The 56,618-nt window shown below is 73.1% G+C and carries 52 protein-coding genes (1 of these 52 running past the window's edge); 26 read left to right on the top strand and 26 right to left on the bottom strand.

Going from position 1 to position 56,618, the window contains the following annotated elements:
- The 3 genes from AB0924_RS14310 to AB0924_RS14300 all read right to left on the bottom strand — a co-directional run.
- On the bottom strand, positions 1-932 hold the 5' portion of the coding sequence (locus tag AB0924_RS14310; RefSeq protein ID WP_358935286.1) for an SAV2148 family HEPN domain-containing protein. It extends 310 nt beyond the left edge of the window; 932 of the gene's 1,242 nt are visible here — the first part of the coding sequence; its start codon is at positions 930-932; the stop codon falls past the left edge of the window.
- A 103-nt stretch (positions 933-1,035) separates the two neighbouring features.
- Positions 1,036-2,352: a copper amine oxidase gene (locus AB0924_RS14305; protein ID WP_358935175.1), complete on the bottom strand. Its 1,317-nt coding sequence runs from the start codon at positions 2,350-2,352 to the stop codon at positions 1,036-1,038.
- A 57-nt stretch (positions 2,353-2,409) separates the two neighbouring features.
- Positions 2,410-3,228 carry a Tat pathway signal sequence domain protein gene (locus AB0924_RS14300; protein ID WP_358935173.1) on the bottom strand — a complete coding sequence of 273 codons (819 nt, stop codon included), beginning with the start codon at positions 3,226-3,228 and terminating at the stop codon, positions 2,410-2,412.
- A 196-nt stretch (positions 3,229-3,424) separates the two neighbouring features.
- Here AB0924_RS14300 and glgX point away from each other — a divergent pair, with 196 nt between their 5' ends.
- The 3 genes from glgX (at position 3,425) to AB0924_RS14285 (ending at position 9,393) form a co-directional block, all read left to right on the top strand.
- Positions 3,425-5,566, top strand: a complete 2,142-nt coding sequence (gene glgX / locus AB0924_RS14295) for a glycogen debranching protein GlgX (RefSeq protein WP_366911513.1) — start codon at positions 3,425-3,427, stop codon at positions 5,564-5,566.
- Positions 5,567-5,660: 94 nt separating this feature from the next.
- A complete protein-coding gene (gene treY, locus AB0924_RS14290) occupies positions 5,661-8,030 on the top strand; it encodes a malto-oligosyltrehalose synthase (RefSeq protein WP_366911512.1) in 2,370 nt (789 codons plus the stop codon).
- Between the two features lie 112 nt (positions 8,031-8,142).
- Positions 8,143-9,393 (top strand): M14 family zinc carboxypeptidase, encoded by a 1,251-nt coding sequence (locus tag AB0924_RS14285; RefSeq protein ID WP_366911510.1) that lies wholly within the window; start codon positions 8,143-8,145, stop codon positions 9,391-9,393.
- 140 nt (positions 9,394-9,533) lie between these two features.
- On the opposite strand, the gene AB0924_RS14280 is transcribed toward AB0924_RS14285, so the two are convergent.
- Positions 9,534-9,947 (bottom strand): SSI family serine proteinase inhibitor, encoded by a 414-nt coding sequence (locus AB0924_RS14280; RefSeq protein ID WP_358935165.1) that lies wholly within the window; start codon positions 9,945-9,947, stop codon positions 9,534-9,536.
- An 88-nt stretch (positions 9,948-10,035) separates the two neighbouring features.
- Positions 10,036-10,596 (bottom strand): DUF1707 and FHA domain-containing protein, encoded by a 561-nt coding sequence (locus AB0924_RS14275; RefSeq protein ID WP_366911509.1) that lies wholly within the window; start codon positions 10,594-10,596, stop codon positions 10,036-10,038.
- Between the two features lie 175 nt (positions 10,597-10,771).
- Between AB0924_RS14275 and treZ the strand changes: the two genes are divergently transcribed.
- Positions 10,772-12,517, top strand: coding sequence for a malto-oligosyltrehalose trehalohydrolase (treZ, locus tag AB0924_RS14270; protein ID WP_366911508.1), 1,746 nt, complete (start codon positions 10,772-10,774; stop codon positions 12,515-12,517).
- Positions 12,518-12,520: 3 nt separating this feature from the next.
- On the opposite strand, the gene AB0924_RS14265 is transcribed toward treZ, so the two are convergent.
- From AB0924_RS14265 to cyc2, 4 genes are all read right to left on the bottom strand, one after another.
- On the bottom strand, positions 12,521-13,471 hold the full coding sequence (locus tag AB0924_RS14265) for a phosphotransferase (RefSeq protein ID WP_366911507.1): 951 nt from the start codon (positions 13,469-13,471) through the stop codon (positions 12,521-12,523).
- A gap of 53 nt (positions 13,472-13,524) precedes the next feature.
- Positions 13,525-14,652: an aminopeptidase P family protein gene (locus AB0924_RS14260; RefSeq protein WP_366911505.1), complete on the bottom strand. Its 1,128-nt coding sequence runs from the start codon at positions 14,650-14,652 to the stop codon at positions 13,525-13,527.
- Between the two features lie 289 nt (positions 14,653-14,941).
- Positions 14,942-15,535: a PDZ domain-containing protein gene (locus AB0924_RS14255; protein WP_366911504.1), complete on the bottom strand. Its 594-nt coding sequence runs from the start codon at positions 15,533-15,535 to the stop codon at positions 14,942-14,944.
- Between the two features lie 167 nt (positions 15,536-15,702).
- Positions 15,703-17,865 (bottom strand): germacradienol/geosmin synthase Cyc2, encoded by a 2,163-nt coding sequence (gene cyc2, locus AB0924_RS14250; protein WP_366911503.1) that lies wholly within the window; start codon positions 17,863-17,865, stop codon positions 15,703-15,705.
- Positions 17,866-18,093: 228 nt separating this feature from the next.
- Here cyc2 and AB0924_RS14245 point away from each other — a divergent pair, with 228 nt between their 5' ends.
- Positions 18,094-19,356, top strand: a complete 1,263-nt coding sequence (locus AB0924_RS14245; RefSeq protein WP_366911502.1) for a cytochrome P450 — start codon at positions 18,094-18,096, stop codon at positions 19,354-19,356.
- Here the strand turns inward: AB0924_RS14245 and AB0924_RS14240 are convergent.
- Entirely contained in the window at positions 19,333-20,532 is a 1,200-nt protein-coding gene (locus tag AB0924_RS14240; RefSeq protein WP_366911501.1) for a damage-control phosphatase ARMT1 family protein, read from the bottom strand. The two genes, AB0924_RS14245 and AB0924_RS14240, sit on opposite strands and share 24 nt — an antisense overlap.
- Positions 20,533-20,554: 22 nt before the next feature.
- Positions 20,555-21,202, bottom strand: coding sequence for a ScbR family autoregulator-binding transcription factor (locus tag AB0924_RS14235; protein WP_366911500.1), 648 nt, complete (start codon positions 21,200-21,202; stop codon positions 20,555-20,557).
- A 398-nt stretch (positions 21,203-21,600) separates the two neighbouring features.
- On the opposite strand from AB0924_RS14235, the gene AB0924_RS14230 reads away from it, so the two are divergent.
- Complete coding sequence (locus tag AB0924_RS14230) at positions 21,601-22,533, top strand: lytic polysaccharide monooxygenase (protein WP_366911499.1); 933 nt, start codon at positions 21,601-21,603, stop codon at positions 22,531-22,533.
- Positions 22,534-22,551: 18 nt separating this feature from the next.
- Here AB0924_RS14230 and AB0924_RS14225 read toward each other — a convergent pair whose 3' ends face one another.
- Positions 22,552-23,205, bottom strand: coding sequence for a Tat pathway signal sequence domain protein (locus tag AB0924_RS14225; RefSeq protein ID WP_358935141.1), 654 nt, complete (start codon positions 23,203-23,205; stop codon positions 22,552-22,554).
- Between the two features lie 646 nt (positions 23,206-23,851).
- Here AB0924_RS14225 and AB0924_RS14220 point away from each other — a divergent pair.
- Positions 23,852-24,532 carry a DUF6230 family protein gene (locus AB0924_RS14220; RefSeq protein ID WP_358935139.1) on the top strand — a complete coding sequence of 227 codons (681 nt, stop codon included), beginning with the start codon at positions 23,852-23,854 and terminating at the stop codon, positions 24,530-24,532.
- Positions 24,529-24,960 carry a DUF6114 domain-containing protein gene (locus AB0924_RS14215; RefSeq protein WP_366911498.1) on the top strand — a complete coding sequence of 144 codons (432 nt, stop codon included), beginning with the start codon at positions 24,529-24,531 and terminating at the stop codon, positions 24,958-24,960. Before AB0924_RS14220 ends, AB0924_RS14215 begins: the two co-directional genes overlap by 4 nt.
- An 18-nt stretch (positions 24,961-24,978) precedes the next feature.
- On the opposite strand, the gene AB0924_RS14210 is transcribed toward AB0924_RS14215, so the two are convergent.
- The 10 genes from AB0924_RS14210 to AB0924_RS14165 form a co-directional block, all read right to left on the bottom strand.
- The gene (locus AB0924_RS14210; RefSeq protein ID WP_358935135.1) at positions 24,979-25,938 is read right to left on the bottom strand and encodes an ABC transporter substrate-binding protein; all 960 of its coding nucleotides are present in this window, start codon (positions 25,936-25,938) and stop codon (positions 24,979-24,981) included.
- 104 nt (positions 25,939-26,042) lie between these two features.
- Positions 26,043-26,711, bottom strand: a complete 669-nt coding sequence (locus tag AB0924_RS14205) for an ABC transporter permease (RefSeq protein ID WP_366911497.1) — start codon at positions 26,709-26,711, stop codon at positions 26,043-26,045.
- Positions 26,708-27,361 carry an ABC transporter permease subunit gene (locus AB0924_RS14200; protein ID WP_358935131.1) on the bottom strand — a complete coding sequence of 218 codons (654 nt, stop codon included), beginning with the start codon at positions 27,359-27,361 and terminating at the stop codon, positions 26,708-26,710. The genes AB0924_RS14205 and AB0924_RS14200 overlap by 4 nt, the downstream gene beginning before the upstream one ends.
- A complete protein-coding gene (locus AB0924_RS14195; protein WP_358935129.1) occupies positions 27,358-28,482 on the bottom strand; it encodes an ABC transporter ATP-binding protein in 1,125 nt (374 codons plus the stop codon). Before AB0924_RS14195 ends, AB0924_RS14200 begins: the two co-directional genes overlap by 4 nt.
- A gap of 177 nt (positions 28,483-28,659) precedes the next feature.
- Complete coding sequence (locus AB0924_RS14190; RefSeq protein ID WP_358935127.1) at positions 28,660-30,006, bottom strand: PP2C family protein-serine/threonine phosphatase; 1,347 nt, start codon at positions 30,004-30,006, stop codon at positions 28,660-28,662.
- A gap of 138 nt (positions 30,007-30,144) precedes the next feature.
- Positions 30,145-30,795 (bottom strand): SLATT domain-containing protein, encoded by a 651-nt coding sequence (locus AB0924_RS14185; protein WP_366911495.1) that lies wholly within the window; start codon positions 30,793-30,795, stop codon positions 30,145-30,147.
- A 115-nt stretch (positions 30,796-30,910) separates the two neighbouring features.
- Positions 30,911-31,318 (bottom strand): peptide-methionine (R)-S-oxide reductase MsrB, encoded by a 408-nt coding sequence (gene msrB / locus AB0924_RS14180; RefSeq protein WP_358935125.1) that lies wholly within the window; start codon positions 31,316-31,318, stop codon positions 30,911-30,913.
- A 14-nt stretch (positions 31,319-31,332) separates the two neighbouring features.
- Entirely contained in the window at positions 31,333-32,724 is a 1,392-nt protein-coding gene (murC, locus tag AB0924_RS14175; RefSeq protein WP_358935122.1) for a UDP-N-acetylmuramate--L-alanine ligase, read from the bottom strand.
- A gap of 102 nt (positions 32,725-32,826) precedes the next feature.
- A complete protein-coding gene (locus tag AB0924_RS14170; protein ID WP_358935120.1) occupies positions 32,827-33,297 on the bottom strand; it encodes an indole-3-glycerol phosphate synthase in 471 nt (156 codons plus the stop codon).
- Positions 33,298-33,459: 162 nt separating this feature from the next.
- On the bottom strand, positions 33,460-34,233 hold the full coding sequence (locus AB0924_RS14165; protein ID WP_358935117.1) for a pyrimidine reductase family protein: 774 nt from the start codon (positions 34,231-34,233) through the stop codon (positions 33,460-33,462).
- A gap of 37 nt (positions 34,234-34,270) precedes the next feature.
- Here AB0924_RS14165 and zapE point away from each other — a divergent pair, with 37 nt between their 5' ends.
- From zapE to AB0924_RS14100, 13 genes are all read left to right on the top strand, one after another.
- Positions 34,271-35,374, top strand: coding sequence for a cell division protein ZapE (zapE, locus tag AB0924_RS14160; protein WP_366911494.1), 1,104 nt, complete (start codon positions 34,271-34,273; stop codon positions 35,372-35,374).
- A 256-nt stretch (positions 35,375-35,630) separates the two neighbouring features.
- On the top strand, positions 35,631-36,026 hold the full coding sequence (locus tag AB0924_RS14155) for a hypothetical protein (RefSeq protein WP_366911493.1): 396 nt from the start codon (positions 35,631-35,633) through the stop codon (positions 36,024-36,026).
- Positions 36,027-36,102: 76 nt separating this feature from the next.
- Positions 36,103-36,681 (top strand): carbonic anhydrase, encoded by a 579-nt coding sequence (locus AB0924_RS14150; protein ID WP_358935111.1) that lies wholly within the window; start codon positions 36,103-36,105, stop codon positions 36,679-36,681.
- Positions 36,682-36,689: 8 nt separating this feature from the next.
- Complete coding sequence (locus tag AB0924_RS14145; RefSeq protein ID WP_366911492.1) at positions 36,690-38,216, top strand: SulP family inorganic anion transporter; 1,527 nt, start codon at positions 36,690-36,692, stop codon at positions 38,214-38,216.
- A 149-nt stretch (positions 38,217-38,365) separates the two neighbouring features.
- A complete protein-coding gene (locus tag AB0924_RS14140) occupies positions 38,366-39,193 on the top strand; it encodes a slipin family protein (RefSeq protein WP_366911491.1) in 828 nt (275 codons plus the stop codon).
- Between the two features lie 48 nt (positions 39,194-39,241).
- A complete protein-coding gene (locus AB0924_RS14135) occupies positions 39,242-40,765 on the top strand; it encodes an FAD-dependent oxidoreductase (protein WP_358935105.1) in 1,524 nt (507 codons plus the stop codon).
- An 86-nt stretch (positions 40,766-40,851) separates the two neighbouring features.
- Positions 40,852-41,706 carry a polysaccharide deacetylase family protein gene (locus AB0924_RS14130; RefSeq protein WP_358935103.1) on the top strand — a complete coding sequence of 285 codons (855 nt, stop codon included), beginning with the start codon at positions 40,852-40,854 and terminating at the stop codon, positions 41,704-41,706.
- Positions 41,707-41,724: 18 nt separating this feature from the next.
- The gene (locus tag AB0924_RS14125) at positions 41,725-41,916 is read left to right on the top strand and encodes a hypothetical protein (RefSeq protein ID WP_366911490.1); all 192 of its coding nucleotides are present in this window, start codon (positions 41,725-41,727) and stop codon (positions 41,914-41,916) included.
- Between the two features lie 63 nt (positions 41,917-41,979).
- Positions 41,980-42,699, top strand: a complete 720-nt coding sequence (locus tag AB0924_RS14120) for an aminoacyl-tRNA hydrolase (RefSeq protein ID WP_358935098.1) — start codon at positions 41,980-41,982, stop codon at positions 42,697-42,699.
- A 123-nt stretch (positions 42,700-42,822) separates the two neighbouring features.
- Entirely contained in the window at positions 42,823-44,145 is a 1,323-nt protein-coding gene (locus AB0924_RS14115) for a DUF692 domain-containing protein (RefSeq protein ID WP_366911489.1), read from the top strand.
- Between the two features lie 105 nt (positions 44,146-44,250).
- Positions 44,251-45,021, top strand: a complete 771-nt coding sequence (locus AB0924_RS14110; RefSeq protein WP_358935094.1) for a DUF4142 domain-containing protein — start codon at positions 44,251-44,253, stop codon at positions 45,019-45,021.
- Between the two features lie 96 nt (positions 45,022-45,117).
- The gene (locus AB0924_RS14105) at positions 45,118-45,903 is read left to right on the top strand and encodes a TIGR04222 domain-containing membrane protein (protein ID WP_366911488.1); all 786 of its coding nucleotides are present in this window, start codon (positions 45,118-45,120) and stop codon (positions 45,901-45,903) included.
- Between the two features lie 145 nt (positions 45,904-46,048).
- The gene (locus AB0924_RS14100) at positions 46,049-47,680 is read left to right on the top strand and encodes an alpha/beta hydrolase (protein WP_366911487.1); all 1,632 of its coding nucleotides are present in this window, start codon (positions 46,049-46,051) and stop codon (positions 47,678-47,680) included.
- Here the strand turns inward: AB0924_RS14100 and hemQ are convergent.
- Both hemQ and hemG read right to left on the bottom strand, forming a co-directional pair.
- Complete coding sequence (hemQ, locus tag AB0924_RS14095) at positions 47,677-48,408, bottom strand: hydrogen peroxide-dependent heme synthase (RefSeq protein ID WP_358935088.1); 732 nt, start codon at positions 48,406-48,408, stop codon at positions 47,677-47,679. The two genes, AB0924_RS14100 and hemQ, sit on opposite strands and share 4 nt — an antisense overlap.
- A gap of 4 nt (positions 48,409-48,412) precedes the next feature.
- Positions 48,413-49,867: a protoporphyrinogen oxidase gene (gene hemG / locus AB0924_RS14090; RefSeq protein ID WP_366911485.1), complete on the bottom strand. Its 1,455-nt coding sequence runs from the start codon at positions 49,865-49,867 to the stop codon at positions 48,413-48,415.
- 174 nt (positions 49,868-50,041) lie between these two features.
- Between hemG and AB0924_RS14085 the strand changes: the two genes are divergently transcribed.
- Both AB0924_RS14085 and AB0924_RS14080 read left to right on the top strand, forming a co-directional pair.
- On the top strand, positions 50,042-51,007 hold the full coding sequence (locus tag AB0924_RS14085; RefSeq protein WP_366911484.1) for a DUF4349 domain-containing protein: 966 nt from the start codon (positions 50,042-50,044) through the stop codon (positions 51,005-51,007).
- A 50-nt stretch (positions 51,008-51,057) separates the two neighbouring features.
- A complete protein-coding gene (locus AB0924_RS14080; protein ID WP_358935082.1) occupies positions 51,058-52,458 on the top strand; it encodes an FAD-dependent oxidoreductase in 1,401 nt (466 codons plus the stop codon).
- Between the two features lie 15 nt (positions 52,459-52,473).
- Here the strand turns inward: AB0924_RS14080 and AB0924_RS14075 are convergent, their stop codons facing one another.
- Positions 52,474-52,734 carry a hypothetical protein gene (locus AB0924_RS14075; RefSeq protein ID WP_358935282.1) on the bottom strand — a complete coding sequence of 87 codons (261 nt, stop codon included), beginning with the start codon at positions 52,732-52,734 and terminating at the stop codon, positions 52,474-52,476.
- A 122-nt stretch (positions 52,735-52,856) separates the two neighbouring features.
- Between AB0924_RS14075 and AB0924_RS14070 the strand changes: the two genes are divergently transcribed.
- A complete protein-coding gene (locus AB0924_RS14070; protein ID WP_358935080.1) occupies positions 52,857-53,681 on the top strand; it encodes a rhomboid family intramembrane serine protease in 825 nt (274 codons plus the stop codon).
- A gap of 28 nt (positions 53,682-53,709) precedes the next feature.
- Here AB0924_RS14070 and hemE read toward each other — a convergent pair whose 3' ends face one another.
- Positions 53,710-54,777: a uroporphyrinogen decarboxylase gene (hemE, locus tag AB0924_RS14065; RefSeq protein WP_366911483.1), complete on the bottom strand. Its 1,068-nt coding sequence runs from the start codon at positions 54,775-54,777 to the stop codon at positions 53,710-53,712.
- Positions 54,778-54,873: 96 nt separating this feature from the next.
- On the opposite strand from hemE, the gene AB0924_RS14060 reads away from it, so the two are divergent.
- Both AB0924_RS14060 and AB0924_RS14055 read left to right on the top strand, forming a co-directional pair.
- The gene (locus AB0924_RS14060) at positions 54,874-55,551 is read left to right on the top strand and encodes a DUF3000 domain-containing protein (protein ID WP_366911482.1); all 678 of its coding nucleotides are present in this window, start codon (positions 54,874-54,876) and stop codon (positions 55,549-55,551) included.
- A gap of 281 nt (positions 55,552-55,832) precedes the next feature.
- Positions 55,833-56,492, top strand: a complete 660-nt coding sequence (locus tag AB0924_RS14055) for a response regulator transcription factor (RefSeq protein ID WP_250401061.1) — start codon at positions 55,833-55,835, stop codon at positions 56,490-56,492.
- Positions 56,493-56,618 lie beyond the last annotated feature (126 nt).

Here is a 56,618-nt window from a genome sequence, read left to right as displayed (position 1 = left end):
CGGCTCAGTTCGCCCCGTTTCATCCCCAGTTCGCGCTCCCGGCGCTTGACCGCGCTGGAGGCCGGGTTGAGGAAGAGCAGCCGTACCCGGCAGCCGGACTCGGCGAGCCGGACCAGCCGCCGGCCGGAGAAGTTCTGCACCAGCAGGTTGAGCCCTATGCCGATGGCGTCGAGCCGGCGGGCGCCCCCGAACAGGTCCTCGGCCGGGAACTGGCGCATGAGCCGCACCCGGTCGGGGTGGACGGCGACGACGTCCGCGTACCGGTCGCCGACCAGGTCCTCCACCGCGTCGACCGGCAGCCGGCGCGCGGAGGGCACGTCACCGCCCGTGCCGAGCATCTCCAGCAGCCGGGCCGAGGCCCGCTCGGCCTGGTTCAGCACCGCCTCGGACAGGGCCCGGTTGCGGGAGACGACGTTGCGGGTCACCTCCAGCTCGTCCAGGGCGAGTTCGACGTCCCGGCGCTCGTCGAAGTAGGGCGCGAAGCACGGCCAGTGCTGCACCATCAGCTCCCGCAGCTGCGGCAGCGTGAGGAAGCTGAGCACGTTGTCGTCGGCCGGGTCGAGCAGGTAGCCCTTGCGGCGGCTGACCTCGCGGACGGCGGCCGCCCGCTGCACCCACTCCTGCCCGGCGGGACCGGCCGCGGCCACCACCCAGTCGTCGCCGTGGACGGGTTCGTAGATGGGCCGCAGCACGGCGGCCACGACCGCGCGCAGCCGCTGCTCGACCAGGTTCAGCCAGATGTAGGCCCGGCCCGCCCGCTGGGCACGGACGCGCACCTCGAGCCAGGCGTCGGTGTCCCAGTCCAGCTCCGGCCCGATGGACCCCGTGGCGTCCATCGGGCGGGCCAGGGACACCGCGCCGGGCGGGACGTCTGTGGAGTTCCCCTCGTGACCCTCGTCACCAGGGGGCAGCTCCAGCCCTCCCGAGCCCACCCGCGCACCGCCTTCCGCCACCCCGGGCCTTCCCCACGTCAACGATCAAGGAAGGGTACTCCGGGAGCGGTCGGCGATGCAGCCGGATGGACAGGTCGGTTTCTCAACTACGCGGGCGCCAGTGGCCGTTCTGCCATGAGAGCTCGTCCGGAGTGAGCGGATTCATAGCCGTGACGTCACGTGGTGCGATGGCGAAGCCCTGCCAGTGGATCGGCATGGGCTGCTGGTCCTCGTCCCGGGCTATGTGGTGGAAGCCCACGTTCATCCAGACGACCGGGTGAGTGAGCGTCTGGCCGTTGACCCACTTGTCCACGGACTTCGGGTAACCACGGGCGCAGTTCGGATTGTTACTCGCGAACTGCTCGCACTTGTTGTACTCGGTGAAGTACACGTCGTGCTTGGTGAAGCTGCGGCCCGGGTACCTCGTGGTCGGGCCGGGGACGATCTCGTACGAACGCGCGTGCCCGTCCTTGTTCTTGCCGGTCGCGCTGACCACCCGCCACCAGCGGTAGGTCTTGGAGTCGCCCGCGAGTTCCTTGGTGACCTTGGTGCGGGTGGTCTTGGCGGTGGGCGCCTGCCGGCCGGGGGCGGGCGCGGTGACGGCCGAGTCGTACTGCTCGACCTTGGTCTTCGAGGAGCCGTCGAGGCCGAAGTCCAGCCGCCAGAAGACGTTGTGGCTGTGACTGGTGGCGTAGGCCTTGGCTCCCTTGCCGATGGGCCAGCCACGGCCGTCGCCGGCGTCGTAGTCCTCGTAGGAGAGGCTGCCGGTGGCACCGACGTTCATGTTGACGGTGCCGTCGTCCTGGAAGCGCCACTCGGTCATGTACTCGTACCAGCCGACCTGGTTGACCGTGTAGACGAGCAGGTCCTTGCCCTGTGCCTGGAAGACCTTGTTGGCCGTGTCGCCCTGCATGCGGTAGGCGTGGCCGCGCGAACGCGTGGTGGTGCACAGGCCCTTGACATCCGGGTGGTCCGGGTCCCAGGAGTCGGGGACGCGGACGGTCCTGATGGTGCCGCCGGGGCACTCGCCGGGCGCCAGGTTCACCAGGCCCTGGGCGAAGCCGAAGCCGGTCAGGTCGTCATACTCGACGCTGCCGTCGTCGTAGGGGACGTCGATCTGGGCGAGGCGGGCGCTGTTGAGGACCTTGATCGGCTTGGGCTCGCCCTTGGGCTGGTAGGAGACGTTCTCCAGGACCAGGCCGGCCTTGCTGTCGTAGCGCCAGCACATCCGCCAGGTGGTGCCGCTGGAGAGCTTCTGCTCGATCTTGTAGGCGGCGCTGCAGTCCGCGGCGGCGGCCGGGGCGGCCTGCGGCCGGGCGGCCGCCGGTCCGGCACCGGCCGTCACGCCGGCGGCCAGGGCGGCCACGGTGAGGCCGACGGCCGCGCGCGTGCGGGCATGACTGATTCTGTTCTCACGCATGAAGAAGTGGCTCCCTTGCAGGAGATGCGAGTCGGAGAGGTGGACGGGCTGCCGGGCTCAGTGGCGTGCGAGCCGGCCGACCTTGCGGGCGCTGAGGTCGACGACCAGCCACCTGGCGTCGATCCAGGGGCCGTTCTTGACCTTCGGGAACAGCCGCACGCAGCGGTGCTCGCCGCACTTGTCGAGCACGGCCGGCTGCCCGCCCGGGGTGGCGCGGTAGACGGCGCCGTTGAGCCGGAGCTGGTCCGGGGAGGTCAGCTCGTGGCCGGTGGCGTCCCGGTAGTCCGCCCTGAGGCCCGCGCCGAGCGGGTCGGCGATCAGCAGCCTGGCCGCCTCGGCGTTCTCGTCCCGGCTCAGCGGCGGCTGGACGCCCTGGCTGGTGACACTGCTGACGACCTTGCCGGTCCCCAGGTCCACCGTCCTGGTGATGAGCGCGTCGCTCTTGTAGTCGTAGAAGCTCACGTCGGCCCGGCGCGGCGCTCCCGGGTCGTCGAGTTCGTCCGCCTCCGGGTCGGCCAGGTCGACGCTCAGGCGCTGCGGGCCCCGGTGCCCGTCGACGTTCTCACCGGCGCTGAGCATCCGCCCGCTCACGGCGATGCTCTCGACCCGCCGGATCTCGTCGTCGGTCAGCGGGTCGCGGCCCGTGCCCTTCTTCCCCTCGGCCGGCGCCTGCTTCACGACGCCCGGCGGGACCTCGCCCGGCCCCTGCCCCGCCTGCTGGGCGGCCGGTGTGCCGCCGCCGCCCTTGTTCCCTCCCGTTTCGTCGGCCCCCGCCGTGCCGGGCAGGGTGACCGCCACCATCACAGCGGTCCCGGCCACCGCCAGGGCCGCGCCGGCCACCACCTTGCCGAGATGTCGGTGCACTGTCTCGCGCACATCTGCCCCCTACTCCCCCAAGATCCCCGGGAGTACGTGTATCCCCACTGATTCGGCACACGGCGGGTACACGAGTCGCCGTATGCACTGGTCGGCCCGTAAGAGGGCAGTAAGTCTCGGGAGGTTCCCTCACTTTCGGGGAGACTCGCAGCCAACGCGCCCCCAGCGGGGCCGCACACCTGGAAGAGTCGTGGTCATGCAGGTCTGGCCTGGAGAGGCGTATCCGCTCGGCGCCACATACGACGGCGCCGGAACCAACTTCGCGGTCTTCACGGAGGCCGCGCACCGAGTAGAGCTGTGTCTGCTGCACGACGACGGCTCGGAGACGGCGGTGGAACTGCGCGAGAGCGACGCGTTCGTGCGGCACGCGTACCTGCCGGGGGTGATGCCGGGACAGCGGTACGGGTTCCGGATGCACGGCCCGTACGACCCCGCGCGCGGGCTGCGCTGCAACTCGGCGAAGCTGCTGCTCGACCCGTACGCGAAGGCGGTCAGTGGGGCCGTGTCGTGGGGCGAGGAGGTGTACGGCTACCACTTCGGGGCCACGGAGAGGCGCAACGACCTGGACTCGGCGCCGCACACCATGACCTCGGTGGTGATCAACCCGTACTTCGACTGGGGCGACGACCGTCCGCCGCGCACCGACTACCACCACACGGTGATCTACGAGGCCCATGTGAAGGGCCTGACGATGACCCATCCCGGGCTGCCGGAGGAGCTGCGCGGCACGTACGCGGCGCTCGCCCATCCGGCGATCATCGAACACCTGACCAAGCTCGGGGTGACGGCGCTCGAGCTGATGCCCGTGCACCAGTTCGTGAACGACCACCGGCTGGTCGACATGGGCCTGAACAACTACTGGGGCTACAACACCATCGGCTTCTTCGCCCCGCACAACGCCTACGCGTCCTGGGGCGACCGCGGCCAGCAGGTGCTGGAGTTCAAGTCGGCGGTGCGGGCGCTGCACGAGGCCGGGATCGAGGTGATCCTGGACGTCGTCTACAACCACACGGCCGAGGGCAACCACCTGGGCCCGACGCTGTCCTTCAAGGGCATCGACAACCCGTCGTACTACCGCCTCACGGACGATCCGCGGTACTACATGGACACCACGGGCACCGGAAACTCGCTGCTGATGCGGTCCCCGCACGTGCTCCAGCTCATCATGGACTCGCTGCGGTACTGGGTCACCGAGATGCACGTGGACGGCTTCCGCTTCGACCTGGCCGCCACCCTGGCGCGGCAGTTCCACGAGGTGGACCGGCTGTCGTCGTTCTTCGACCTGGTGCAGCAGGACCCCGTCGTCTCCCAGGTGAAGCTGATCGCCGAGCCGTGGGACGTGGGCGAGGGCGGCTACCAGGTGGGCAACTTCCCGCCGCTGTGGACCGAGTGGAACGGCAAGTACCGCGACACGGTCCGGGACCTGTGGCGGGGTGAGCCGCGGGCGCTCGCGGAGTTCGCCTCCCGGCTGACCGGCTCCTCCGACCTCTACCAGGACGACGGCCGCCGCCCGCTCGCCTCGATCAACTTCGTGACCTGCCACGACGGGTTCACCCTGCACGACCTCGTCGCCTACAACGACAAGCACAACGAGGCCAACGGGGAGGAGAACCGGGACGGCGAGAGCCACAACCGGTCCTGGAACTGCGGGGCGGAGGGCGAGACCGAGGACCCGGGGGTGCTGGGGCTGCGCGCCCGCCAGATGCGCAACTTCTTCGCCACGCTGATGCTGTCCCAGGGCGTGCCGATGATCAGCCACGGGGACGAGTTCGCCCGCACCCAGCGCGGCAACAACAACGCCTACTGCCAGGACAACGAGGTGTCCTGGCTCCAGTGGCCGGAGCCCTCGGAGAAGGCGCCCGCGCAGGACGCGTCCGCCGAGGAGGACCTGCTGGAGTTCGTCCGCGCGATGGTGTGGCTGCGCCGGGACCACCCGGTGTTCCGGCGGCGCCGCTTCTTCCACGGGCGGCCGGTGGAGGGCACCCGCGACGAGCTGTCCGACGTGGCCTGGTTCACTCCCGAGGGCAGCGAGATGACCCAGCGGGACTGGGACTCGGCGCCCGCGTCCGCGCTGACGGTGTTCCTGAACGGCAACGCCATCTCCGAGCCCGGTCCGCGTGGGGAGCGGATCACCGACGACTCCTTCCTGCTGATGTTCAACGCCTCCCCCGGGGCGCTGGAGTTCCAGGTGCCGGTCGACCACGGCCGGCAGTGGCAGGTGGTCGTCGACACGGCCCGCCCGGACGGCGTGCCGCCGGGCACGGGCCCGAAGGTGGCCGCCGGCGACCGCGTCACCCTGCCGGACCGCAGCCTGACCGTGCTGCAGCGGCCCGCCTAGACCGTGCCCGTGGGGGGCGTGCGCACTCCGGCGTGCGCCCCCCACGTGCGGAGGTGATGACACGAAATCCGGCGCGCTGGGTACGTAGGGTTCCATGACTGCTGCGCGACCCGGACCCGAGGTACCCACCGCCACCTACCGGCTGCAACTGCAACCCTCGTTCCCGTTCGCCGCCGCCGCGGCGGCGGTCCCGTACCTGGCGTCGCTGGGCGTCTCGCACCTGCATCTGTCCCCCGTCCTGGAGTCGGTCCCGGGGTCCACGCACGGATACGACGTCGTGGACCACACGCGCGTGCGCGGGGAACTGGGCGGCGAGGACGGGCTGCGCGCGCTCTCGCGGACCGCGCGCGAGCACGGCCTGGGCCTGGTGGTGGACATCGTGCCGAACCACATGGCCATGGCGCCCCGGCACAACCGGGCCCTGTGGGAGGTGCTGCGCGAGGGGCCCGAGTCGCCGTACGCGCGCTGGTTCGACATCGACTGGGCGGCGCAGGGCGGCCGGGTCCTGCTGCCGGTGCTCGGCGGGCCTGCCGGCTCCGAGCTGGACGGGCTGGTGGTCGACGGGGACGTGCTGCGCTACCACGACCACGCCTTCCCGCTCCGCGAAGGAACCGCGGACCTCCCGCTGCCCCGGCTGCTGGACGCGCAGTGGTACCGCCCGGTGTGGTGGCGGCTGGCGCGCACCGAGCTGAACTACCGGCGCTTCTTCAGCATCTCCGAGCTGATCGGGGTGCGCGTGGAGGACCCGGAGGTGTTCGACGCCACCCACGCCAAGATCCTCCAGCTCCTCCACGAGGGCGTGGTCGACGGGCTGCGCATCGACCACCCCGACGGACTCGCGGACCCCGACGCCTATCTGCGGCGGCTGCACGAGGCCACCGCCGGGCGCTGGACCGTGGTGGAGAAGATCCTCGCCGACGGCGAGCACCTGCCCGCCTCCTGGCCGGTGGCGGGCACCACGGGCTACGACGCCCTGCGCCACGTCGACGGCCTGTTCACGGACCGTACCGGGGCCTACGAGCTGCTCGGCCGCTACCGGGCGTTCGCGGCTCCGCAGACGGACCGGGGCGGCAACTGGGACGCCACCGTCCGGCGGGCCGCCTACAAGGTGCTCACGCACGAACTGGCCACCGAGACCGACCGGCTCACCCGGGTGGCCGCCCGGCTGTGCGCCGCCTCGCCGGACCTGTCGCTGCGCGACCGGGCGCCATGGGCGCTGCGCACGGCCGTGGAGGAGCTGCTGGTGCGGATGCGGGTCTACCGGCCCTACGCCTCCCAGGACGCCTCCGCCGTCATCACCGAGCAGGCCGCCGAGGAGGCCCGGCTGGCCTTCGTGGTGCCCGAGGAGGCGGACGCGGTCGGCATCGTGCGGCGGCTGCTCGTCGGGGACCCGGGCGACGCCTCGGCCCCGGACCACGCCGACCGGGTGGAGTTCCGCACCCGGTTCGCGCAGACCGCGTCGGCACTGCGCGCCAAGGCCGTGGAGGACACCGCGTTCTACCGTTACGTGCCCCTGCTGTCGGCGGCCGAGGTGGGCGGCGATCCGGGCTCGCCCGGGGTCCCCCCGGAGGACTTCCACGCGTACTGCGCGCGCGTGCAGCGCGACTGGCCCGCCACCGGCACGGTCGTCACCACCCATGACACCAAGCGCAGCGCGGACGTGCGCGCCGCGCTGGCCGTGCTCACCGAGTGCCCGGGCAGCTGGGCGAAGGTGCTCGCCGAGGTGTCCCGGGCCGGGGAGGGCGCCCCCGACGGGCAGCTCGCCTGGGCGGCCTGGCAGACGGTGTTCGGGCTCGGCCCGGCGGAGGAGGAGCGGGTCCGGGAGGCGCTGCTGAAGCACGTCCGCGAGGCCGGGATGTACACGAGCTGGACCGAGCAGGAGCCGCCGTACGAGGAGGCGGTGGCCGCCTTCCTCACGGCGGGGCCGTGCGGGCCGCCCGGCGAGCGGGTGGCCGCCCTGCGCAAGGCGCTGGAGCCGCACATCCGGGCGAACGTCCTGGGCACCGCTCTGGTCCAGCTCACGATGCCGGGGGTGCCGGACCTGTACCAGGGAACGGAGAGCGAGTACCGGGCGCTGGTCGACCCGGACAACCGGCGGCCGGTGCCGTTCCCGCCTCCGGTGCCCGGCGAGAAGGACGCGCTGACGGCGGCGGCGCTGCGGCTGCGCGCCCGCCGGCCCGGCGCGTTCGGCACGGCGGCGACGTACACCCCGCTGGCGGCGGACGGGCCGGCCGCGGAGCACTGCCTGGCGTTCACTCGTTCGGGTGAGGTGGTCACGGCGGTGACCCGGCTGTCGCTGCGGCTGGCGGAGTCGGGCGGCTGGCGGGAGACGCGGCTGGAGCTGCCGCCGGGGCGGTGGGCGGACGCGCTCGGCCCGGGACGTGAGTTCACCGGGCAGGTGCGGGTGGCGGACCTTCTCGGCCCGTTCCCGGTGGCCCTGCTGGAGCGGACCGGCGAGGACTGAGGCGCGGCGGGGAACGCGTCCGGGCGCCCCCGGGAGGCTCCCGGCGCCGTTCTTGACAGTTCACCCACGCCGTGCGGCACTGGGAGGGCGAAGCCGGTTGGACAAGTCGGGGGTGAGTCTCCTGCCGGAGCTGCGCTATCCCAGCGTTCCCCAATTGGTCGCCTCCGCCCGGGCGCTGGCCGCCACGGAGCCCCGGCTGTGTGCGCTCAGGCAGGTGGGCGCCTCGCGGGCCGGCCGGCCCCTGCACCTGCTGTCGGTGGGGCACGCCGGCCGGGCGGTGCTGGTGGTGGCGGGCGCCCACGCCAACGAACCGACGGGCGGCTGCACCCTGCGGACGCTGGCCGAACGGGTGCTGGGCGCACCGGAGTTGCGGGCGGGCACCTCCTGGCACTTCCTGCTGTGCGCTGACCCGGACGGCGCGAGCCTGCATGTGACCCCGGCCCCGCGCAGCCTGCTCGACTACCACCGGGGGTTCTACCGGCCCACGGGCGCGGAGCAGCCCGAGTGGTCGCCCGCGGTGCTGCCGCCGGACCGGCTGCCGCCCGAGACACGGGCCCTGACCGGGGTGATCGACGAGGTGCGCCCGTACCTCCAGGTGACGCTGCACGGCACCGATCTCGGCGGTAGCTGGGTGCAGTTGACGAAGGACGTGCCGGGACTCGCCGAACCGTTCGCCAAGTCGGCGGCCGAGCTGCACATACCGGTGGAGACGGGCGCCTCGGACGCGGCGGGCTGGCCCGCCTCGGGGCCCGGGGTGCACGTGATGCCCGGCCCCGACAGCGGCGTCGCCTACCCGAGCCTGCCGGACGACGCCCGGCACAGCACCTGGTACCACGCCCACCGCTACGGCGGCCTGACGGCGGTGGTGGAGGTCCCGATGTGGGCCAGCGACCTGGTGGGCGACCCCGCTCCGCACCCGGCACCGGCGGCGGCGATACGGCGGCTGGCGGCGCGGCTGCTGCGGGACGCGCTGGAGGTCGAGCGGGTGTTCGACGACGCGCTGCCCCGGCTGAGGGACACGGGCGGGCCGCTGCTGCGGGCCGCGCGCTGGGTGCTCGACCTGATACCGGGCCTGGCCCGGGACTGGGTCCAGACCCCGCCGGCCGCCACGACGATGGCCTACGTCGGCAGTGTGGACGCCTTCGGGCGGCGGCTGCCGCTGCGGGCGGCGGCGATGCTGCTGCGGGTGCTGCGGGAGACGGACGACCGGGCGGTCCCCGCTCTGGAGCGGCTCGTCGCCTTCTGGTGCGAGGCCTACGCGGCGCGTTTCAAGGCCCGCTGGGTGCCGTTGGAGGACCAGGTGGAGCACCAGTCCCGGACCGTGCTGGTGGCGGCTCAGCAGGCCCGGGAGCGGGCGGAGTGAGGCTTCGCCGGGGCGCGGGACGGCGTATGGCGTACGGCGTCCCTGCCACCCCGCGCCCGGGCGGTCCGCGGGGCGGGTCGCGTCCGCCCGGGTCGGTCCGCCCTGTTCGCCGTACCGCCCGGTCGGCCGTCCCGCCCGGGTCAGTCGTCCAGGGCGAAGACGGAACCCGTGTGCGCGTTCATGACGCACCTGCTGGCGTACGTCTCCTGGAACTGGACCGGCCGCCCCTTCCACTCCCCGTGCGCGCGGGCGGTCACGGGGGCGTAGATCATCGGGCAGAACACGTCCTTCCGCGGGATGCGCGCGATGTCCCCGCCGGCGGCGGCGAGCCCGGCGCAGGCGGCGGCCGCGTGCGGGTGCCCCTGGGGCGGGCCGCACCGCAGCAGGGTGCCGTGGGAATCGGTGGACGGACTCTCGCCGCGGCTGACGGTGAGGTAGAGCCAGTCGCCGGACGGGGTGGCGCGGGAGGCGGCCTGGGCCGGTCCCGCGCCGAGGAGGCCGGCGGCGGCCAGCACGGCGCCGGCGGCCGCGGTCGCTCGGGTGATGTACGTCATGCCCGGTGCATCGGCACGGCGGCCCGTGTTCCCCACCCCCACTCACCCGAACGGAACCGCGCGGGCGGACGGCCGTGAGCGGGCCCGGTCAGGTGTCCCGGTGCGCCGCCAGCCGGAAGACGGTCCGGCCGAAGGCGACCTGGTCGCCCTCGCGGACCACGACGGCGCCGGTCACCCGGCGGCCGTTGACGGTGGTGCCGTTGGTGGAGCCGAGGTCCCTGAGGATCCACATGCCGCCCTCGCGGCGCAGTTCGGCGTGCACCCGGGAGACGGTGTCGTGGTTCAGGCGCAGCCCGTTGGCGGGATCACGGCCGATGCGCAGCGGGTGGCCGCCCGCCGGGTGCGGCAGCAGCAGCTTGGGCAGCCGCTCGGCCTGCCAGGCCCGGCGCAGCCGTACGGAGAAGCCGGAGACGGCCTCGACGGTGCCGAACAGCGCGCGCGAGAAGCGGTTCTCGCGGGGCAGGTCGGCGGTGAGGGCCGCGAGTTCGTCCGCGCCGTGGGCGGCGAGGGCCAGTTCCATGCGGTGCACGAAGGTGTCGTGCGACAGCCGTCCCATGGCGGCGCCTTCCCGCAGCACCCGCAGCGCCTTGTCGCGCTCCGCGTCGGACAGCCGCGCGGGTCGCAGGGGGAACTCGAAGGACGACGTCACGCTGGTGATTGTCAGGGGTGTGAACCCCCGGTGTCCAGAATCGGGGAAAACGGTGCCGACGTACCCGTACCCGCGCGACACCCGCCGGGAAAGCCCGGATTCGAAAGCGGATTGATCGCTTTCGCGGCACGATGGAGTCGCTACATCACGGTGAGCAGACGAAGGGGAACCGTCCGTGCAGTTCGAGGTGTGGGCACCGCAGGCAGACCGTGTGACGCTCCATTGCGACGGCGCGACAGGCGCGTTGGAGCGCGATCCGCAACGAGCCGGCTGGTGGCGGGGGGAGGCCGGGGCGCGGGACGGCTCGCGGTACGGGTTCGCGCTGGACGACGGTCCGGTGCTGCCCGACCCGCGCTCGCGCCGGCAACCGGACGGCCCGGACGGCCTGAGCGCGGTCGTCGACCACGGGCGGTACGCGTGGCGGGCCGCGTGGACGGGGCGCGGGCTGCCGGGGGCGGTGCTCTACGAGCTGCACGTGGGCACGTTCACCCGCGAGGGCACCCTGGACGCGGCCGCGGCCCGGCTGGAACACCTGGTGGAACTGGGCGTCACGCATGTGGAGTTGATGCCGCTGTGCCCGTTCCCCGGGCGACACGGCTGGGGGTACGAGGGGGTGTCGCTGTGGGCGGTGCACGAGCCGTACGGTGGCCCCGGGGCACTGAAGCGGTTCGTGGACCGGGCGCACGAACTCGGTCTGGCCGTGGTCCTGGACGTCGTCCACAACCACCTGGGCCCTTCGGGTAACTATCTGCCCCTGTTCGGGCCGTACTTCACCGACGCGCACCACACGCCGTGGGGCTCGGCGGTGAACCTGGACGCGCCCGGCTCGGACGAGGTGCGCGCGTTCCTGGTGGGCAGTGCGCTGGCCTGGCTGCGGGACTACCGGCTCGACGGGCTGCGGCTGGACGCCGTGCACGCGCTGTACGACACGCGCGCGTGCCACTTCCTGGAGGAGCTGTCCGCGGCCGTCGACGGCCTCGCGAGCGAACTGGGCCGCCCCCTGTCGCTGATCGCCGAGTCGGACCTGAACAACCCGCGGTTCATCACCCCGCGCGCGGAGAACGGCCTCGGACTGCACGCCCAATGGAACGACGACTTCCACCACGCCGTGCACACCGCGCTGACCGGCGAGTCCCAGGCGTACTACGCCGACTTCGCGCGGGACCCCTTCGACGCGCTCGCCAAGACGCTCACCGGGGGCTACTTCCACGACGGGACGTACTCGAGCTTCCGCGGGCGCGTCCACGGCCGGCCGCTGGACCGGGCCCGGGTGGCCGGGCACCGGCTGCTGGGCTACAGCCAGACCCATGACCAGATCGGCAACCGGGCGCAGGGGGACCGGCTCTCCGCGCTCCTCTCCCCCGGTCTGCTGGCCTGCGCGGCCGCCCTCACGCTGACCGCGCCGTTCACGCCGATGCTTTTCATGGGTGAGGAGTGGGCGGCGGGCACTCCTTGGCAGTTCTTCACCGACCACACGGACCCGGAGCTGGCCGAGGCCGTACGGCGGGGCAGACGCCGGGAGTTCGCGCAGCACGGCTGGGCCGAGGAGGACGTACCGGACCCGCAGGACCCGGCGACCCGGGACCGGTCCTGCCTCGACTGGTCGGAGCCGGAACGCGAGCAGCACGCGCGCGTGCTGGCCTGGTACCGGCGGCTGATCGCGCTGCGCCGGGAGCAGCCGGACCTGACCGATCCCGACCTCGCCGACACGAAGGTGGCCCACGACGCCGAGGCACGCTGGCTGGCGTTCCGGCGCGGGGACGTCCGGGTGGCGGTGAACCTGGGCAAGGAGGAGGCCGCGATCCCGCTGGGCACCGGCCGGGTGGAGGTTCTCGCCGCGTGGGACCCGGTGCGGGCGCCGGGCCCGGACGGACTGCTGCAGGTGCCCGGGGAGTCGTGCGTGGTGCTGATCCAGCCCTAGCCGCTACCGCGGGGGTTCGTCGTCGTCGTCCTTGAACTCGGTCACCCGCTCCAGCAGGATCGGCTCCCAGGCGCGCCGCAGCCGGCTGCGCAGCAGCGGCAGGGAGCCGGGGGCGCGGCCCTCCAGGTCGCCGGCGAGCCGCAGCACGGTGTCGCAGCGGGCGAGCCACAGGCCGCGCAGACAGGGGCGGGGGCCGTACCCGGCGAGGGTGGCGGCGCGCACGGCGGCCGGGGAGCCGACGGCCACGGCGAGCCCCGCGATGTCCTCGGCGGGGTCGCCTAGAGCCGCCTCGGTCCAGTCCAGGACGCCGCGCACCCGGCCGTCGGCGCTGACCACCACGTGCTCACCGGTGAGGCCGTGATGGGTCAGGACGGCGGTGCCGTGCTGCGCGGCGAGCTGGGCGGCGCCGGGCGGGGTGAGGTGCAGCCGGGTGGCGTCGAACTCGTCGGCGGCGGCGAGCCGTTCGGCCGCCTGTACGGCCATGCGGCGCAGCGCGTCCAGGGAGCGCGGGGCGGTGCGCGGCACCCCGAGCGCCTCGGCCTGCCGTACCGGCACCGCGCGCAGCCCGCCGAGGAGCCCGGCGAGGTCGGCCTCGCCGACGGCGGAGACGTCGTGCTCGTCGGCGGTGCCGCCGGGCACCACCGTGTCGAGGGTGTAGGCGAGTCCGGGCGCCCAGTCGCCGTGGGCGACGCTGACCGGGACGGTGACGGGCACGTGCGGGCGGACCAGGTCGCGCAGGCGCAGTTCCCGGCGGCGCCGCGCCGAGGCGTCCCGGTCGGGGGCGAGGCGCAGCACCTGCTGGGTGCCGACCCACCAGGTGTGCTCGTGACCCTCGCCCACGGGGTGGACGTCCGGTCCCCCGTCCTCGCCGGTGTTCCGGCCGGTGCTCTCCTTGAGCAGCGAACGGACCAGTCTGCGGACGGTGTCCGCGGTGGGTGTCGGTGCCTGGGTCATGGGTCGCGCGCAGCCGTTCCGATCCGTCGTCGAGGATGTGTCTCCCGGTCCCCTCAGTCCACTATGACCATCTCACGGGTGGTGTTGTTGAGGCGGCGGCCGCCGTCCCCGGTCACCGTGACGATGTCCTCGATGCGCACGCCGAAGCGGCCGGGCAGATAGATGCCCGGCTCCACCGAGAAGCACATGCCGGGCACCAGGGGCTGTTCCTCGCCCTCGATCATGTACGGCGGCTCGTGCGTGGTGACGCCGATGCCGTGCCCGGTGCGGTGGATGAAGTACTCGCCGTATCCGGCGTCGGTGATGACCGCGCGGGCGGCGCGGTCGACCTCCTGGCAGGCGACGCCCGGCCGCACGGCCCGGAATCCGGCCTCCTGCGCGGCGCGGACGATGTCGTGGACCCGGCGCTCCTCCTCGGTCGGCTCGCCGACGTGCACGGTGCGCGTGGTGTCCGAGCCGTAGCCGTCCTTGAGTCCGCCGAAGTCGAGGACGACCATGTCGCCGGGCTGGATGACGCGGTCGCCGACCTCGTGGTGCGGGTTGGCGCCGTTGGGGCCCGAGCCGACGATGGTGAAGTCGACCTGGGAGTGCCCGAAGCGGCGCAGCAGGTCGGCGAGGTCGTGGCCGACGTCGGACTCGCGGCGGCCGGCGAAGGGCACCTTGCGGATCTCCTCGAACGCCTGGTCGGCGGCGGCTCCGGCGGCCGCCAGCAGGTCCAGTTCGGCAGCGTCCTTGACTCCGCGCAGCATGGGCAGGGCGTCGGTGAGGGCGGCGTAGGAGGTGCCGGGCAGGGTGCGCTGGAGCCCCAGCAGATGCATCGCCCAGGTGTTGTCGCTGATGCCGAGGCGTCCGTCCGCCGCGAGGAGGGCGGCCGTGACGGCGTAGGGGTCCTTGGCGTCGGTCCAGTCACGCAGGGTGAGCACGGACGCGGCGGGCGACCGCTCGGCGTCCGGGGCCTCCAGGGTGGGCACGACGAGCACGGGGTCGCGTCCCGGGGTCAGCACCAGCACGGTGAGCCGCTCGGTGACCGCGGTGGGCGTGTAGCCGGTCAGCCAGACCATGTCCGGTCCCGGTGCCACGAGCAGTCCCGCGAGGCCGACGTCGGCGGCGGAGCGCGCGGCGCGCTCCATGCGGGCCCTGTAGTCGTCGGCGGTGAAGGGCGCGGGCGTACTGCCGGTCATCCGGGGCCTCCGAGCGCGGTCGAGTGACGGGGCGAAGCGGTTCCGGGCAGCATCCTGCCCGGCCGGGCCGGGCGGCGCGAGCCGATGACGAAGTCCGCGCGGAGCGGCAGGCGGGCGCCGGGGCCCGGCACGGGACCGTCAGCGGCACCGGTACGCGGGTGACCTGCGGCTTCCGGGCTGCCCCGGCGGGGCAACGCGAGCATGCCGGGGCAACGCGCCCCCGGCAGGACGGTGCGGGCCCGGATGCGCGGCGCGCGGCCCGGGCCCGGTCAGTTGGGCTCAGGTGAGGTCAGGTCACGACGCCCGGTACGACGGTCAGCTGCTGGTAGCCGCCGCCGCTGTGGCGGACGGTGAGGGTCACCGTGGCGCCGGGCCGGGCATGGGACACGGCGCGGGCCAGGTCGGCGGCGGTGTCCACGCGGGCGGCGCCGAACTGCAGCAGGACGTCGCCGCGGACCAGGCCCGCCGTGTAGCCGGGGCCGGGCACATGGACGCCGGTCACGAGCGCGCCCGCCTTCGGGGCGTCCACGGCCTCCACGCCCAACGTCGCACCGGTGGCCGGGGCGTCGGCGGGCCCCGGGAGGGCGGCGGGGGCGCTGCCCGCCGTGGCGACGGGGGCCGTTCCGGCCGGGTGGTCCCGCGGCGGGGCCTGCTGCCGCAGCTCGGCCGGCCGGCTCATGCCGATCACGGTGGCGCCCACCGTGCCGATGCCGACCCCGCAGAGCAGCACGACGGTGCCGGTCAGCAGCCCGAGCAGCGGGGTCCTGAGCCGCCGGCCGCGCCGGCCCGCGGCGTGCGGCCGGCCGGCGGTGGGTTCCGCGGCGGTTTCCTCCCGCCGTTCCCGGCCGGGCATCGGCTTGGGCCGCAACGCTGTCTGTTCCATGGTTCACTCGCCTCCGGATGGTGCCTACCCGGGACGCCGGGCCGCGACGAGACACGAACGAGTGAGACTGGCCGGAGGGTGGCGCGGGGCAGCCCTGGGACCGGTGCCCGGACGCCGGCCGGCGCGTGAGCCGCCGGCCGGGTGGCCCACGGCTCACGCCCGGTCCGTCAGCCCGGGGACAGCACCGGCACTCCGGGGGTGCGGCCCGGCAGGAAGCCGTGGGCGCGGCGACCGAGCCACTCGGCCTTGTAGCGGTCGACCTCCCGGTGCCAGTTCAGGATGCCCGCCATCCAGTTCTGCAGGTCCAGGACATAGCCGTCCATGGCCGCCCGCGCCTCGCCGGAGAGCTGGAAGTCCTCGTACATCACCGGCAGTTCGTGCTCGACGACATGCTCGAACTGCCGCATCCGCTGGGTCGTCAGGTCGTGGACGACGCCGAGCGCGGCCGGGTAGTCCACGCCGAAGAAGTTCTGCACGACGAGCACGGCGTTGTGGATCTCGCCCTCGTACTCGATCTCCTTCTGGTACGAGAAGATGTCGTTGAGGAGGCAGGCGTAGTCGATCGCGGCGTTCTCCAGGGAGCGCACCGGGCCGCTGCGGTAGACCTCGGGCGGGACCGCCGGGCCGTGGCCCATGCGGCACATGCTCAGGGTGAGGTCGGAGCCGAAGGTCGAGCGCCGCATCTCCAGGTAGTCGACAGGGTCGGGGACGCGGTGCAGCGCCTGGTTGGACAGCTCCCACACCCAGCTCTCGGTCATGGTGTCCACGGCCGCCTTGAGGGTGCGCCGCTGGTCCGGCGTCATCTCCGCCGTCGTGCGCGCCCACAGGTCGGTCAGACCGCGCTCCATGGCGCTCACGGTGACGACGGCCGGTTCGCCCTCCACCGGCATGCAGGCGGAGAGCCGGGCCGTGGTCAGCCGGGCGGCGGCCAGGTCCCGGCGGTGACCGTACACCAGGGGGTAGTAGTCGTCGCCGTACGTGCCCCAGGCGAGCCACTGGGCACTGAGGCCGAGGGCCTCCGGGGTGGCGTCCGGGTCGAGGCCGGCGGAGCAGAGCGCGAGGTCGTACGCGGCGAGCTTGTCCTCGTCCCAGACGCCCTCGCCGAGGATGCCCATGCGGTGCGACCAGTCGACGAGGCCCCGGCGGGCGGTGTCCAGATGGGGGCTCAGCGCCAGCTCGTACGGCATGTGGAAGTCGGGCAGCCGGGACGGGCCGACCTTCTGGTACGGCACGTGCGAGTGGGCGCGCAGACGCTCCGCGGCGGCCGCGGCGAGCAGCGCGCCGACGTCGGCGGCGGAGGCGCCGGGGCCGCTCGGCGGCTGCCAGGGGGAGACGGACCGGGCCCCCGCGTTCATGTAGCGGCTGGAGCGCAGATGCCATTCGTGGCCGCCGGACTGCCAGTCCTGGAGTCCCTTGGCGTAGGCGGCCACCGCGGCGACCTCACCGGGCGCGAGTCCCTTCTCCAGCGCGACGGCGGGCACTTCGGTGAGCGCGGTGTGCTCGAACTGGTGCAGACGTGAGGTGAGGATGTCGTTGACGGTCTCGGCGGCCTCCTGGGTGGTGCAGCCGAAGAACGTCTCCAGCACGAGGACGCCGTTGCTGTTCTCGCCCTCGTCCTCGACCTCACGCTGGTAGGAGAAGAGGTCGTTGCGCAGGTGGACGGCGTCGGAGAAGGTCTCCATGAGCACCCTGAGCGGCCGGGTGCCGGCGACGGCGGCGGGCACCTCGGCGGTGGCGTACTCCACCAGCCCCGCCGACCAGGGGGCGCCGCCCACCTTGCGGCGCATCTCGATGTACTCGACCGGGTTGGCGATCCGCCCCTCGTTGATGTTGGACAGCTCCCACAGTGACTCGTTGAGCAGGTGCTCGGTTGCTACGGAGAAGCGGCGGCGCCAGTCGACGGACATCGTCGGCACCGTGCGCCGCCACAGGTCGGCGAGGCCCGCCTCGACCGGGTTCTCCGGCTCCGGCACGGGCGCGGTGGGGCCGAGCGGCATGAACAGGGGCAGGCGGTCCAGGTGGGCCTTCCCGGCGGCGCGGTCCTGGGTGCGTTTGTACATGTCCAGGAAGTGGTCGTCGAAGAAGAACACCCACACGTACCAGTCGGTGATCAGGGAGAGGGCCGGTCCGTCGCAGTCGGGGTGGGTGTAGGCGCACAGGAGCCCGTAGTCGTGCGCCTCCAGGTCGGCCTGATCCCAGATCCCGGAGCCCTCCAGCATGCCCATCTCGCGCGCCCACGCCGTCGAGTGGGCACGTGCCACGTCGAGGTGCGGGTTGAGCCGCGCGGGATACGGCATGTAGAAGTGCGGGAGTTCGAACGGCTGCGTCATGGCGGGGCCCTACCCGGCGCCCGGGAGGGCCATCCGGGACGCGGCGCATGATCACACCATCGCGTGAAATGCCATGGAAAGGGACAACTGGCGCGGAGGCCGGTGCCGTTGGCCGCATGTGACGCGGGTGTGTGCCGCGCGTCCGTCCGCCCCCTTGCCGGGTGCCCCCGGTGCGGGCCACCGTGGGAGCGTGACGACCCTGACGCGAACGGACTCGGGCGGGCCGGCGTGAGCGTGCGCGAGGCCCCGCCGGTGCCCGATGTCTTCGACCCGCGCCGGTACGCCGCCGGAGTGCCCCACGCCGACTACCGCGTCCTGCGCGACCACCACCCGGTGGCCTGGCAGGAGGAGGCGGAGGTGCTGGGCTGGCCGGCCGGGCCCGGGTTCTGGGCGGTGACCCGGCACGCCGACGTGGTGCGTGTGCTCAAGGACCCCGCGACGTTCTCCTCGCACCTCGGAGCCACCCAGATCCGGGACCCCGACCCGGACGACCTGCCGTTCATCAGGCGCATGATGCTCAATCAGGACCCGCCGGACCACGGCCGGCTGCGGCGGCTGGTGAGCCGGGCGTTCACACCTGGGCGCGTCGACCGGTTCGCGGCGGTCGCGCGGGAGCGGGCGCGCACGCTGCTCGCGCGGGCGCTGCGGGAGGCTCGCTCGGGCGACGGCACGGTCGATCTGGTGGCCGCCGTCACCGACGAGTACGCCCTGCTCAACCTGGCCGATCTGCTCGGCGTTCCGGAGAGCGACCGTGGTCTGCTGCTGCACTGGACGCGACGGGTGATCGGCTACCAGGACCCGGACGAGGCAGCTCCCCCGGTGCTGGACGGAACGGGCAGGCCGGTGAATCCGCGGTCACCGGTCTCGCTGCGGGACATGTTCGCGTACGCCCGGCAACTGGCCGCGCACAAGCGGCGGTCCCCGGCCGACGACATCCTCACGACCCTCGCCCACGACGAGGATCTCGCCGGCGCCGAACTGGAGATGTTCTTCTTCCTGCTCACCGTCGCGGGCAACGACACGGTGCGCGGCGCGGCTCCCGGCGGGCTGCTGGCGCTGATGGAGCACCCGGACCCCTACCGGCGGCTGCGCTCCGGAAAGGTCGGACTCGGCCCCGCGGTCGATGAGTTGCTGCGCTGGCATCCTCCCGTGCTGACCTTCCGGCGGACGGCCGCACGGGACACCGAGCTGGCGGGGCGCCGGATCCGGGCGGGCGAGAAGGTCGTGGTGTTCCACGCCTCCGCCAACCGTGACGAACGGGTCTTCACCGATCCCGGGCGGCTGGACCTCACCCGCTCGCCCAACCCGCACGTCTCCTTCGGGGACGGCCCGCATGTCTGCCTGGGCGCCCATTTCGCCCGGCTGCAACTGCGGCTGCTGCACGAGGAGGTGCTGCGCGCCCTGCCCGGCCCCCGGCCGGCCGGTCCGGCGCGGCGGCTGGTGTCCAACTTCATCAACGGCGTCAAGTCATTGCCCGCGTACGTCGTTTGACGCGTTCACCTGGATCAGCGCGTGGGTGCCTGCGGTGCGCCAGCGCTGTCCCTCCGCGGCGACCAGCGCGGCCTCGGTGGCCGGGGTGAGGCCGGTGATCACGTCGGACTTCAGGGTGCGAAGGGCGGCGACCGGGCCGGGGAAGCCGGCGGTCGCGTCCTGGAACGACGTGGTCGGCGGCCACCGCCGGTCGCCCACCAGCCGCCGGTAGTTGAGGTCGCCCTTGACGACGGTCAGGGTGGCCGGGGCGAACTCGGCCCGCAGGTCGTCCGGCAGGCCGGCGTACGGCAGCGGGGCGCTGGAGAAGGGGTGGGCGCGCACCGTGACCCGCCCGTCGGCCATGGCCGCCCAGAGCAGCCGCCCGTACTCGCCCGCCGCTCCGGGCGCCGCGACGAGCCGCCGCAGGGCGTCGACCACGTCGGCGGTGGTGGCGTCGGAGACGTAGTACGGGTACGGCTTGACGTGCAGCACCGCCCGGCCGATCCGGCCCGCGCCGAGCAGGTGGGCGATCAGCAGCAGATCGGGGACGAGTTCACGGCCCGCGTTGTCGGCGACCAGGCAGAGCGTGCCGGCGCCGGCGGGCGGCAGCAGCGACCACAGGATCTCGCTGTCGTCGGCGACCAGGGCGGGCACCGGTCCGGCGGCCTCGGCGTCCCCGGCGGAGAGACGGAAGCCGAGGTCGGCGCGGTTGCCCCAGAGTGAGCCGTGCAGCAGGGCGCGGGCCCGTTCCGGCTCCGGCCGGTCGCGGAGCGCGTCGAGCGCGGCCAGTTCCTCGCCGGTCTCCGGGGCGTCGAGTTCGGCACGCTTGAACGGGCGGAAGGGGTCGACGCCCTGCCAGGCGCCGGGGCCGAAGTAGCCGACGGCCTCGAGCAGCAGGCGGTAGAAGTAGCTCTCGGACCACAGCCACGGCACGTCGAACCAGGACCGGCCCACGTGGTCGTCCAGGCCCCAGGCACGCCACCGTTCCAGGTCGCCCGCGTCCTCGGGCAGCGGTTCGAGCACGCCGTCGAGGCAGCTCTTCAGCAGCTCGTCCAGCGCCCGGTGCTGCCCGGGGCCGTAGGGGAAGGCGTCCCGTACCTGCCGGATGATCGCGGGGTGCCGCTCGGCCAGCACGCTGTGCGGGAACGAGCCGGGTTCGTGTCCGAGGAGCACGGGCGCGGCGGGGGTGTCTGGCATGCCCGCCACCGTACCGCGCTGGTCAGCCGGTTCTGATCTCCCGCTCCAGCTGCGTGGCGAGGGTGAGGTAGCGGGGGCGGCGGTGCACCGGCACCACGCCCCGGATCATGAGGTACCACATCTCGGCCACTCGCCGGGGCAGCCGTGCGACCGGTTCGAGGGAACGGCCGGCGACCCGGGTGCCGATGAAGAAGCAGACCAGGGAGTGCGCGACGACGCCCACGTCTATCTCGGGGTGCACATCGGCCTCCCGGACAGCACCGCTGAACTTGCGGCCGGCGAACTCCAGCCACTCGGTGAACGGATGCCGCATGGGCGGCCGCACGGGGACGTCCGTGGTGGCCAGGCGCAGTCCGGCGCGCGGCACCGGGTCCTCGACGGCGAGCCGGGCGACGGCGAACGTGGTGCGCATCAGGGATTCCAGCGAGGAGTAGCCGCGGCCCTCCACGTCGTCGACGACCTTCTGCGCGGCCCTGGACTGGAGGTCGAGGATGGCGTGGGCCAGGTCCTCCTTGGCGGCGAAGTGGAAGTACAGCGCCCCCTTGGTGACCTTCGCATGCCCCACGATGTCACTCAGGCTGGTGCACTCGTAGCCCTGCCGGTCGAACAGGTCGGCCGCGGCCGTGATGATCGTCGCCCGTGTCTGCTCCGCACGTAACTGCCTCGCCATCGAATGACCCCTCCTCGCGGCTCGACCGAACGGGACACGCGGTTTGTTTTGACCTCACGCACACGATAACTCACGGAACAGCCACGGGAGTCGGCCAGGCGGAAATTCGTCGAGGGCAGTTTTCGCCCAGCCTCACCACCTCCGCTCCGACCTTGCGTTCCGCAAACGGTTTCCGTCAGGAACCGCCTGTTCCGCTACTCCGCTGGTTTCCACAAGCCAAGTACCGGCACGGTCGGCATCGTTGACCGGCACACATCCGGACAGACGGCCTCCCGGCCTGGCGTATGCGGGGACGCGTGCGAAAACAGCCGACGCGGTCTGTGATGAACGCGGCGTACGCGTCCGCCGTACTGGATGCGGCAAGCCCCGTTCCCGCGCCCGCCGAGGAGACGTCCCGGATGACTCGGATGACCGCCCGCCTGAGCGTCACGGCGGCCGCCGCGGTGGCCCCGCTCCTGCTCCTACCGTGGGTGGCGGGGTCCGCCCGGGCCCACGGCGCCCCCACGGACCCGGTCAGCCGGGTGTACGCCTGCTCGCCCGAGGGCGGCGCCGCGAACCGGTCCGCGGCCTGCCGGGCCGCGGTGTCCGCGAACGGCGCTCCGTTCACCGCGTGGGACAACCTGCGCGTGGCGGGCGTGGCGGGCCGGGACCGGCAGGTGATCCCCGACGGCAGGCTGTGCAGCGGGAACCTGCCCGCCTACCGGGGGCTCGACCTGGCCAGGGCGGACTGGCCTGCGACCCGGCTGGCCCCGGGCGGGCGGCTGACTATGACGTACGCCTCGACGATCGCGCACACCGGCACGTTCCGGCTGTACCTCACCCGGCCGGGCTACGACCCGACGAAGCCGCTGACCTGGTCCGATCTGCCTACGCGCCCCTTCGCGGAGGTCAAGGACCCGCCGCTGACCAACGGGGCGTACCACCTGGGGGCCACCCTGCCGAAGGACCGGACGGGACGTCAGATGCTTTACACGATCTGGCAGAACAGCAGCACTCCGGACACCTACTACTCCTGCTCCGACGTGGTGTTCCCGGCGCAGGCCGGCGCGGCGGCGAAGGCCCCGAAGCCCGCCGGAGCCCCGGAAGCTCCGGTGAGCACGCGGCCCACGCGAACCCCGGCCGCCCGCCCCTCGGCACCGGCCTCCGCCTCCGCTCCGGCTCCCGCCGGGACGCCGGGCACCCCGTCGGTCGACACCGGTGACGGCGCACCGGTGGCCGAGGAGACCCGCGCGGACGCGGGCCCCTCGGCTCCGTTGGTGGCGGGCGGCGCCGCCGCGGTACTGGCGCTCGTCGCGGGCGCGGTCCTCGTCCCGCGGCTACGGCGGCGCTGAACGCCTGCTACTCGGTGCTCAGTTGACGTACACCAGGGCGCCGGCGTCGGTGACGGGGGCGTACTTCGCGGTGAAGTAGCCGCTGGCGAAGCACAGGGACGAGCCGGAGAACTTGGTGAACTGCTGGTTGGTGAAGGTGATGCTGCTGTCGGTGTTGCTCGCCGTGCCGGTCAGGCCCGCCGCCCGGTAGACGCAGGTGACGGTGCCGAGCAGGGTGCGCAGCTTGACCGTGGTCTGGATGGTGGAGCCGCTGGGCGGTGAGACGGTGAGGGTGCCGGCGGAGGTGACCGTCGCGGTGTAGGGCAGGTTGTCGACCACGATGCTGCTGACGCCCAGCACGCCGGTGACGTTGCTGGTGCAGCTGCCGGCGTCGAAGCTGTGGCCGGTGACCGACTCGGTGGCCGTGCCGGGGGCGGCCGGGTTGTCGGCGACCGTGGCGGTGAACTGCGAGGTCTTGCAGCTCACGCCGCTGGTGCCGGTCGCGCTGGAGTAGAGGGTGGCGGAGGTGCCGGAGGCCAGCGGCGCGGTCAGGGTGTCGCCCACGGCGGCGGCGGTGCCGCCGGTGCCGCCCGTGGTCAGGACGGCGCCGCCGGCCGCGGACGACGGGACGGCGGTGGCGGCGGTGAGCGCGGTGGCGGCTCCGGCCAGGGCGAGGAGGGTGCGCGTACGCATGCGGGTGCCTCTCTTCGAAGTGGGGGTGATGTGGGGTGAGGTGGGGGGTTGAGGGTGCCGTCGAAAGGGATGGGGCCTGGCGGCGTACCGGGGCGTGACGCCCCTGCCGGTCCGCCACCGTTGCCGGTCCGTGACGCCTTCTCCGTACGTGACGGACCGGCAGCGGCGGCCGGCCGGTGAACCGGCACGAGGCCGGGAAAGGGCCTGCCGACCGGGCCGGACGGCCGGACCACGGCAGGGCAGGGCAAGGCAGGGCGCGAAGGGCGGTGGAGCGTGCCGGGCCGGCGTGATGCCGGGCGGAGCGGTGATCAGAAGGGGCCGGGAAGGCGGCCGATGCCGCTCGGCGGATCCGGCGCCACGGATCCAGGGGAAACCAGGCAGAGTTTTAGACCTGATGGACCATCAACGTCAAGGGCTGCAACAGGAGTTGCCGTCCGGTCGCACCGTCGACACCCTATTTTCACAACTCCCTTGACCCTTCAAAGTAACCGGCGGTAACTTCCGAGAAGGCTACTGACGCGTAACGAGAAAGCCCTTGCACCCGCCGGGAGTGCGAGGAGGCGTACGCGCGACAGCCAAGTCCGCGCCAGGACACCGCGCCACTGGAGCCCGATCCGCATCGATCCATGCCCATGGGAGCAGACACATGGCCTCGTCACCGGACTTCTCGTCCGCCGGCAACACCCCCGAGAACACCGCAAGCGGTTCCCCCGAAGCACCGGACACCCCCAGACGGGGACGGGTCCGGGCGCGCCGGGCCGCGATGATGGCGGTGCCGGCCACCCTGGTCGCCGCCGGCCTCGCGATCCTGACCGCGCAGGGTGCGCTGGGCGTGCAGTTCGCCATCTCCGGCATGCCGTTCGTGGTCACCGCGGACAAGCTGGAGGGCACCGGGTTCGAGCAGTTCGGCGCCCTGGACAACATGATCGAGAACAGCCCCAACCAGGGGGACACGGGCGGCCAGGAACTGGTCGTCACCTCGGTGGTGAAGGACGGCACCCTGACCAACCTCTGTCAGAGCGTCGACCTCGGCGGCATCCAGCTCGTGCTCACCGCCGGCGGCGGCGCCAAGCCGGTCAGCGTGTCGAACCTGGCCATCGACTCGGACGACATCAAGGGCAACGCCACGTTCGACGGCATCGAGATCGGCCGGGACGCCAGCACCTTCGACAAGGCGGACGTCCAGGGCCCCGAGGGTGTCTACGGACAGCAGGCCGACAAGGTCGTCATCACCGACCTCTACCAGCACAACTACGCGGCCACCGCCGCCGTGTTCAAGCTGCCGAACCTGCACATGCGGTTCGACGGCGACGGCTGCCCCCGGTGAACCGCTTCCGGCAGTGGAGGGGGCGCCGGCCGTTCGCGGGCGGTCTGCTGCTGGTGCTGGGCGGTGCCGAGATCCTGGTGACCATGAAGGCGCCGCTCCCGGTGATCCTGCACATCGGCATGCAGGGCCTGGCGGGCTATCTGCTGCCGGTGCTGATGATGATCTGCGGTCTGCTGATCCTCTTCAGCCCGGGCCAGCGCCTCTTCTACTCCCTCACCGGGATCCTGCTGTCCCTGGGGAGCTGGCTCACCTCGAACCTGGGCGGCTTCCTGGTCGGCCTGCTGCTCGGCGCCGTCGGAAGCTGCCTCACCTTCGGCTGGCTGCCCGACCAGCCGCCCCGGACGAGCCGCCGCCGGCGCCGTGCGCGGGTACGGGCGGCGGCCCAGGGCGCCGGGGAACCGGTGCGGGCCTCCGGGGAGCCGGTGTGACTCCCCGGAGGGGGGCGGTCAGCTCAGGCCGGCGGAGTCCAGCCAGGCCTTGGCCACGTCCAGCGGGTCCTTGTTCTGCGACTGCACCTGGGTGTCCAGGTCCAGCAGGGTCGCCGTGTCCAGCTTGGCGGAGACGGCGTTGAGCGCGTCGACGCCCTTCTGGGAGAGTTCACCCTTGCGGACGAGCGGCTGCACGTTCTCGAAGCCGAACAGGTTCTTCGGGTCCTGCAGGACGACGAACTTCTCCTTGGCGATGGCCGGGTCCGTGGTGAAGATGTCCGCCGCCTGCACCGCGTTCTTCTTCAGCGCGGCCTGGGTGAGCGGGCCGCCCGCGTCCAGCGCCTTGAAGGACTTGAACTCGAGCCCGTAGACGGACTTGAGGCCGACCAGGCCCTGCCGGCGGGTCTGGAACTCCGGCGAGGCGCCGATGGCCAGGTCCTTCGCCACGTCCTTCAGGTCGGCGATCGAGGACTTCCCGCTGAGGTCGTACTTCTTGGCGGTGGCCGCGTTGACCGTGATCGAGTCCTTGTCCTCGGCGGGCGAGGGCTCCAGCAGGGTCAGCTTCGAGTGCAGCTTGGCCTCGATGGCCGAAGTGGTCGCCTCCAGCGTCTTCGGAGCGGCCTTCGGGTCCAGGTAGGCCAGCAGGGCGCCGTTGTACTCGGGCAGCACGGTGACGGAGCCGTTCTTGAGCAGACCGTAGGTGGTCTCCCGGCTGCCGATGTTCGGCTTGTAAGTGACCTTGATTCCCTTGGCCTTGAGGGCTTCGCCGTAGATGTCCGCGAGCAGGATGCTCTCGGCGAAGTTGTTGGATCCGACGACGACGCTGTCGCCACTCGCGTTGCTGTCCGTCAGGGGGTTGTCGGCCTTGCCGTCGGAGGAGCCGCATCCCGCCAGCAGCGCCGTCGCCGCCGCGAGGGCGACAACGGCCGCGCCTCGGTTCCTCCGGATTGACCTGCTGATGCGGTTGATGGAAGTCACTCAACGATCCAATCCAGCCGGTTCCGACTCAGTCAAGTGATCCCCGGTCACCGATTGGCTTCGATCCGCGACCGGTTGGGGGCGCATGGTGACGGACCGCCGGCTCAGCCGCCCCTGCGCACCCCCGGCGAGACCGCGATCCGGGACACGGCCCAGAACACCCCCAGGGTCGCCAGCGCCATCCCGACGACCAGGGTGGCGCCGCCGACGACCTTCTCGTAGTCCCGCTGCGCCAGCCCGTCGATGATGTACCGGCCGAGGCCGCCGAAGCTGACGTAGGCGGCGATGGTGGCCGTGGAGACGACCTGGATGGCCGCCGTCCGCAGCCCGCTGAGGATCAGCGGCAGCGCCACCGGGAGTTCCACCTGGAACAGGATCCGTGCCTCCGGCATCCCCATGCCCCGCGCGGCGTCCACCGGCGGCGGGTCCACGGAACGGACCGCCTCGTAGGAGGTGACCAGGATCGGCGGCACGGCGAGCGCCACCAGCGGGATCATCACCGGCAGCAGACCGAACCCGAACCAGGTGAACATCAGCACCAGCAGGCCGAAGGTGGGCAGCGCCCGGGCAGCCGTGGCGATGGACGCCAGCGCGTTGCCGCCGCGCCCGTGATGGCCGGTGACGAGTCCGACGGGCAGCCCGATCACGGCGGCGATCCCGACGGCCTCCAGGGAGTACAGGATGTGCTCGCCGACCCGGGTGGGGATACCGTCCTGGCCGTGCCAGTGGGCGCCGTCACCGAAGAAGGCGTGGGCGAAGTCGAATACGTTCACCGGGTGGCACCCTTCCGCGGCATCCAGGGGGTCAGCAGGGCACGGACCAGGACCAGCGCGGCGTCCACGAGGATGGCCAGCACCGCGGTGGTCAGCACGGAGTTCACCGCGAGCGGCGGCCGGTGGTAGATCTGCGCGTCGTTGAGCAGGTTGCCGAGCGCGCCCTGGTTGCCGATGAGCATGCCGACGCTGACGAGGGAGATGCTCGACACGGCCGCGACCCGCAGTCCCGCGATGATGGCGGGCACCGCGATGGGCAACTGCACCTGCAGATAACGCCGTACGGGTCCCAGGCCCATGGCGGTGGCGGCGGCCAGGGTCTCCGGCGGCACCGAGCGGACGCCGTCCACGATCGCGGGGACCAGCACCACCAGGCTGTACACCGCCAGCGGGATCATCACCGTGGTCTCGGTCATGCCGGTGTAGTCGATGAGGAGCACGAAGAACGCCAGCGAGGGCACGGCGTAGAGCACCGTGGTCACTCCGAACACGGGCGCGTAGAGCCAGCGGAACCGCACGCAGAGCTGGGCGACGGGCAGCGCGACCAGCAGCCCGGCCAGCACCGGCAGCAGCGCCTCGCGCAGGTGCAGGCCGATCAGGCCGAAGTAGCCGTACTGGAGGTCGCTCGGGATGTCGAAGAAGCCGTTCATCGCGCGGCCTTCGCGTCCTGGCGGTCCTCGGTGTGGGCCGCGCGGATCGCCTCGCCGATGACCTGCTGCGAGACAACGCCGACGGCCCGGCCCTCGCCGTCCACCGCCACGGCCCAGCCGGACGGTGACAGCACGGCTCCGTCGAGCGCGGTGCGCAGCGAGTCGGTGCCGGGCAGGAAGGGCCGCCCGTACGGCAGCAGCCGGTCCCGGTCGATCCGCCCGGCGGTGAGCTCGTCCGGCGCGCCCCAGCCCAGCGGCCTGCCGTCGGCGTCCGTCAGGAGGCGGTAGGGGGCCGGGCCGCCGGCGGCCAGCTGCTCGGCGTCGGCGTCCAGCGGGACGACGGGCCCGGTCTGCAACTCCAGTCCGGCGGAGGAGAAGAAGGACAGCCGGCGGATGCCCCGGTCGGCGCCGAGGAAGTCCTCAACGAACGGGTCGGCGGGGGCGCTGAGCAGTTCGGCGGGCGGCGCGAACTGGGCGAGCCTGCCGCCGGTGCGCAGTACGGCGACCGTCGTGCCCAGCTTGATCGCCTCGTCGATGTCGTGGGTGACGAAGACGATGGTCTTGCCCAGTTCGTTCTGGATGCGCAGGAGTTCGTCCTGCAGCCCCTTGCGCACGACCGGGTCGACGGCGGAGAAGGGCTCGTCCATCAGCAGCACCGGCGGGTCGGCGGCGAGGGCGCGGGCCACGCCGACCCGCTGCTGCTGGCCGCCGGAGAGCTGGTACGGGTACCGCTTGGCGAGCGAGGTGTCGAGCCCGACCCGCTCCATCAGTTCGGCCGCCCGGGCGCGCGCCTTCTGCTTGCCCCAGCCGAGCAGGCGGGGCACGGTGGCGATGTTGTCGACGATGGTGCGGTGCTGGAAGAGACCGGCGTTCTGGATGACGTATCCCATCGAGCGGCGCAGGGTGTTGACCGGCTGCTGTCGGATGTCCTGGCCGTCGAGGAGGATGCTGCCCTCGGTGGGGTCGACCATCCGGTTGATCATCCGCAGCGTCGTGGTCTTGCCGCAGCCGGAGGGGCCGACCAGGACCGTGATCGCGCGGTCCGGGATGTCGAGGGAGAGCCGGTCGACGGCCACCGTGCCGTCCGGGTACCGCTTGGTGACTGCGTCGATCCGTATCAAGACGTTGCGTACCCTTCGGTTCTGGCGAAGCCTTTGCCGTTGCCGGGTGAGTCTAGACGTCGGCCGTCGCGGCACGTCGGCGGGCGAGTGCCCGCCTCGCTGAGGGTTCCCCGTCCACGCGGATCCCTCACCCATGAGGCCCGGGCACCGCACGGCCCTCTCCGGCGGGCCCCGAGGTCAGTCCGCCGCCCGCGTTCCGTACGGCGGTTCGCCGGGCGGGCGGCGCGGGCGCGGCCGGGCCGCGAGGACGGCGACGTCGTCCTCCGCGTGCCGGGCGTCCAGTCCCGTCAGGATGGTGTCCAGTACGTGGTCGACGCCCTGGCCGGCCGGGAAGCGCAGGCCGGCCAGGCGGGCCAGGGAACGGTCGATGTCCTCGCCGCGGCGTTCCACGAGGCCGTCGGTGAACAGCACCAGCGTCTGCCCGGGGGTCGCCGGATGGGTGACCGGCTCGTATCCGCCGAGGCCGGTGCCGAGGGGCGGCCCGACCGGCACCGGCAGCAGCGCGGCCGCGCCGTCCGGGCCGATCAGCAGGGGCGGCAGATGACCGGCGCCGGCCAGTGTGACCTGTCCCCGGCCGGGGTCGACCCGGGCCAGCAGACAGGTGGCCGGCCTTCGCTCGGCCTCGCCGGCGGCGATGTCGTCCATCTGCCGCAGCACCCGGTGCGGGGGCAGGTCGGCGGAGGCGATGTAGCGCAGTGAGGACCGGTAGGCGTTCATGTCGACGGCGGCCTCCAGGCCGTGGCCCATGACGTCACCGACGACCAGCAGGGTGCGGCCGAAGTGCAGCCGTACGGTCTCGCACCAGTCACCGCCGACCAGCGCCCGCCCGCCCGCCGGGAGGTGACGGACGGCGATGTCCAGGTTCGGGTGCGGGCGGCCGGGCTCGGCCAGCAGCGCGCGCTGCAGGTCACCGGCGGTACGGCTGATCTGGTCGTGGGTGCGGGCGTGCCGGATGTGCGAGGCGGCGCGCTCGGCGAGCAGGGCCAGCAGTTCGGCCTCCGCCCGGTCGTGGGGTGCGCCCCGACGGACCGTGACCAGAAGACCGAAGTGGTCGCCGCCGCTGGCCAGCGGGGTGACGAGGGCTGACCGGCCGGGGGCGCCGGGCGGGCCCGCGGCCCGGGTGCCGGGCGGCAGGCCCTGTGCCGGGGTGCCCGCTTCAGGGGCCGCGGCGACGGCCCAGCCGGCGGCGGGCAGCAGCGTCTCGTCGCCACTGACCGCCCGGTACCCGGAGCGGGTGCCGCCGCCGTGGCCGGACCCGGGGTCGCCGCCGCCGTGCGCCGGGCCGGTGCCGCCGCCGCGGCGCAGGACGGCCGCCGAACCGCCGGTCAGCCGTACGGCGGCGGCGGTCAGCTCGGCGCAGGTCGTCTCCTCGTCGAGGGTCGTACCGATCCCGGCCAGCGCGGCCCGCAGCGCCGCCGGCCGCGCCACGCCGCCGGCCGGCTCGCCGGCTCCGTCCGGCAGGCGGCGGCCGCCGTCGGACGCGGGCCCGCGGCGGGAGTGGATCCAGCGCGGCACACTCCACACATGCACAGAATCTCAAAACGGGACAATCCGTCCAGCCGGCACCCGCTCGCCGCCGGTCCGAACCGGGCATCCGGCCGCGCTCGGACCGGCCGGCTCCCCCGGCACGAGATCCCGGGCGGGCCACGACGGAGCAGGCGGTCAGCGTTCGGCGGCCCCGGCCTCGCGGGGCGCGGGCAGCGCGGCGGCCTGGTCCTGGAACTGCTGGAGCCCGGCGCGGAACTCGGCGGTCCAGTCGGCGGTCTCGGACTCCAGATGGGTGCGCAGCTTGCCGGCCAGGCCGCCGATCAGCAGCATCCTTCGTTCGATCAGTGTCTGTTCCGGCACGCCGGTCACGTCCCGCAGCAGCTCGGCCGACCAGGCCAGCCGGAACTCGTTGAGCTCGCCGCGCAGCGCCTGCGCCGCCGTGATGTCGCGCATCCAGGCCGTGGACAGGCCGAAGAAGTAGTCGAAGCCCTTGCAGCCCGCGGCGGCGGCCAGGAAGACATAACCCCAGCTCTGGATGTCCGCGCCGGTGGCCGTGCCGGCCAACGGGATCACGGTGCCGGTCGTCGCGAGGACGATCATCAGGGCGCGGATGAGGCGGGAGCCGAACCGTTTGAGGCGCTTGTCCCGCAGGTACCACTCGATGGCGTCCTCGGCCTCCTGCTCGGCCCAGACCCGCAGCGACCGGACCGACTCCAGTCTCTCGTGCGGCGTACCGAGGGTGAGCGCCGGGAAGGCCCTGCCCCGCAGATCCCTTCTGCCCGCCCGGCCGCCACCCGGCCGGGCAGCCGCTGTGCTCCCCGTCAACTCGCCCTCCTCAGCAGGGAATTGCGAGCAGGGTAGCGGAAACGGCCGCACCCGGCCGGGCCCCGGTCACGGCGGGCGCGTCACCGCGGCGCCATGGACCGGGGGGACGGGCCGATCAGCCTTCGGCGGGCGCCAGCCGCAGCGAGACGCTGTTGATGCAGTACCGCTGGTCGGTCGGGGTCGGATACCCCTCGCCCTCGAAGACATGGCCGAGGTGCGAGCCGCAGCGGGCGCAGCGGACCTCGGTGCGGACCATGCCGTGGGAGCGGTCCTCGATCAGCTCGACGGCATCGGTGTCCTTGGGGTCGTAGAAGGACGGCCAGCCGCAGTGCGAGGCGAACTTGGTGTCGGAGGTGAACAGTTCGGCGCCGCAGGCACGGCAGGAGTAGACGCCCTCGGTCTTGGTGTCGGTGTACTCACCGGTGAAGGCCGGCTCGGTGCCGGCCTGGCGCAGTACGGCGTACTCGGCCGGGGTCAGCTCCGTCCGCCACTGCTCGTCCGGCTTCTCGACGCTGTACGACATGAGTCTCAGCCCCTTCACTGCTGCGACAGGCGGTCCAGGATCTTCGGGCCCAGGTCGGTCACGTCTCCCGCGCCCATGGTGAGAACGAGATCACCGGGCTTCGCCATTCCCGCGATCACCGCGGGGATCTCCGCCTTGTCGTGCACGGCGGTGACGTCGGCGCCGGCCGCGCGCGCGGCCTCGATGATCAGCTCGCTGGTCACCCCGGGGATCGGGTCCTCACGGGCGGGATAGATGTCGAGCACGGCCGAGGCGTCGGCGAGCGCCAGCGACTGGCCCATCTCCTTGCCCAGCTCCTGGGTGCGGGAGAACAGGTGCGGCTGGAAGACGACCAGGATGCGGGCGTCACCGGCGGCGGCGCGCATGGCCTCCAGGTCGGCGGTCATCTCGGTGGGGTGGTGGGCGTAGGAGTCGATGACCTGCACCCCGGCCGCCTCGCCCTTGAGCTGCAGGCGCCGCTTGACACCGGTGTACGCGGCGAGCGCGGACGCGAGGCCGGCGGCCGGGACGCCGAGCGCGGCACCCGCGGTGAGCGCGGCGACGGCGTTGAGGGCGTAGTGCCGGCCGGGGACGGAGACGGTGAAGGTCAGCTCCTGCCCGTCGAGCACCGCGGTCACCTCGCTCCGCAGCCCCTGCGGGACGATGGAGAGCACCCGCACGTCGGCGTCCTCGGCCTCGCCGTAGGTCACGCAGCGCACCGTGCCGGCCAGCCGCCGGGTGAGTTCGCGGGCGCCCTCGTGGTCGGCGGAGATCACCAGCGTGCCGCCGGGCACGATGCGGCCGGCGAAGGTCTCGAAGGACTCGTAGATCTCGTCCATCGAGGCGTAGTTGGCGTGGTGGTCCAGCTCGACGTTGAGGACGATGGCGACCTCGGGCGCGTACTTGTGGAAGCTGCGGTCCGACTCGTCGGCCTCGGCGACGAAGATCTCGCCCTCGCCGTGCAGCGCGTTGGAACCGGGGGCGTCCAGGTCGCCGCCGATGGCGTACGACGGCCGCAGGCCCAGCTCGCCGAGGGAGACGGCCAGCATGGACGTGGTGGTGGTCTTGCCGTGGGTGCCGGCCACGGCGATCGGCCGCAGCCCCTCCATCAGCGCGGCGAGCGCGTCGGAGCGGTGCACCACCGGGATGCCCAGCTCGGCGGCGCGCAGCAGCTCCGGGTTGTCCTCGCGGATCGCGGACGACACCACGACACAGCTCGCGTCGTCGGCGAGGTGCCCGGCGGCGTGCCCGATGTGCACGGTCGCGCCGAGGGCCCGCAGCGCCTCCGCGGTCGCCGACTCCTTGGCGTCGCTGCCGGCCACCTCGGCGCCGCGCTGGGCGAGGATCTTGGCGATCCCCGACATCCCGGCGCCGCCGATGCCGATGAAGTGCGGTCGGTCCATGGCGGCAGGAAGTCCGGGTGCCATGCGCGTTTCTCCCAAGATCCGGTACGGGCTGAGCGTGCCTAGCCTATGCGCTCGCGCCCGGCGCCCTTCGCAACGGGCACGGCGCCCCCGGTCGCCGCCGCGTCACTCCTCGCCGTGCGCGAACAGCTTCAGCACCGGCACGCCCACCTTGTGCCGGGCCCGGGAGGCCCAGTCGCGGTGGAAGAACTCCTCCACGTAGTGCGGAGCGGTCAGCACGATCACCTCGTCCGCTCCCACCTCGCCGACGAGGGTCTTGAGCGCGTCCAGCGGATGGTCGTCGACGAGCCGCCCCTGCGCCTCGCTGCCCGCGGCGCGCAGCGCCCGCAGGGAGACCGCCAGCGCCTTCTCGGCGGGCTCCTTCGCCGCCTCGCCCTCCGGCGTCCTGCCCTCGCGGACGGCGTCGTCCAGTTCGCCGAGCGCGATGTCGTCGATGGCCCGCAGCAGGCGGTCCTGGTCACCGCGCGGCTGGAGAAGCACGTGGAACGAGACCGGCTCGTCGCCGTGCAGGGTGGTGACGAACTCCACGTCGACCGACGACAAGGCCTTCTCGATCATCAGAACGCTAGTGAACACCCGGCGCCTCTCTCCTCCCGTGGGCCCGGCAGGGCCCTGCGGAAACCATCCTGCCCCGTGATCGCGCGGGTAGACCGGACTTAGGGGCTGTCCGGTGGATCACATCGGACAGCCCCAGTGTGCCCGCCGCGGAGTGGGACGGAACGGAGTGTTCCGCCGCATTCAGGACCGGCTGTACCGGCTGAACAGGAATCCCTCCTCCTCGAGCAGGGACACCAGGCCGAAGCGGCGCGGAACGGCGACGGACGGTCCCCCGGTGATGCGCTGCGCGTCCCCGGCGGTGAGCATCGGCGAGACGGTCAGGCACAGCTCGTCCAGGACCCCGGCGGCCACCAGCTGGCCGAGCAGCCTGGGGCCGCCCTCGGTGAGCAGCCGGGTGTACCCGAGGCCGGCGAGGGCGCTCACCGCGCGGGCGGGGTCGACGCCCATGCCCTCACCGGCGACGACCACCCGGGCGCCGGCCTTCTCCGCGGCGGCGACCCGGTCGGGGGCCGCGGCGGCGCCGGTCAGGATCAGGGTCGGCACCAGGGGCGAGGTGAACAGCGGCAGGGAGAAGTCCAGCTCCAGGCCGGCGGTGACGACGGCGATCGCCGGTGCCGGGCCCTGGCCCGCGGCCTGCCGGGCCGCCGCGAACTCGGCACGCGCGCGTGCGGGCCGGTAGCCCTCCTGCCGTACCGTCTCCGCGCCGACCACGATCACGTCCGCGAGCGCGCGCAGGGTGCCGAAGACGCGCATGTCGGCCGCGCTGGAGATGGGCTGGGAGTGCCCCTCGTGCTGGGCGGCACCGTCGAGGGTGGAGACCATGTTGGCGCGCAGCCACGGCCGCGGGGCGTCGGCGGCGGGCTCCGGGTAGGCGTAGGCGGCGGCCAGCTCGGCGAGGCTCCACTCCCGGGCCTGGTCTGGTGTTTCGTCGGTCACAGGGAACAGGCGTCGCATGTCGTGCAGTGTGACACGGCGCTTAGCATGGGTAACCGTGTCGTCCTCCACCGCAGCCCATGGCTCAAGCCCCCTGACCGACGCGGGTCCGCTGTCCCTCACCGCCCGCGAGCCGCACGTCCCGGCGGACCGGCTGGTCGCCGAGATGGTGCCGCCGCCGCGCTTCGACTCGGTGCGCTTCGCCACCTACATCCCGGACCCGAACCAGCCCAGCCAGACCGAGGCCGTGCGGGTGCTGGAGGGCTTCGCGGCCGGGCTCGGCGGCGCGCACGCCACGGGCGCCGGCAAGCGGGGCTTCCTCGGTTTCGGCCGGGCCAAGGCACCGAAGACCCCGTCGGGCCCCCGCGGGGTCTACCTGGACGGCGGCTACGGCGTCGGCAAGACCCATCTGCTCGCCTCCCTGTGGCACGCCACCCCGGCGGAGCCGGCGCTCAAGGCGTTCGGCACCTTCGTGGAGTTGACCAACCTGGTCGGCGCCCTCGGCTTCCAGCAGACGGTGCAGACGCTCAGCAACCACCGGCTGCTGTGCATCGACGAGTTCGAGCTGGACGACCCGGGCGACACCGTGCTGGTCTCCACGCTGCTCGGCAGGCTGGTCGAGGCGGGCGTGGCGCTCGCAGCCACCTCCAACACGCTGCCCGGCAAGCTCGGCGAGGGCCGGTTCGCCGCCGCCGACTTCCTGCGCGAGATCCAGGGTCTCTCCGCCCACTTCCGCGCCCTGCGGATCGACGGCGAGGACTACCGCCACCGGGGTCTGCCCGAGGCTCCCGCGCCGTTCACCGACGAACAGGTGACGAAGGCCGCGTACGCCACGCCGGGCGCCTCGCTGGACGACTTCCCGCATCTGCTGGAGCACCTGGCGAAGGTGCACCCGAGCCGGTACGGCGCGCTGACGGACGGACTGAGCGCGGTGTGCCTCACCGACGTGACGCCGGTGCCGGACCAGTCGACGGCGCTGCGTCTCGTGGTGCTGGCGGACCGGCTGTACGACCGTGAGGTGCCGGTGCTGGCCTCGGGGCTGCCGTTCGACCGGCTGTTCAGCGAGGAGATGCTGAACGGCGGCTACCGCAAGAAGTACTTCCGCGCGATATCCCGGCTCACCGCGCTGGCCCGGGACGCCAAGGGCCTCGTCGCCTCGTAGTCCCTTTTCCGACCGGCGTTTCCGCCCAGTCCTGTAATCACATAATCCGTCGCCTTATGGCCCGCTCAATATTCGATCGGGCCCCGGCGGGTCAAGAGCCGGTTCACGCCATCGGACCCGCGCTTTTCACGCTCTCTTGCGCGCTTAACCGCCAGTTAACCCTGCAAAGGACGTTGCGGGGTTAACGTATTTCTTGACCAACCATTGACCAATGGTTGGTGCGCACAAGAGGTGTGAAGTTGTGGAAGGGGGGCGCATGTTCCGAGGCAGGAACACCCGGACCACGCTCACCTTGCTCACCGCCGTCCTCCTCGCGCTTCAGTTCTTCACATCCGCGGGACCCTTCGCAGCTGCGCACACCTTCGGTGAGGCAGAGGCCAAGGCCTGGACCGGAATGACGTCCTCCGCACAGCGGTCGGCCGAGCAGGCGGACCCGTACCGCGAGCCGGGCCGCCCGAAGGAACCCACCGGCACCCCGCACACCCGGGACCGGCACCGCGCGCCCGCCGCCGGGTGCGCGCGGGAGCACCCGCTCATATCCCGGCGCACGGCCGCCCCGCGGTCACCGGCCCCGGCCGGCGATCCGCACCACCGTGCCACCAGATCCTCCAGAGCCCACTCCCCCGCGGCCCTTCAGGTCTTCCGCCGCTGAGAGCCGGGCTCGTCCCCCCACGACCGTCGTGCAAGCCCGACGCGCCGGTGCGGCGCGCCAGGAGGAGACCACACGCATGCAGCCCCTCATCGACAACGCCCGTACGTTCGGACAGCGCCCTGAGGAGTTCGCCGAGCTCGCCGAAGGCCAGTCCCCCCAAGTCCTGTTCATCACCTGCTCCGATTCCCGGGTCGTCCCGGCCCTGATCACGGGCGCCCGCCCCGGCGAGCTGTTCGAGCTGCGCACCGCGGGCAACATCGTCCCGCCCTACGCCTCGCAGCGGCCCACCGGCGAGGCCGCCACCATCGAGTACGCCGTCGAGGTGCTCGGTGTCCGCGACGTCGTCGTCTGCGGCCACTCGCACTGCGGAGCCGTCGGCGCGCTGGTGCGCGGCGACGACCTGACCGCCGTACCCGCCGTGCGCGACTGGCTGGCGCACGCCGCCGCGCGCCCGGCCGGCGCCCCCGAGGACCCGGAGGTCGCCGAGGGCGTCCAGAGCCATGTCCTCACCCAGCTGCTCCGGCTGCGCTCGTACCCGTGCGTGGAGCGGCGGCTGGCGGAGGGCCGGATCGACCTGCACGCCTGGTACTACGAGGTGCACACCGGCGCCGTACGGACGCACCGCCCGCAGACCGACACCTTCGAAGCCCTGTGAGCGCGCCCATGACGAAGTCACGGCTCATATCCCGCTTCCCCCATCTGCGGCAGGACTTCGCCGCCTCCCTCGTCGTCTTCCTGGTCGCGCTGCCGCTGTGCGTGGGCGTGGCCGTCGCCTCCGGGGCACCGGCCGAGCTGGGACTCGTCACCGGCATCGTGGGCGGCCTCGTCACCGGGCTGATGCGCGGCAGCAGCCTGCAGGTGTCGGGGCCGGCCGCCGGACTGACCGTGCTCGTCTTCGAGGCCGTCAAGGAGTTCGGGCTGCCGGCGCTCGGTGTGATCGTGCTCGCCACCGGTCTGCTCCAGGTGCTCATGGGCGCGTTCGGGCTCGGCCGGTACTTCCGGGCCATCTCGGTCTCCGTGGTCGAGGGCATGCTGGCCGGAATCGGACTGGTCCTGATAGCCGGCCAGCTGTATCCGGCCATGGCGGCCAAGGCCCCCGACTCGGGCCTGGGCAAGGTGGCCGGCCTCCCCCGGGCGTTCCTGGACGCCCTCGGCGACGGACCGGCGCTCGCCTCGCTCGCCCTGTGCGTGGGCACCGTCGCGGTCCTGGTGCTGTGGCGGCTCGCGCCGGCCCGGGTGCGTACGGTGCCCGGCCCGCTGGCCGCGGTGGGCCTGGCCACGGCGGCCGCGGCCGTCCTGAGCCTGCCGGTGGCGACCGTCGAGGTGAAGGGGCTGCTGGGCTCGGTGCAGCCGCCGCCGCTGAGCGCGTTCGCCGGGCTGGCGGGTCCCGGGCTGCTCGGCACGATCGTCGCGTTCACGCTGATCGCGTCCGCCGAGTCGCTGTTCAGCGCGGCCGCCGTGGACCGGCTGCACGACGGGCCGCGCACCGCGTACGACAAGGAGCTGATCGCGCAGGGCGCCGGCAACACGGTGTGCGGGCTGCTCGGCGCGCTGCCGATGACCGCGGTGATCGTGCGCAGCGCGGCCAACGTCCAGGCGGGCGCCCGCACCAGGGCGTCCCGGGTGCTGCACGGCGTGTGGCTGCTGCTGTTCGCCGCGCTGCTGCCGGGCGTGCTCGCGCTCATCCCGATCCCGGCCCTCGCCGGCGTCCTGGTCCACGCCGGCGCCAAGCTGGTGCCGGTCCGGGCGCTGGCCGCGCTGTGGCGCGAGCACCGGGGCGAGGCGCTGATCCTGGGCGTCACCGCGGTGTCGATCGTGGCGGTCAGCATGTTCGAGGGCGTGCTCATCGGACTCGCGCTCGCGGTCGTCAAGACGGCCTGGGAGGCCTCGCACCTCAGGCTGGAGGTCGTCGACAAGGGCGCGGGCCCGGTCGAGGCGTACCTGTCGGGCAACGCGACCTTCCTGCGGCTGCCGAAGATCCTCGACAGCCTGGAGTCGCTGCCCCAGGACCGTCCGGTACGGCTGGACCTGTCCGGCCTGCACCACCTGGACCACGCCTGCCGCAGGGCCCTGGAGAACTGGGCCGAACGGCACAGCGCGGCCGGCACCGAGCCGGTCCGGGTCACCGCGCCGGCCCTCCCGGCCGCGCGGTCCGCACCGGGCGAGGCGGCCGGGGCGCCGGCGGCCTGAGCCCGCGCCCACCGCCCGCGGACCGGGGTGCCGACGCCCCTCGGCACCCCGGGTCCGTACCCGGCCGTCCGGCCCATGGCTTCCGCCCGAACGCGGGCATATGGTTGCAGCAGCGGACAAAAGGCAGGCCTCTCGGTGAGGAGGTCATCATGCTCCAGGAGCTGCTGGGGGCGGCCGCGGCCGCCGCATCCGTCGGTGTCGTCTACCTCGCGATGGCGGCGCGCGTGGTCAAGCAGTACGAGCGGGGGGTGCTGTTCCGGCTCGGGCGGGTCATGGGTGAGGTACGCGATCCGGGCCTGACCCTCGTGATCCCGTTCGTGGACCGGCTGCACAAGGTCAACATGCAGATCGTGACCATGCCGGTCCCCGGCCAGGAGGGCATCACCCGGGACAACGTCACCGTGCGGGTGGACGCTGTCGTGTACTTCCGGGTGGTCGACGCGGCGAGCGCGCTGGTGAAGGTCGAGGACTACAAGTTCGCGGTGTCCCAGATGGCGCAGACCTCGCTGCGCTCGATCATCGGCAAGAGCGACCTGGACGATCTGCTCTCCAACCGGGAGAAGCTCAACCAGGGGCTGGAGCTGATGATCGACAGTCCGGCCGTCGGCTGGGGCGTCCAGGTCGACCGGGTGGAGATCAAGGACGTGTCCCTGCCGGACACCATGAAGCGGTCGATGGCCCGCCAGGCCGAGGCCGACCGGGAGCGCCGGGCCCGGATCATCAACGCGGACGCCGAGCTGCAGGCCTCCAAGAAGCTCGCCGAGGCCGCGGAGCAGATGTCCGAGACCCCGGCCGCGCTCCAGCTGCGGCTGCTGCAGACGGTGATGGCGGTGGCGGCCGAGAAGAACTCCACCCTGGTGCTGCCCATCCCGGTGGAGCTGCTGCACTTCCTGGAGAGGGGCCACCAGCTCGGGCAGCTGCCCACCCCCAACGGTGACGCGGGACAATTCCAGGCCCCGCGGCAGCCGGAGACCTGAGCGGGAGGAACGGGACGTGAGGCGGGCGGGGCTGGGTACCCGGCGGCCATGCGCGAGATGCGACAGGTCACCGACTCGTACTGGCTGCGGACCGCCCCCGGGCCGTCCTACCCCGCCCTGACGGAGGACATCGACGTCGACGTGGCCGTCGTGGGCGCCGGCATGGCCGGGCTGAGCACCGCCCACGAACTGGCCCGGGCCGGGCTACGGGTGGCGGTGCTGGAGGCCGGCCGGGTGGCGGCCGGGGTCACCGGGTACACCACCGCGAAACTGACCGCGCAGCACACCCTGGTCTACGACCGACTGCGGCGCACCCGCGGGCCCGAGGGGGCGCGGCTGTACGCCCGCTCCCAGTCGGAGGCGATCGAGCACGCGGCCACGCTGGTGACCGGGCTGGACATCGACTGCGAGTGGGAGCCCCGGGACGCGTACACCTTCGTCCGGGACGGCGAGCGGGTGGCCGAGGTACGGGCGGAGGCGGAGGCCGCGCGGGAGGCGGGGCTGGACGCCTCGTTCACCACGGAGACCGGGCTGCCGTTCCCGGTGGCGGGCGCGGTACGGGTCACGGGGCAGGCGCAGTTCCATCCGCTGAAGTACCTGCGGGCCGTCACGGCCGATCTGCTCGCGCGCGGCGGACAGGTCTACGAGGACACCCGGGTCGTCGGCCTGGCGGAGGGCGGCGAGCCCTGCCGGCTGACCACCGAGGCGGGCCGTACGGTGACCGCGCGGGACGTCGTGATCGCCACCCACTACCCGGTCTTCGACCGTGCGCTGCTCTTCTCCCGCCTCTCCCCCCGCCGGGAACTGGTCGTGGCCGGGCCGCTCGGCGACGGGCCCGATCCCGGGGGCATGTACATCACGCCCGAGGAGAACACCCGCTCGGTGCGCACGGCGCCGTACGGGGAGGACGGGCAGCGACTGCTCGTCGTCACCGGTGAGCACTTCACCCCGGGCACCGGCGACCCCGAAGCGGGCTTCGGCCGGCTCACCGAGTGGGCCGTGAAGCACTTCCCCGGGGTGGCCCTGGAGTACGCCTGGGCCACCCAGGACAACGACTCCTCCGACACCGTGCCGATGGTCGGCCCCTTCCACCCCGGCGCCCGTCACACCTACGTCGCCACCGGCTTCGGCGGCTGGGGACTGAGCGGCGGCATCATGGCCGGGCTGCTGCTGACGGCGCTGATCACCGGCGAGGACCGCCCGTGGCGCGACCTGTACGACCCGCGGCGGGTGAAGTCGGTGCTGCGCGAGGCGCCGTCGCTGCTGAAGAACCAGGCCGAGGTGGCCCGGCACTTCGTGGGCGACCGGCTGCGCTCCCCGGCCTCCCCGCACGATCTGGCGCCCGGCGAGGGCGCGGTGGTCCGCGTCGGCGGCAAGCACCTCGCCGTGCGCCGTGACGAGGAGGGCATCCTGCACGCGCTCTCGGCCCGCTGCACCCACCTCGGCTGCCTGGTCGCCTTCAACGGGGCCGAGCAGGCCTGGGAGTGCCCCTGCCACGGCTCGCGCTTCGGTGTCGACGGCCGGGTGATCCAGGGCCCGGCGGTGCGGCCGCTGGAGCAGCGGGACCTGTGAGAGGGCTCCCGCCGCCCGGGTGACTCCACCGGAGCGTCATTAGTCATATGAACTGAAAACTGTCCAATAAATCCTATTTTCATACGGTGATCGCATCTCTACGCCGTCTCACCGCCCTCTGCGCCCTCGGCGCGGCCCTCGGCGCCTGCGGAACCGCGGGCAGCCCCGGGCCCGCCCGTCCGGCCCACGCCAATCCGGCCCCCTCCGCCTCCCCGTCCCCCTCGCGGCCCCCGACCCTGACCCAGGGCCCGGGCGGCCTGACCCCGGTGTTCGAGCACGGCCCGCGCAATCTCGGCAAGACCGTCGCGCTGACCTTCGACGCCGACATGACCGCCGACGAGGGGCCCCGCGCCGCCTCCGGCGAGCACTTCGACAACCCGGACCTCATCGGCACCCTGCGCCTGCTGAAGGTCCCGGCGACCGTCTTCATGACCGGCCGCTGGGCGGAGCAGTACCCGGCCCAGGCCCGCACCCTCGGCCACGACCCGCAGTTCGAGGTGGCCAACCACTCCTACAGCCACTACGCGTTCACCAACGACTGCTACGGCCTGCCGACGGTCGGCGCGGCCGGGATGCGCAAGGAGGTCGAGCGGGCGTACGCCTCCCTGCGCGCGGCGGGCGTGCCGCACCCGATGCCGTACTTCCGCTTCCCGGGCGGCTGTTACGACCGCCAGGCGCTGCGCGCGCTGAGCGCGACCGGGGTCACCGCGGTGCAGTGGGACGTGGTGAGCGGCGACGCGTTCGCCACGGACGCCGACGCGGTCGTCCGGCAGGTCCTGGACGGCGTCAAGCCGGGCTCGGTGGTCGTCATGCACTGCACCCGCAGCGCCGCCCCCACGACCGAGCGCGTGGTCCGCGCGGTCGTCCCGGAGCTGCGCCGGCAGGGCTACCGGTTCGTGAAGGTCTCCGAGCTGATCGGGGAGACCGACGGGCACCGGTGACCGTCCTACGCTGAAGCCATGACCGACAACGACGACGAGACGTACTGCATGATCGTCGACAGCACCGGGCCTCCGCAGGCCGACGGGCCGCCGTACGCCGAGTGTGTGCTGTGCCGGGAGCCCACGGAGTACCCGGAGTCGTACAAGGGCGTCACCCTGTGCCCGCGCTGCGAGTGGCAGGATGCCCAGCGCACCGCCTGCTCGGGCTGAGCGGCGGGCGGTGCGCAGGGCCCGGCCGCGGGGCCGGGCCGGCCCCTCGTAAGCTGGGCCCTTGTGAGTCATGCCCCCGCCGCCCCCGGTGACAGTCCCTTCCAGGCCGAGCGCAACCCGCGCGACGAGGCGCCGCAGTTCGTGCTGCCGCTCGTCGTGCGGATCGAGAAGAGCGCTCCGCCCGCCCGTACCGACGCCCTGGAGACCGCCGCCCGCGCCGTGCTGCTGTTGCTGAGCGACGGCCGGGCCGCCGGGGACGGCGAGTGGGCGGAGGCCGTGCGGAACTGGGAGGACGCCCGGATCCGCAAGGTCGTGCGGCGGGCCCGGGGCGCCGAGTGGCGGCGGGCCGAGGCGCTGCCCGGGATCACGGTGACCGGCAAGTCCGCCGAGGTACGGGTCTTCCCGCCGGTCCCGCTGGACGGCTGGCCGAAGGATCTGGCGAAACTCCAGGTGTCGGGTACGGAGCTGGACGATCCCGAGCCGCCGGCCGGCGCCGACCGCACCCGGCCGGTGCTGTGGCTCAACCCGGAGCTGGAGATGTCGGCGGGCAAGACGATGGCCCAGGCCGGACACGGCGCCCAGCTCGCCTGGTGGGCCCTGTCCCCCGAGGCCCGTACCGCCTGGCGAGACGAGGGCTTCCCCGTGTCCGTACGCACCGCCGCCCCCGGCGACTGGCCCGGGCTGACCTCCGGCGGCCTCCCCCTGGTCCGCGACGCGGGTTTCACGGAGATCGCCCCCGGTTCCTGCACGGTCGTCGCCGACCATCCCGCGCTGCGCCGGTAGCCGCCGGGAAGCTCGGCCGGTAGCCGCCGGGAACCTCAAATGTTGCTCTGAACGCGGTCCCGTCATGGTTCGGGGACGCCCGCTGGGGCCATACCCCCGTCATTCGGAGGAGGGGGTGCGGGCATGCCGCGACTGGGGACGGGGATCGGCTGGCGGCCGGAGATCGCGGACGCCGTGGAGGCCATGCCGGGCATCGACTGGGTGGAGGTCGTGGCGGAGAACGTCTGCCCCGGCCACCTCCCGGAATCGCTGCTGCGGCTGCGCGAACGGGGCGTGACCGTGATCCCGCACGGCGTCTCCCTCGGCCTCGGCGGGGCCGAGCGACCCGACCCGGGGCGGCTGACGGCGCTCGCCGAGCGGGTGACGGCGCTCGGCGCGCCCCTGGTCACCGAGCACATCGCGTTCGTCCGGGCGGGCGGCGCGCTCACCGCGTCCCCGCCCCTGGAGGCGGGCCATCTGCTGCCCGTGCCGCGCACCCGGGACGCGCTCGACGTGCTGTGCGAGAACGTGCGGATCGCGCAGGACGCGCTGCCCGTGCCACTGGCCCTGGAGAACATCGCCGCGCTGTTCTCCTGGCCGGGCGAGGAGCTGACCGAGGGGCAGTTCCTGTCCGAACTGGTCGAACGCACCGGCGTACGGCTGCTGATCGACGTGGCCAACCTGCACACCAACCACGTCAACCGGGGCGAGGACCCGGCGGCGGCGCTCGCCGGACTGCCGGTGGAGGCCATCGCGTACGTGCACGTCGCGGGCGGCGTCGAACGCGACGGGGTCTGGCACGACAGCCACGCGCATCCCGTTCCGCGTCCGGTGCTCGACATCCTGACCGGCCTCGCGTCCCGCGTCGCGCCGCCCGGGGTGCTGCTGGAGCGGGACGACGACTTCCCCGAGCCGGCCGAGCTGGAGCGGGAGCTGGACACCATCCGGGCCGCCGTGGCGGCGGGGACGGCGCGCCTGGCGGGCGGGGCGGTGGAGCCGGGCGGCATCGACGACCCTGCCGTCGCCGGTGACCCGGCCGTGGCCGCCCCGGCTCCGGACCGGTCCGAGGTGCGGCAGCGGCTCGGTGTCGCGCAGGCCGCGGTGCTGTCCTCGCTGGTGGCCGGGACGCCGGTGCCGGAGGGGTTCGACCGGGCGCGGATGGGCGTGCAGGCGCGGGCCCTCGCCGCGAAGCGGGCGGACGTGGTGGCGAAGGTGGCGCCCGAACTGCCGGTGATCCTCGGGGACGGATACCGGCAGGCGTTCCTCGAGTACGCCCGGAGCCTGCCGATGAGCGGCGGCTACCGCCGGGACGCGCTGGACTTCGCGGGGCACCTGCTGAAGCTGGGCCGCCCGCGGGACCCGGGGACCCGGCGTGAGCTGCGGGAGTGGTGGCTGCACCGCGCGGGCCCGGCGCCCCGCCCCCGGGGGCTGGCGGCACGGGCGCGGGTACTGCTGCGCGGGGCCTGATCCGCCGGTCCGCCCCGGCCCACCGCCGTGACCCGTTCGTCCCGGCCGCCGCAGTAATATGCCAACCCCGCACCCAGCACACCGGAGTGCGGTGCAGGAGGCACCATGCGACCGCGACCCCCCGTCAAGGGCCGAGGCATATTCAGCGGCACCGGGCTCATCATCACGGCCCTCGCGGCGACCGCCGCGGCACTGCTCTTCCCGCTCTGGTCGTACGCCGACCGGCCGGGCGGTGCGGCCGGCGCGCAGGTTCTCGGCGCGCGCACCGTGACGACGCCGTACGGTCCGCTGTCCGAGCGGGACAGGGACTTCGTGACCAAGGTCCGGCTCGCGGGACTGTGGGAACTGCCGGCCGGCCAACTCGCCCTGGAGAAGGGCACCACTCAGGCCGTACGCGACGCGGGACAGCATCTGGTCGACGGGCACACGTCGCTCGACGCGCACGACCGCACCGTCGCCTCCCGGCTCGGCGTGCCCCTGCCCGACGAGCCCAACGCACAGCAGGAACAGTGGCTCGCCACACTGCGGGGCGCGCGCGGACAGGACTTCGACCGGCAGTTCGCCGCGCTGCTGCGCCTGGCGCACGGCCGGGTGTTCTCACTGGTCGCCGAGGTCCGCGCGGGCACCCAGAACTCGCTGGTCCGCGACCTGGCCGACGACGCCAACACGACCGTGCTGGACCACATCAAGGTCCTGGAGGCGACCGGGTACGTCGATTTCTCCGCGCTGGCCCGGGACCTCGCGGCCACCCCCTCCCCCGTGCCCACGCCCCCGGTCGGCGACGCCGGTTCCGCGGTCCCGGTCGCGCCCTCGCCGTCCGAGTCGTACTCCATGCCGCCCGCCGCCTCCAGCCCGTTGCCGATCGACGCCTCCTGACCTGCGAGGCAAACGGAACGTCACGCACCGGCGACACTCGGTCCGGATACTGGAACGGGCATGGTGTTTCCGAGGCGCCTGGCATAGAAACACGTCATGTTCTGGGTCCTTCTGCTGCTTCTGGCGTGGGCGTTCGCGGGCGTCGCGTGCACCCGGCTGTGCCTGGCCGCGGTCCGCTCGGCGGACCTCGACACCGAGGGCGTCCCCACGGACCAGGAGCGCGATCTGACGCTGTACGAGGCGGCGTTCCTGTCCGGCGGTCCGGCTCGGGTCGCCGACGTGACCATGGTCTCCATGGCCCGGCAGCGGCGGCTGCTGCTCGCCCACACCGGCTGGGCAACGGTGGTGGACCCGCGCGGCCGCGACGACATGGAGCGGTCCGTCATAGGGGCGATCGGGCCCGAGGGCCAGTCGAGGATCGCTCCGGTGCGGGCCGCCGCGGCCGGCGCCGAGGCCGTACGGCGGCTCGCCGACGGGCTGGTGCGCTCCGGACTCGCGGTGCCGGACGGCGCGCGGACCACGGTGGCGGACGGCGTCCGCCAGGTGCGCGCCGCCACGCTGGCCGTGTGCGCGCTGGCGCTGGCCGCCCTGCTGATACCCGCTCAGACCGGGATGCCCCGGTTCCTCGTCGCGCTGTGGTTCGCGCTGCCCCTCACGCTCACCCTGAGCTGTCTGGCCATCGCCCGGATCGAGGCGCACCCCTACTCGCGCTGGGCCTCCCCCGCCGGACAGCGGCTGCTGGGTGACCTGCCCCGGCGGCCGGCCCGTGACGGCGACGAGTGGTCCTTCCTGACGTCCGTCGCCGTGCGGGGCGTCCGGGCGGTCGGCGAACCGGAGTTGCGGGCGGCCTTCGCCCACCGCGACCAGCCCCGGGGGGAGTGAGACCGCCCTTCGGGGGCGCACCGGGGGCATTCCCGGCGACACCGCCGCCCGGTGCTTGCCTTCACCGGGACCCGAACGAAACATCCCTTGTGTGATCGTCGGGCCGTGGCAGCCGTGCCATCGCCGCGCACCGGAGGGATACGCGATGAGAGCTGCCGCCCTGTACTCGGCTGCCGGGTCCCTGCTCCTCGCGGCCTTGGCGGCGGCCCCGGCGGACGGCGCCGCCGACGCGCCGGGCGGGGCCGGGACGCGCGGTACCGCGGTGGCCGTCCAGCGGGCGCGGGAGGCCGGAATCGAGTTCACCGGGTGCGACGGCCGGGACGCGCCGCGGAGCCTTGAGTGCGGCACGGTGCGCGTCCCGCTGGACTACGCGAAGCCCGACGGCAAGCAGATCGAGCTGACCGTCAGCCGGGCCCGGGCCACCCACAAGGACCCGCGCAACAGCAAGCGGAAGGTGCCCCGGCAGGGCGCCCTCGTCTACAACCCGGGCGGCCCCGGCGCCTCCGGCATGTACTTCCCGATGGTCCGCACCCTGCCGGTATGGCAGCGGATCGCCGCCGCTTACGACCTCGTCGGCTACGCCCCGCGCGGGGTGGGCCGTTCGGCGCCGCTGTCCTGCGTCGAACCGAAGCTCTTCCTCCACGCGCCCAGCGACTCGCCGGCCCACCCCTCGGAGCGGTACAAGCGGCAGCGCATCGCCCGGGCCAAGGCGTACGCGCGCGGCTGCGCCAAGCGTTCGGGGAGCGGGCTGCGGTACTACAACTCGCTCAACAACGCCCGTGACCTGGACGTCCTGCGGGCGGCACTGGGCGAGGACCGGCTGACCTACATGGGCGCGTCGTACGGCACCTACTTCGGCGCGGTGTACGCGACGCTGTTCCCCTCGCACGTCCGGCGGATGGTGCTGGACTCCGCGGTGGACCCGGCCCCCCAGAAGGTCTGGTACCGCGCCAACCTCGACCAGTCCGCCGCGTTCGAGGACCGCTGGACGGACTTCCGCGAGTGGATCGCCCGGCACGACGACGTGTACCGGCTCGGCGACACCGCGGCGAAGGTGCAGGACAGCTACGACACCGCGCGCGGCCGGCTGGCGGGGAAGGCGGCGGGCGGCAAGGTGGGGCCGGGCCAGCTCCAGAACGCGTTCCTCCAGGCCGGGTACCACGACGACTTCTGGCCGAGCCGGGCCGCCGCGCTCTCGGCCTATCTGAAGGGCGACGCCAAGGCGCTGGTGGAGCTGGCCGCGCCGGACGCGGGCACGGCCGCAGAGGCGGAGAACTCGAGCGCGGTCTACACGGCCGTCGAGTGCAACGACGCGCCCTGGCCGACGGACTGGAAGGTGTGGGACCGCGACAACACCCGGCTTGCGCGCAGCGCACCCTTCGAGACCTGGGACAACGCGTGGATGAACCTGCCGTGCGCCTACTGGCCGGCCCCCCGGCAGCGGCCGCTGGACGTGCGGACGGGTCCCGGTGAGCTGCCGCCGGTGCTGATCCTGGCCGCCGAACGGGACGCGGCCACCCCGTACCCGGGCGCGCTGGAGATGAGCCGGCGGCTGGCCGGCTCGGCGCTGGTGACCGAGCGGGACGCCGGTACGCACGGCATCGGGGGCGGCCCCAACAAGTGCGTCAACGGCTACCTGGACGGCTACCTGCTCGAGGGCCGCGTCCCGGGGCGGCGCGCCGCCTGCGCACCGCGCCCGGAACCGAGGCCGAAGGCCCCGGCCTCTCCCACCACCGAGCGCCCCGGACGGGACGCCCTCAAGGGAAAGGCTTCTTAGGCCAGCCCCGCCACCAGATCGGCGATGTCCTTCCGCCGCCCGGTGAAGAAGGGGACTTCCTCACGGACGTGCCTGCGGGCCTCGGAGCCGCGCAGGTGGCGCATCAGGTCGACGATGCGGTACAGCTCGTCGGCCTCGAAGGCCAGCATCCACTCGTAGTCGCCGAGTGAGAACGAGGCGACCGTGTTGGCGCGCACGTCGGGGTAGCCGCGGGCCATCTTGCCGTGGTCGGCGAGCATGCGGCGGCGGTCCTCGTCGGGCAGCAGGTACCAGTCGTAGGAGCGCACGAAGGGGTAGACGCTCACGTAGTTGCGGGGCGTCTCGTCGGCGAGGAACGCCGGGATGTGCGAGCGGTTGAACTCGGCGGGGCGGTGCAGCGCCATGTTCGACCACACCGGCTCCAGCGCGCGGCCCAGCCTGGTGCGCCGGAAGAGGTTGTACGCCTCCTGGAGCTGGTCGCTGGTCTCGGCGTGCCACCAGATCATCAGGTCGGCGTCGGCACGGAGCCCGGAGACGTCGTACGTGCCGCGGATCGTCACGTCCTTCGCGGCGAGCTGGTCGAACAGCTCCTGGACCTCGTCGGCGTAGCCCGCGCGGTCCTCCGGGAGCACGTCCTTCAGCTTGAAGACGGACCACAGCGTGTAGCGGATGACCTCGTTGAGGTCCTTGGCCAGCTTGCCCTTGTTCGGGATCCTGCCGGTCTCGGTGGTGGGGGCGTCGTCACTCATGTTCCTATTCTCCCGCTCCGCCGTGCAGGCTCTGCACCGGGTCGGCCGTCAGCCTGCGCACACCGCTGAGGTCGCCGCCGAGCTGGTCGACGGCCGCGTGGGCGCTCGCGACACAGGCCGGGATGCCGACGCCGTCGTACTGCGCGCCGCACACCGCGAGGCCCGGCAGCTTGGCGACGTGCTCGCGGATGCGGGCCACGCGCGCGTGGTGGCCCACCGGGTACTGGGGCAGCCCGTCGGTCCAGCGGGTCACGCGGGTCTCCAGGGGCGTGGCGTCAAGGCCGGTGGCCTCGCGCAGGTCGTGCCGGGAGACGGCGACCAGCTCGGCGTCCTCGCGCTGGAGGATTGCGGTCTCGCCGTGCCGTCCGACCGAGGTGCGCAGCACGACGACGTCCGGGTCCTGCTCGGCGATCCAGCCCCATTTCCGGGAGGCGAAGGTGGACGCCTTGATGGTGCGGCCGTCGACGGGCGGCACCAGGAATCCGCTGCCCTCGGGCAGGGCGAGGCCGGTGCGGCGGTAGGCGAGGGTGATCAGGGCCATGGAGGCGTACTCGACGGCGGCGAGTTCGGCCGCGGCCTCCGGGGACTCGGCGCTCAGCAGCGCGGCGGCGGCCGGGGCGGGCACGGCGACGATCACCGCGTCGGCGTCCAGCACCCGCTCCCCCGCGGTGACCCGCCAGCGGCCGGACGCCTCCCGGCGCAGACCGGTCACCGGTGTGCGGCAGAGGATGTCGCCGCCGAGGGCGCGCACCGACTCGGCGACCGCGAGCGGCAGCCGTCCCACGCCGCCCTCGATGCCCATGAACACCGGCCCGGTCCGCCGGTTCGCCTCGGCCTCGGCCTGGATGCCGCGCACCACCTCGGTGAGGGAGTCGTGGTCGCGGGCCGCCCGGAAGAGCTGCGGGACGGCCGAGCGCATCGAGATGCGGTACGCGTCGCCCGCGTACACCCCGCCCAGGAGGGGTTCCACCAGCCGGTCGACGACCTCCCGGCCGAGCCTCGCCGCCACATACTCGCCGACCGCCACGTCGTCGCCGATCTCGGTGCGGGGCAGTTCGGCGTCGCGCCCGATGCGGGCGAGGCCCTCGTCGGACAGCACGCCGGCGAGGGCGTCGGCGGTGCCGGGGACGCCCATCACATGACCCTTGGGCATGGGGCGCAGGGCGCCGCGGGTCCAGATCGAGGCGGTCGCGGTGGCCGGCGGCTGGAGCCGCTCGGCGAGGCCCACCTCACGCGCGAGGGTGACCGCCTCGGGGCGGCGGGCCAGCATCGACTCGGCACCCAGGTCCACCCGGACGCCCGCGATCTCGCCCGGGAGCAGCTTGCCGCCGACCCGGCCCGAGGCCTCGAGCACGGTCACCCGGGCGCCCCGCCGCAGCAGCCGGTGGGCGGCCGCCAGCCCCGAGATCCCGGCTCCGATGACGACGACATGCCCCGAATGCGTACCCGTTGCGCTCATGTCCCCCACTCTCTCAGACCCCGCCGACAGGCCTGGCCCGGGCCGGTGTCCGGGACGAGTCCGGACCGTGACCGCTTCGGAACCGCCGCACCCCAACGTCCCGGCCCGCCCGGGCGTCGAAGGAGCGTCAGAGGTCATTTGCCGTCGTGTCTCACCGCTCCCGGGGGTACCGCCATGCGCACACCACGTCCCGTACGACCCGTCCGGGCCCTGACCGGGGTCCTGCTCGCCGCCTGCCTGGCGCTGGCCGGGTGCAGTGCCGCGGACGACTCGGGCGGCGAATCCGCCAAGTCCGCCGCGGACTCCGCGCAGCGGCAGGCGGGCGCCGGCGGCGGCAGGGCGGACGACGCGAAGTCCGCGCGCCGGGCGCCCGCGTCCGCCCCGAGCGCCGTCATCCGCACCGCCTCGCTCACCGTCGAGGTCAAGGACGTGCCCAGGGCCCTGGACCGGGCCCGTACGACCGCCGAGGACGCGGGCGGTTACGTCGGCCGCGAGAACACCGGCCGGGACGCCGACGGCCACGAGTACACGCGCGTGGTGCTGCGGGTGCCGTCCGCGCGGTACGACGAGGTCCTCGGCGATCTGCAGGGCGCGGGCCGGCTCGTCGAGCGCACCGCGAAGGCGCAGGACGTCACCGACCAGGTCGTGGACGTGGAGAGCCGGGTCAAGTCGCAGCGGGCGAGCGTGGCGCGCATCCGGACACTGATGGACCGGGCGACCAAGCTGAGCGACGTCGTCACCCTGGAGGGGGAGCTGAGCAGCCGGGAGGCCGACCTGGAGGCGCTGCTCGCCCAGCAGGCGTCCCTGAAGGACCGCACCAGCCTCGCGACCATCACCCTGTCGCTGTCCGGGACGCCCGTGAAGAAGGCCGCCGAGGACGACACGCCCGGCTTCGTGGACGCGCTGTCGGGCGGCTGGCACGCGTTCGTCACGATGCTGCGCTGGATCGCCCTGGTCCTGGGCGCGCTGCTGCCGTTCGCCGCGCTCGCCGCCCTGCTGGCCCTGGTGTGGGCGCGGCTCGTCCGGCCGCGACTGAGGCGCCGCCCGGAGCCGGTCCCCGCACCGGTGACTGCCGCACCGGGCCCGCTGCCGCACGCGCGCCCGGCGCCGGACCCGGCGCGCGAGCCCGGCCAGGACTGACGCGCGGGCCCGGCCGGGACCGAAATGGCCGCGCACCGTAGCGTGTTCACATGAGCATCGACGGTGGGCGGGACGGCAGGCGACGGCTGGTGGTCATAGGCGGCGACGCCGCGGGGATGTCCGCGGCGTCGCAGGCGCGCCGGATGTCGGGGCCGGACGAACTGGAGATCGTGGCCTTCGAGCGGGGCCACTTCAGCTCCTACTCGGCGTGCGGGATCCCGTACTGGGTGGGCGGTGACGTGCCGGAACACGATCAGCTCATCGCGCGCACCCCGGCGGAGCACCGCGCGCGCGGGATCGATCTGCGGATGCGCACGGAGGTCGTCGAGATCGACGTGGCCGGGCAGCGGGTACGCGCGCGTGACGTCGATTCCGGCGCGGAGTCGTGGACGTCGTACGACGGACTGGTCATCGCCACCGGCGCCCGTCCGGTCCGCCCCGACATGCCGGGCGTGGACGCGCCCGGCGTGCACGGGGTGCAGACCCTGGACGACGGCGAGGCGCTGCTGGACTCGCTGGAGCGTACGTCCGGCCGTCGCGCGGTGGTGGTGGGCGCCGGCTACATCGGTGTGGAGATGGCCGAGGCGCTGATCAACCGGGGTTTCGAGGTGACGGTCGTCAACCGCGGCAAGGAGCCCATGTCGACCCTGGACCCGGACATGGGCCGCATGGTGCACGAGGCCATGGAGGGTCTCGGCATCACCATGGTGAACGACGCCGAGGTGACCAAGCTGCTCACCGGCGAGGACAGCCGGATCCGCGCGGTGGCCACCGAGGACGCCGAGTACCCGGCGGACATCGTGGTCCTGGGCATCGGTGTGCGCCCGGAGACCTCGCTCGCCCGTGCGGCGGGACTGCCCGTCGGTGACCACGGCGGGCTGCTCACCGACCTCGCGATGCGGGTGCGCGGCCACGAGAACATCTGGGCGGGCGGCGACTGCGTCGAGGTGCTGAACCTGGTGTCGGGGCAGGAGCAGTACGTTCCGCTGGGCACTCACGCCAACAAGCACGGCCAGGTCATCGGCACCAACGCGGGCGGCGGCTACGCCACCTTCCCGGGTGTGGTGGGCACGGCGGTCAGCAAGGTCTGCGACCTGGAGATCGCGCGCACCGGCCTGCGCGAGAAGGACGCCCGGCGGGTGGGCCTGCGGTTCGAGACGGTCACCATCGAGTCGACCAGCCGGGCCGGCTACTACCCCGGCGCCTCCCCGATGACGGTGAAGATGCTCGCCGAGCGCGGCACGGGCCGGCTGCTCGGCGTCCAGATCGTCGGCAGGGAGGGTGCGGGCAAGCGGGTCGACATCGCGGCGGTGGCGCTGACCGCGCAGATGACGGTGCAGCAGATGACGGCCCTGGACCTCGGGTACGCCCCGCCCTTCTCACCGGTGTGGGACCCGGTCCTGGTGGCGGCGAGGAAGGCGGCGGCGAAGGTGCGGGCCGGTCAGCGGTAGGGCCCGTCGTCCGGATCAGGCCGTCGTGCTGATCCGCGGCAGGGAGGTGACGCCCCCGCCGGCCGTCACGGCCGCGGGCTGCTCCCCCGCGGGTTTGGCGTGCGAGGCGGACGGCCGGGTGGACCGCAGCCGGTAGCTCACCGCCTCGTCCAGCGTCACCGGCCGCTGCATCTGGGACGCCAGCCGCCCGGCCTCCTGACCGAGACGGGCGACGTCCTCCCAGGGAAGCCGTATCACCAGGGCCAGTTCGGCCTCGCCGTCGGGCAGCGCCTGCATCGCCGTCACCTGCGGAGCGTTCGCACTCATCGCCTGATCCTCACGTCGGTTGAGAGGAGATACGCGGCTCCGCCCGCCGGCGTTCACCGGTTCACGCGCCGTATCCCGGGCAGTAGTTCTGTGTGGTCATCCCCGTCCATGACGTGAATCCGGCGCGCCGCACCCCGTATGTGACGTACGCCCTCGTCGCCGTCAATGTCCTCGTCTTCCTGGTCACTCCCGGCACCGTCGGCTCGGTGCCGGGTTCGAGCGAGCTGGCGCGGCTCTGCGATCTGCAGGCCTTCATGGACCACTACGCGGCGGTCCCCAGAGAGCTGATCCACCATCAGATGCCCCGGGTGGTCCCGACCGGCGGCGTGGGCGTGGGACCGCACGGCCCTGGCTGTGTGGTGGCGCCGCCCGGCTACGACAAGTCGCCGGCGCTGTCCGTGTTCACGGCGATGTTCCTGCACGGCGGCTGGCTGCACCTGCTGGGCAACATGCTGTTCCTGATGATCTTCGGCAACAACGTCGAGGACCGGATGGGCCACATCCGCTACTTCCTCTTCTACGTCTTCTGCGGCTACGCGGCCGGATACGGCTTCGCGCTGCTCAACGCCACCTCCGCGGACCCGCTGATCGGCGCGTCCGGCGCGATCGCCGGTGTGCTCGGCGCCTATCTGGTGCTGTACCCGAGGGCGCGGGTGTGGGTCCTGGTGCCGTTCCTGGTCTTCCTGCCGCTGCGGCTGCCCGCCTGGCTGGTGCTGGGCTTCTGGTTCGGGCTGCAGGCGGTGTACTCCTCCGGGCACGGTGTGTCCGGCGCCGGGACGGTGGCCTACTCGGCCCACGTGGTCGGCTTCGTGGTGGGCATGCTGCTGGCCTGGCCGCTCAAACCGGGCACCCCGCCACCGCCCGAGCCGCGCCGCCTGGTGTTCGGCAGGCAGGCGCGGCCCCGTCAGGTGTGGTGAGCGGCGGGCGTGCGTTTCCCGGCCGCGCTCAGCGGGCGGTGCGGGTGTGGACGTAGTCCACGAGCCGGGTCAGCGCGTCCGGGTCGGTGTTCGGCATGACGCCGTGGCCGAGGTTGAAGACATGACCCTCGAGGCCGGCGGCCGCGTCGAGCACCTCGCCGGCCCGGGCCTCGACGGTGTCCTTGTCGGTGAACAGCACCGTCGGGTCCAGGTTGCCCTGGAGCGCCTTGCCGGGTCCGACGCGGCGGACGGCCTCGTCCAGCGGGACGCGCCAGTCGACGCCGACCACGTCGGCGCCGGCCTCGCCCATCAGCCCCAGCAGCTCGCCGGTGCCGACGCCGAAGTGGATGCGCGGGACGCCGTACCCGGCGACGGCGTCGAACACCTTCGCCGAGGCGGACATGACCGACTTCCGGTAGTCGGCCGGGGCCAGCGCGCCGACCCAGGAGTCGAACAGCTGGACCGCCGAGGCGCCCGCCTCGATCTGCACCTTCAGGAACGCGGCCGTGATGTCGGCGAGGCGGTCCAGCAGGTCGGCCCAGAGCCGCGGGTCGCCGTACATCATCGCCTTGGCGTTCTCGTACGTGCGTGACGGGCCGCCCTCGACCAGGTAGCTCGCCAGGGTGAACGGCGCCCCGGCGAAACCGATCAGCGGGGTCTCGCCCAGCTCGCGGGTGAGCAGGCCGATCGCCTCGGTGACGTAGGAGACGTCCTCGGGCGTGAGGTCGCGCAGCCGCGCCAGGTCGGCGCGGGTGCGGACGGGCTGCGCCACGACCGGGCCCACGCCGGGCTTGATGTCCAGGTCGAGGCCGATGGCCTTGAGCGGGACGACGATGTCGCTGAAGTAGATCGCCGCGTCCACGTTGTGCCGGCGCACCGGCTGCAGCGTGATCTCGGTGACCAGCTCGGGCCGCATGCAGGACTCGAGCATCGGGACGCCCTCGCGCACCTTGCGGTACTCGGGCAGTGAGCGGCCGGCCTGGCGCATGAACCACACGGGGGTGTGCGGCACGGGTTCACGCCTGCAGGCCTTGAGGAAGGCGCTGTCGTACGTAGCGGTCGGCTGCTTGCCCGTGGGGCTTCCGTTGGCACTCACGTCGGCAAGTCTCGCACGGCCGCGAAGCGAGAAGTGCGGCCGCCCTCAGGGGTGTCCTCCCTGCACCGGGGCGCTGTTCCCCTTACTCTTCCCCGCATGGCTGCGGCTCAGGGACGATCGTCGGACGGCGCTGAAGGAATGGACGACGCGAAGGACTCCGCTCAGGCGGAGAGCCGGACGGGCACGGCGGCGCCGCCGGCGTTCCGGGCCGCGGTCGACGCGCTGCGCACCACGCGCCTGCGGCCGCAGATCGAGGTGGAGCCGACGCCCGCCCCGCAGCGGCTCGCGCCCTTCGCGTACGCGCTGGAGGCCGCGGTGGTGGACGGTGACGAGGACCTGGCCGACGGCCGGCTGGTGCTGCTGCACGATCCGGCCGGGCACGAGGCCTGGCACGGCACTTTCCGGCTGGTGACGCTGGTGCGCGCGGAGCTGGAGGCGGAGATGGCGGCCGATCCGCTGCTGCCCGAGGTGTGCTGGTCGTGGCTGACGGGGGCGCTCCAGGCGCGCGGGCTGACGTACGGCGAGCCGAGCGGGACCGTCACGCGCGCGAGTTCGCACTACTTCGGCGGGCTGTCCGCGCGCCCGGCCGCCTCCCAGATCGAGATCCGCGCCTCCTGGACGCCCCGCGAGGGCCAAGGCGGGGTGCCGGACACCGCCGCCCACCTGGCCTCGTGGTGCGATCTGCTGGCCCAGGTCGGCGGGCTTCCGCCGGCCGGTCCGGGCGACGCCTCGGTGGTGACCCTGCCGCAGCGCAGGGGTCCGCAGTCACGGTGACCTGAGCACCGGCCGTACCGGATTCATCCTCCTGGGCGCCTTATTGACTCTCTCTTTGTCGATACGGCCACTTTCTGTGCTCGAATCGCATCGACCCGAACCGATTCGATCTTCGGATGATCGATCGCATGTCCGAATTGAACGGATTGTTACTCACTAGATCGTGATCATTCTCTAAAGGCGCACGGCTTTGCTGCCGAAGACGACTGTGACCCTGAAAGCACGTTTCGTCCCGGCTTCCTCCCCACAAGCCGGCCCCGTCCCCCCACCCAGGAGGCCTGGTGTCCGTTCTCCTCGAGCAGCCCGCAAGCCTGGTCGCCTACCGCCCGAACAAGCCGACCGCCATGGTGGTCGTGGCCGACCCGCGCGTCCGTTCCACCGTCACCCGCCATCTGTGGGCCCTCGGTGTGCGCGACGTGATCGAGGCCTCGTCCGTCGCGGAGGCTCGTCCCCGCATCGGCAACCCCCGCGACATCTGCGTCGCCGACGTCCACCTGCCCGACGGCTCCGGCCTGACCCTGCTGTCCGAGACCCGCGCCGCAGGCTGGCCCAACGGGCTGGCCCTCTCGGCCGCCGACGACATCGGCGCCGTTCGCAACGCCCTCGCCGGCGGGGTCAAGGGCTACGTCGTCACCGGAACCCGAACCAACATCGGCCTCCCCACCCGGCCCGGCGCCGCTCCCCTCGGTGCCGCCGCCCGTATGCACCGCCGCCCCCCGGGTGCCCCGAGCCACCCGGGCGGCTACCGCGAGCTGTCCGGACGGGAGGTCGAGGTACTCCGCCTGGTCGCCGAGGGGCAGTCCAACAAGGCGATCGGCGTCTCGATGGGACTGTCCGCGCTGACCGTGAAGAGCCACCTGGCCCGCATCGCCCGCAAACTCGGCACCGGCGACCGGGCCGGCATGGTGGCCGTGGCGCTTCGGACCGGCATCATCCACTGATCCCCACCGATTTCCCCATACGCCTCGTGAGCACATCATCCGTTCACTCATATGAACCGGCAGTTTCACCGGCCTGACTGGTTTACGACCCTGCGGCGCCCGTCGACGGAACGTTCCGTCGACGGG

It is taken from the genome of Streptomyces sp. NPDC047869 (assembly GCF_040704065.1).
Taxonomy (GTDB): Bacteria; Actinomycetota; Actinomycetes; order Streptomycetales; family Streptomycetaceae; genus Streptomyces.
The sequence above is the reverse complement of the archived record's forward strand: the minus strand, read 5'-3'. Positions and strand labels throughout refer to the sequence as shown.

What these genes read in the sequence shown, in the direction of transcription:
- AB0924_RS14305 (WP_358935175.1), bottom strand. Translation starts at nt 2,352, where the DNA reads ATGCGTGAGAACAGAATCAGTCATGCCCGCACGCGCGCGGCCGTCGGC.
- glgX (WP_366911513.1), top strand. Translation starts at nt 3,425, where the DNA reads ATGCAGGTCTGGCCTGGAGAGGCGTATCCGCTCGGCGCCACATACGAC.
- treY (WP_366911512.1), top strand. Translation starts at nt 5,661, where the DNA reads ATGACTGCTGCGCGACCCGGACCCGAGGTACCCACCGCCACCTACCGG.
- AB0924_RS14280 (WP_358935165.1), bottom strand. Translation starts at nt 9,947, where the DNA reads ATGACGTACATCACCCGAGCGACCGCGGCCGCCGGCGCCGTGCTGGCC.
- AB0924_RS14265 (WP_366911507.1), bottom strand. Translation starts at nt 13,471, where the DNA reads ATGACCCAGGCACCGACACCCACCGCGGACACCGTCCGCAGACTGGTC.
- AB0924_RS14260 (WP_366911505.1), bottom strand. Translation starts at nt 14,652, where the DNA reads ATGACCGGCAGTACGCCCGCGCCCTTCACCGCCGACGACTACAGGGCC.
- AB0924_RS14255 (WP_366911504.1), bottom strand. Translation starts at nt 15,535, where the DNA reads ATGGAACAGACAGCGTTGCGGCCCAAGCCGATGCCCGGCCGGGAACGG.
- cyc2 (WP_366911503.1), bottom strand. Translation starts at nt 17,865, where the DNA reads ATGACGCAGCCGTTCGAACTCCCGCACTTCTACATGCCGTATCCCGCG.
- AB0924_RS14240 (WP_366911501.1), bottom strand. Translation starts at nt 20,532, where the DNA reads ATGCCAGACACCCCCGCCGCGCCCGTGCTCCTCGGACACGAACCCGGC.
- AB0924_RS14235 (WP_366911500.1), bottom strand. Translation starts at nt 21,202, where the DNA reads ATGGCGAGGCAGTTACGTGCGGAGCAGACACGGGCGACGATCATCACG.
- AB0924_RS14230 (WP_366911499.1), top strand. Translation starts at nt 21,601, where the DNA reads ATGACTCGGATGACCGCCCGCCTGAGCGTCACGGCGGCCGCCGCGGTG.
- AB0924_RS14225 (WP_358935141.1), bottom strand. Translation starts at nt 23,205, where the DNA reads ATGCGTACGCGCACCCTCCTCGCCCTGGCCGGAGCCGCCACCGCGCTC.
- AB0924_RS14220 (WP_358935139.1), top strand. Translation starts at nt 23,852, where the DNA reads ATGGCCTCGTCACCGGACTTCTCGTCCGCCGGCAACACCCCCGAGAAC.
- AB0924_RS14200 (WP_358935131.1), bottom strand. Translation starts at nt 27,361, where the DNA reads ATGAACGGCTTCTTCGACATCCCGAGCGACCTCCAGTACGGCTACTTC.
- msrB (WP_358935125.1), bottom strand. Translation starts at nt 31,318, where the DNA reads ATGTCGTACAGCGTCGAGAAGCCGGACGAGCAGTGGCGGACGGAGCTG.
- murC (WP_358935122.1), bottom strand. Translation starts at nt 32,724, where the DNA reads ATGGCACCCGGACTTCCTGCCGCCATGGACCGACCGCACTTCATCGGC.
- AB0924_RS14165 (WP_358935117.1), bottom strand. Translation starts at nt 34,233, where the DNA reads ATGCGACGCCTGTTCCCTGTGACCGACGAAACACCAGACCAGGCCCGG.
- AB0924_RS14155 (WP_366911493.1), top strand. Translation starts at nt 35,631, where the DNA reads ATGTTCCGAGGCAGGAACACCCGGACCACGCTCACCTTGCTCACCGCC.
- AB0924_RS14150 (WP_358935111.1), top strand. Translation starts at nt 36,103, where the DNA reads ATGCAGCCCCTCATCGACAACGCCCGTACGTTCGGACAGCGCCCTGAG.
- AB0924_RS14145 (WP_366911492.1), top strand. Translation starts at nt 36,690, where the DNA reads ATGACGAAGTCACGGCTCATATCCCGCTTCCCCCATCTGCGGCAGGAC.
- AB0924_RS14140 (WP_366911491.1), top strand. Translation starts at nt 38,366, where the DNA reads ATGCTCCAGGAGCTGCTGGGGGCGGCCGCGGCCGCCGCATCCGTCGGT.
- AB0924_RS14135 (WP_358935105.1), top strand. Translation starts at nt 39,242, where the DNA reads ATGCGCGAGATGCGACAGGTCACCGACTCGTACTGGCTGCGGACCGCC.
- AB0924_RS14125 (WP_366911490.1), top strand. Translation starts at nt 41,725, where the DNA reads ATGACCGACAACGACGACGAGACGTACTGCATGATCGTCGACAGCACC.
- AB0924_RS14115 (WP_366911489.1), top strand. Translation starts at nt 42,823, where the DNA reads ATGCCGCGACTGGGGACGGGGATCGGCTGGCGGCCGGAGATCGCGGAC.
- AB0924_RS14110 (WP_358935094.1), top strand. Translation starts at nt 44,251, where the DNA reads ATGCGACCGCGACCCCCCGTCAAGGGCCGAGGCATATTCAGCGGCACC.
- AB0924_RS14105 (WP_366911488.1), top strand. Translation starts at nt 45,118, where the DNA reads ATGTTCTGGGTCCTTCTGCTGCTTCTGGCGTGGGCGTTCGCGGGCGTC.
- AB0924_RS14100 (WP_366911487.1), top strand. Translation starts at nt 46,049, where the DNA reads ATGAGAGCTGCCGCCCTGTACTCGGCTGCCGGGTCCCTGCTCCTCGCG.
- hemQ (WP_358935088.1), bottom strand. Translation starts at nt 48,408, where the DNA reads ATGAGTGACGACGCCCCCACCACCGAGACCGGCAGGATCCCGAACAAG.
- hemG (WP_366911485.1), bottom strand. Translation starts at nt 49,867, where the DNA reads ATGAGCGCAACGGGTACGCATTCGGGGCATGTCGTCGTCATCGGAGCC.
- AB0924_RS14085 (WP_366911484.1), top strand. Translation starts at nt 50,042, where the DNA reads ATGCGCACACCACGTCCCGTACGACCCGTCCGGGCCCTGACCGGGGTC.
- AB0924_RS14080 (WP_358935082.1), top strand. Translation starts at nt 51,058, where the DNA reads ATGAGCATCGACGGTGGGCGGGACGGCAGGCGACGGCTGGTGGTCATA.
- AB0924_RS14075 (WP_358935282.1), bottom strand. Translation starts at nt 52,734, where the DNA reads ATGCAGGCGCTGCCCGACGGCGAGGCCGAACTGGCCCTGGTGATACGG.
- AB0924_RS14060 (WP_366911482.1), top strand. Translation starts at nt 54,874, where the DNA reads ATGGCTGCGGCTCAGGGACGATCGTCGGACGGCGCTGAAGGAATGGAC.